The organism is Micromonospora musae (genome assembly GCF_003626545.1).
Lineage (GTDB): Bacteria > Actinomycetota > Actinomycetes > Mycobacteriales > Micromonosporaceae > Micromonospora > Micromonospora musae.
This window is the reverse complement of record NZ_RAZS01000016.1, coordinates 1-56,956: the sequence shown is the minus strand read 5'-3', so window position 1 is coordinate 56,956 and position 56,956 is coordinate 1. Positions and strand designations below refer to the sequence as shown.

The following is a 56,956-nucleotide window of genomic DNA, read 5'->3' as shown; positions in this document are numbered from 1 at the left end:
CGCGCACGGTCTTCGGCGTGGAGTTCCCCAATCCGGTCGGCCTGGCCGCCGGGATGGACAAGAACGGTGTGGCGCTGCCCGCCTGGCCGGCGTTGGGGTTCGGCTTCGTCGAGGTCGGCACGGTGACCGCGCACGCCCAGCCGGGCAACCCCCGGCCCCGGCTGTTCCGGCTGCGCGACAGCGAGGCGATCGTCAACCGGATGGGCTTCAACAACTCCGGGGCGCAGGCGCTGGCCGCCCGGCTGGCGGCGCTGCCCCGGCCGCTCGGCGTCCCGTTGGGGATCTCGCTCGGAAAGTCCAAAGTGACCCCACTGGAGGAGGCCGTCGAGGACTACCTCGCCTCCTACCAGGCGCTGAAGGGGCACGGCGACTACTTCGCGGTCAACGTGTCCTCACCGAACACTCCGGGTCTCCGGTCCTTGCAGGACCGGTCTCATCTGGACGCGCTGCTCGCCGTGCTGGTCGGGGAGAAGCCGGTGCTCGTGAAGATCGCCCCGGACCTCTCCGAGCCGGCGATCGCCGAGCTGCTGGAGGTCTGCCTCGACCGGGGCGCGGCCGGGGTGATCGCCACCAACACGACGCTCTCCCGCGGCGGTCTGGCCGAGGCCGACGTGGCGCGGGGCGCCGAGACCGGTGGTCTCTCCGGCCGGCCCCTCGCCGCGCGGGCCCGTGAGGTGGTCTCGTTCGTGCATCGGGAGACCGGGGGGCGGCTGCCCGTGATCGGGGTGGGCGGCATCGTCGACCCGGACGACTCGACCCGGATGTTCGACGCCGGGGCCAGCCTGGTGCAGCTCTACACCGGGTTCATCTACCGGGGCCCGGCCCTGGTCCGCGCCGCCGTACGGGCGGCGACACCGGCGCGACCGCCGGTTCGATGAGCGTGGGCGCGACGCCGGTGCCCCGCCGGGTGATTCCCGGCCGCCGGCTCGCGTCGTCCCGCGCTCGACCCGTGCCGCGAGGGTGCCGGCTCGGGCCGGGCGAGCGTCGGCTCGCGCCGCACCGAGCCCGCCTCGTGCCGAGCCGGGGTCGCTTCGGGCCAGGCCGGGTCGACCCGCCTCGTGCCGAGCCGGGGTCGCTTCGGGCCAGGCCGGGTCGACCCGCGTCGGGCCGGGGGCGCGTCGCGCCGGGTCGAGGTCGACCCGTACCGGGCGGTGGCCGGTCCCACGCCCCGATCCTTGCCGTGCCCGGCGGCTGGGCGCGGGTCGGGGAGTACGCCGGCGGCCGCGCGCGGACGGGGAGGTGTCGTCCGGGGGCCTCGTGCGGCGCGACCGCCGCGCGCCGCGCGCCGGGCAGTCGCCCGCCGAGACGGGCCGAGTTGCCCGATCCGTTCCCGGTCGACCCGCTCCGCGCCGTCGTGGCCGCGGCCGGCGGGGGAGTCCGGCCGGGCCGGTTCCGGGATCCGATCGACGCCGCCGGGTGGCGCGGGCCGCGGCGGCCACCGTGGCGGCCGGGGACGCGGGGTGTGCCGGCCGGGAGACCGACCGGAGTCGGCGCGGGCCCGGCGGCGGCCGACGGGCCGTGCCGACCGCTGTGCGGTCGGTGGAGCGGCGCGGCGGGCCGGGCGTACCCCGGAGCCGCCGAGCCGGCGCAGCGGCGTACGCGGGCGGCGTGGGGCCGTCCGTGGTGACCACGAGAGAGGGAGAGCAACGGATGGAGACCTTCGGCGCCCGGTTGCACCGGGCCGTGGCCGAGCGGGGGCCGCTCTGCGTGGGGATCGACCCGCACCCGGGGCTGCTGGCCCGTTGGGGGCTGTCCGACGACGCCGAGGGGCTCGACCGGTTCGCCCGGACCGTCGTGGACGCCCTCGGTGACCGGGTTGCGGTGGTCAAGCCACAGTCGGCGTTCTTCGAGCGATTTGGTGCCCGTGGTGTCGCGATTCTTGAGTCAACTATCCGACAGTTGCGGGATCGTGGCGCGCTCGTTCTGCTTGACGTCAAGCGCGGCGACATCGGGTCCACGGTCCGCGCGTACGCGGAGGCGTACCTCGACCCATCCAGGCCGCTGTATGTCGACGCGGTGACCGCGAGCCCCTACCTGGGAGTAGGTTCACTGGCCCCGATGTTCGAACTCGCCGCCGAGCACGGCGGTGGCGTCTTCGTGCTGGCGCTCACCTCGAACCCCGAGGGGCCCGCGGTGCAGCACGCCCGCGCCGCCGACGGGCGGAGCGTCGCGCAGACCGTGATCGACGAGATTTCCCAGCTCAACGCCGATGCGCAGCCGCTCGGCAGCTTCGGGCTCGTGGTCGGCGCGACGATCGGCGACACCGGCCACGACCTGTCCCGGGTGGGCGGCCCACTGCTCGCGCCGGGCCTCGGGGCGCAGGGCGCGACGGCCGCCGATCTCCGTACGGTCTTCGGCGCGAGCCTGCCCGCGGTGCTCCCGTCGTACTCCCGTGAGGTGTTGGGCGCGGGCCCCGACGTGGCCGCGTTGCGGGCCGCCGCGGACCGTGCGCTGGCCGATTGCCGGGCCGTCGTGCCCCCGATGAACTGACTGACGGGTCGGTCACTTTGCGAAGATCATCGCGTGCCCACGTTGCCGAAACGTCCGGCGACCGCTAGTTTTCCCCGCGCTGGGAACCACGGACCCCTTGGTTCACAGCGACACCACGTTTCACAGTGCGGTGGTGCGTCCCGCCCGCCGCTATAGGGACCTGAGGAGAACTGGTGCCGCTCCCGTCACTGACCCCCGAGCAGCGCGCTGCCGCGCTGGAGAAGGCCGCGGAGATCCGCAAGGCCCGAGCCAAGCTGAAGGAGGACCTCAAGCAGGGCAAGACCAGCCTCGCGAGTGTTCTCGAGAAGGCCGAGGCCGACGACGTCGTCGGCAAGTTGAAGGTCTCGGCCGTCCTGCAGGCGATGCCGGGCATCGGCAAGATCCGGGCCACCCAGATCATGGAGAAGCTCAAGATCGCCGACAGCCGCCGCCTGCGGGGCCTCGGCGAGCAGCAGCGCAAGGCACTGCTTGGTGAGTTCGCCGCCAACTGATCGCGGCAGCGTGTAGAAACAAGCAGTGAGCACGGAAGGCGGGGCGCGTCCGGCAGCTCGGCTCACTGTCCTGGCCGGCCCGTCGGGCATGGGCCGGGAGAGTGTCGTCGAGCTTGTCCGGGCGCGCTCGCCCGCTGTGTGGCGGCCGGTCACGGCGACCACCCGATCCCGCCGCGAGGGCGAGGTCGACGGGGTGGACCGGGTCTTCCTGACCCCCGCCGGGTTCGACCGGCTGATCGCCGCGGGTGGCCTGCTGGAGTGGTCCCGGGCCGGCCCGCACCGGCGCGGCACCCCGTACGAACCCCTGCGCTCCCGGCTCGCCGCCGGGCAGCCGGCGCTGCTGCCGCTCGACATCCCGGGCGCGCTCGCCGTCCGGGAGCGGATCGCCGACGCCCGGCTGGTGCTGCTGCGCCCCCCGGGCCGCCGGCCCGATCCGGCCGTCGCGGCCGCCTTCGAACTCGCCCTGACGCACGACCTGACGGATCGGGTCGCGGATGAGCTGGTAGGCTTTCTCGGTTCTTCATATCCGACTCCGGCCGGCCCGCGCGTGCGGGGCTAGCCGCCTCCCGCGCCCGTACGGCCCGGAGTCGGCCGCGGTTCACGCGAGTCAGCCGCGGTCGCCAGTCCGCACCGCTCGCGCGGTTCGACAGACGCAGAGGTAATTCGTGGGATCCATCGCCACCAACCCCGAGGGCATCACCAACCCGCCGATCGACGAACTACTCGAGAAGACGTCGTCGAAGTACTCCCTCGTCATCTTCGCGGCCAAGCGGGCCCGCCAGGTCAACGCCTACTACAGCCAGCTCGGTGAGGGCCTGCTGGAGTACGTCGGCCCGCTGGTCGAGACCACCCCGCAGGAGAAGCCGCTCTCCATCGCCATGCGCGAGATCAACGCCGGCCTGCTCACCGCCGAGCCGACCGACCAGCCGTAACCCCGGCACACCGCGATGTCCGCCGAGATCATTCTCGGGGTCGGTGGCGGCATCGCCGCCTACAAGGCGTGTGAGCTGCTGCGACTCTTCACCGAATCGGGCCATCGGGTCCGGGTCGTGCCGACCGCGTCGGCGCTCCGCTTCGTCGGGGCGCCGACCTGGGCGGCGCTCTCCGGGCAGCCGGTCGCCGACGACGTCTGGTCCGACGTGCACGAGGTGCCGCACGTCCGCCTCGGTAAGGGGGCCGACCTCGTCGTCGTCGCGCCCGCCACGGCCGACCTGCTCGCCAAGGCGGCGCACGGCCTCGCCGACGACCTGCTCACCAACACGCTGCTCACCGCCCGCTGCCCGGTGGTGCTGGCCCCGGCCATGCACACCGAGATGTGGGAGCACCCGGCCACGGTGGCGAACATCGCCACGCTGCGCGCCCGGGGCGTCCGGGTCATCGAACCGGCGGTGGGCCGGCTCACCGGCGCGGACACCGGCAAGGGCCGCCTCCCGGACCCGGCCGAGATCTTCGAGGTCGCCCGCCGGGCCCTGGCGCGGGGCGTCGACGCCCCCGCCGACCTGGCCGGCCGCCGGGTGGTGGTCACCGCCGGCGGCACCCGCGAACCGCTGGACCCGGTCCGCTTCCTCGGCAACCGCTCCTCCGGCAAGCAGGGCTACGCGTTCGCCCGCGCGGCGGTGGCCCGCGGCGCCCGGGTCACCCTGATCGCGGCCAACGTCTCCCTCACCGACCCGGCCGGCGTCGACCTGGTCCGCGTCGGTACGACGGCCGAGCTGCGGGAGGCCACGCTGAAGGCGGCCACCGACGCCGACGCCGTGGTGATGGCGGCGGCTCCGGCCGATTTCCGTCCGGCCGTCTACGCGCCTGGCAAAATCAAGAAGGCGGACGACGGCAGCGCGCCGACCATCGAGCTCGTCACCAACCCGGACATCGCCGCCGAGCTGGGCGAACGCCGCCGACCGGAGCAGGTGCTGGTGGTCTTCGCCGCGGAGACCGGCGACGCCGAGGCCAACGGCCGGGCCAAGCTGGCCCGGAAGCGGGCCGACCTCATCGTCATCAACGAGGTGGGGACGGACAAGGTCTTCGGCGCCGACACCAACGCGGCGACCGTCATCGGCGCGGACGGTTCGGTCACCCGGATGCCCGAACAGTCCAAGGCGGACCTCGCCGACGGCGTCTGGGACCTCGTGGTGCCGCGGCTCGCCCGTCGCCCGTGAGGGTGGAACCGGACGTAACCGCCTCCGCCGCCACGGACCGTGGTGACTAGACTTCCGCGGAACGACTTTCACACGCTTAGGAGTGCCGTGACACGCCGCCTCTTCACGTCCGAATCGGTCACGGAAGGCCACCCGGACAAGATCGCCGACCAGATCAGCGACGGCATCCTCGACGCGTTGCTCACCGAGGACCCGCGCAGCCGGGTCGCGGTGGAGACCCTCATCACCACCGGTCAGGTGCACATCGCCGGTGAGGTCACCACCAAGGCGTACGCGGACATCCCGACCATCGTCCGCAAGACCATCCTCGACATCGGTTACGACTCGTCGAAGAAGGGCTTCGACGGCGCGTCGTGCGGCGTCAGCGTCTCCATCGGAGCCCAGTCGGAGGACATCGCCCAGGGCGTCGACAACGCCTTCGAGCTGCGTACCGGGGCATCGGAGAGCGCGCTGGACGCCCAGGGCGCCGGTGACCAGGGCATGATGTTCGGCTTCGCCTGCTCCGAGACGCCGGAGCTGATGCCGCTGCCGATCGCCCTCGCCCACCGGCTGGCCCGCCGGATGGCCGCCGTGCGCAAGGACGGCACCATCCCGTACCTGCGGCCGGACGGCAAGACGCAGGTCACCATCGAGTACGACGGGCTGCGACCGGTCCGGCTGAACACCGTGGTGGTCTCCAGCCAGCACGCCGCCGACATCTCGTTGGAGTCGCTGCTCACCCCGGACATCCGCGAGCACGTGATCGCGCCGGAGCTGGAGAGCCTGGGGCTGGACACCGAGGGTTACCGGCTGCTGGTCAACCCGACCGGCCGGTTCGAGATCGGCGGACCGATGGGCGACGCGGGCCTGACCGGCCGCAAGATTATCGTCGACACCTACGGCGGGTACGCCCGACACGGTGGCGGGGCGTTCTCCGGCAAGGACCCCTCGAAGGTGGACCGCTCGGCCGCGTACGCGATGCGCTGGGTGGCCAAGAACGTGGTCGCCGCCGGCCTCGCCGAGCGCTGCGAGGTGCAGGTCGCGTACGCGATCGGCAAGGCGCACCCGGTCAGTCTCTTCATCGAGACGTTCGGCACCGAGACCGTGCCGGTGGCGTCGATCGAGAAGGCCGTCTCCGAGGTCTTCGACCTGCGGCCGGCGGCCATCATCCGGGACCTGAACCTGCTCCGCCCGATCTACCAGCAGACGGCGGCGTACGGCCACTTCGGCCGGGAGTTGCCCGACCTGACCTGGGAGAGCACCGAGCGGGCCGCCGACCTCAAGTCGGCTGCGGGAGCCTGACCAGCGCCACGCGCAGCGACCGGCGACCCGCGGACGGGTCGCCGGTCGCTCGTGTCTGCGTGGACGTCCCCCTGGCCCACCTGGACCGGCCCTTCGACTACCTGGTTCCGGCCGCGCTCGACGAGCAGGCGGTGCCCGGCACCCGGGTGAAGGTCCGGTTCGCCGGGCAGCTGGTGGACGGCTGGCTGCTGGAGCGGGTGGCGAGCTCCGACCATCCCCGGCTGGCCTACCTGGAGAAGGTCGTCTCACCGGAGCCGGTGCTCTCGCCCGAGGTGAGCCGACTGGCCCGGGCGGTCGCCGACCGGTACGCCGGCAGCCTCGCCGATGTGCTCCGCCTCGCCGTACCGCCCCGGCACGCCCGGGTGGAGAAGGAGGCGCGCCCGGACGGCGCGGAACCGCCCGCACCGAACGCACCGAACGCGCCGCCTGCGTCGACCGCGTCGGCCGCACCGCCGGCACCGGACGCGTCGACCGCGCCGGAGTCCGGGGCGGAGCTGCCGGAGCAGCGCCGACCCCCGGCGGAGCCCGGACCCGACGGGTGGCGCGACTACCCGGCCGGCCCCGCCTACCTGCGGGCGCTCACCGACGGGCGGGCGCCCCGCGCGGTCTGGTCCGCGCTCGCGGGAGAGGACTGGGCGGTCCGCTACGCCGAGGCGGTCGCCGCGACCGTCGCCGGCGGCCGGGGCGCGGTGGTGGTGGTCGCCGACAACCGCGACCTCGACCGCCTCGACGCCGCCGTGGGTGCCGCGCTCGGCCCCGGCCGGCACGTCTGCCTCTCGGCGGCGCTCGGCCCGGCCCGCCGCTACCGGGCCTTCCTCGCCGCCCGGCGGGGCGACGTGCCGGTGGTGATCGGCACCCGGGCCGCGATGTTCGCCCCGGTCGAGCGGCTGGGCCTCGTCGCGATCTGGGACGACGGCGACGACCTGCACGCCGAGCCGCGAGCCCCCTACCCGCACGCCCGCGACGTGCTGCTCACCCGCGCCCAGCTGACCGAGGCCGGCGTGCTGGTCGGCGGGTACGCCCGCACGGCCGAGGCGCAGCTGCTGCTGGAGACCGGATGGGCGCGGGAGGTGGTCGCCGACCGGGCCACCGTGCGCGCGCGTACCCCCGCCATCGCCCCCGTGGGTGACGACCCGCAGCTGGCCCGCGATCCCGGAGCGGCCACGGCGCGGCTGCCCAGCCTGGCCTGGACGGCGGCCCGGGAGGCGCTCCGCGCCGACCTGCCGGTGCTGGTGCAGGTGCCCCGCCGGGGCTACCTGCCGTCGGTCTCCTGCGCGCAGTGCCGCACGCCGGCCCGCTGCGCGCACTGCGCGGGTCCGCTCGCGCTGCCCTCCGCGTCCGCGCCGCCCGCCTGTCGCTGGTGCGGTCGGGTGGCCGCCGCGTACGCGTGCCCGGAGTGCGGCGGCCGACGGCTGCGGGCCGCGGTCACCGGCGCCCGGCGGACCGCCGAGGAGCTGGGGCGGGCGTTCCCGGGTGTGTCGGTGCGCACGTCCGGCCGGGACGAGGTGCTCGACGGCGTGCCCGGCGGGGCGGGCCTGGTGATCGCCACGCCGGGCGCCGAACCGGTGGCCGAGGGAGGCTACGGGGCGGTGCTGCTGCTCGACTCGTGGGCGCTGCTCACCCGGGCCGACCTGCGGGCCGGGGAGGAGGCGCTGCGGCGCTGGCTGTCGGCGGCGGCGCTGGCCCGACCGGCCGGGGCCGGCGGCCGGGTGGTGGTGGTCGCCGACGGGGCGCTCGCGCCGGTGCAGGCGTTGCTGCGCTGGGACGCCGGCTGGTTCGCGGCGCGCGAGCTGGCCGAGCGGCGCGAGCTGGGCTTCCCGCCCGCGGTCCGGATGGCGAGCGTGACCGGGCTGCCCGCGGCGGTGGCGGACCTGCTCGACGAGGCGCGGCTGCCCGACGGCGCCGAGGTGCTCGGTCCCGTCCCCGCCGACGGGGAGCGGGAGCGGATGCTGGTGCGGGTGCCCCGCGCGCGGGCCGCCGCGCTGGCCGGCGCGCTGCACGCCGCCGCCGGGGCGCGCAGCGCCCGCAAGGCGGCCGACCCGGTCCGGCTCCAGGTCGACCCGCTCGACCTCTTCTGAGCGCCGACCTGGACTTCCAGCAGGTGAGCCGGGTGATGTCGCACGCCGCGTCCGGCGGGAGCCCGATTATGGGGTGGTAGCATCGCCCGTCATGCCGGGCGGACGAAGGCGCGACGCTGGGGGAGTGCGTCGAGCCCACGCCAGGACGATGAGTTCGATTCTCCGGTGATCAGGGGTGGACCAGTCGTGACCGTTCGTCAGTCGATCGTCTTCAACGGTGACCTCGGCAGCGGCAAGAGCACCGTCTCGGTCGAGATCGCCAAGCGACTGGGCCTGCGCCGGGTCGCCGTCGGCGACCTCTACCGGCAGATGGCGCAGGAGCGGCAGATGACCGCCCTCCAGCTCAACCTGCACGCCGAACTCGACCAGGCGGTCGACGGCTACGTCGACCAGCTCCAGCGCAACATCGCCGCCTCCGGTGAGAGCCTCGTCATGGACTCCCGCCTGGCCTGGCACTTCTTCACCGACGCGCTCAAGGTGCACATGATCACCGAGCCGGGGGAGGCCGCCCGCCGGGTGCTCGCCCGCCCGTCCGGGCCGGCCGAGAGCTACACCTCGCTGGAGGAGGCGACCGCCAAGCTCCGCGAGCGCAGCGAGAGTGAGCGGAGCCGGTTCATCATCCGCTACGGGGTGGACAAGGCCCGGCTGCGCAACTACGACCTGATCTGCGACACCACCCGGGCCACGCCCGAAGAGGTGATCGAGCACGTGATCGCGGCGTACGAGGGGACGCTCGGCGCCGAGGTGCTGCGGGACGAGCCGCCGCTGCTGCTGCTCGATCCGGCCCGGATCTACCCCACCGAGGACATCGCCACGCTGCGCGGGCTCTGGGACTCCGAGTTCGTCGGCGAGGTGGCCGGTGCGGGCGACGAGGCGCTCGAGCCGCTGCGGATCGGCTTCACCGGTGAGTACTTCTTCGTGGTCGACGGGCACCGCCGGCTCAGCGCCGCGCTGCAGAGCGGCTTCCACCTGGTGCCGGCCCAGCTCGTCGCCGAGGTCGACGAGCCGGTCGTCGGCGGGATGAGCGCCGTCGACTACTTCGCCGCCCAGGTGCGTCCCGGCGTCGTCTACGACTGGGAGGCCGCGCACGGCATCCAGCTGCCGCTGCCCGAGCACACCCTGCTCGCCGGGGACGCGGTGCTGGCCGGCGAGCCGGGCCACAGCGCCTGACCGACGCCGTCCGGCTGCCGCGCCGACACCGCAGCGCCGAGACGCGTGCCCCGGTCGGGCACGGCCGGGCCGCCCGTCGCGGCGGCCCGGATCGGTGCCGACAGCCGTCCGGCGCTGCCGCCGTGACGCTCCGCACACCAACCCCGGTCGATCACCGTACGCCGGCCGGGGTCGGCCGTGGCACTCCGTAGACTGGTACGGCCCCGATCATCCACCCCGTGAAGGAGCCGTCCCGCGTGACCGTCCAGCCCATCCGTCTGTTCGGGGATCCGGTGCTGCGCACGCCGGCCGATCCGGTGGTCGACTTCGACACCGAGCTGCGCCGGCTCGTCGCCGACCTGACCGACACCATGCGTGAGCAGAACGGCGCCGGCCTGGCCGCCCCGCAGCTCGGGGTGGGCCTGCGGGTGTTCACCTTCGACGTCGACGACGTCCTCGGCCACCTGGTCAACCCGGTCCTGGAGTTCCCCGACGAGGAGGAGCAGGACGGCCCGGAGGGTTGCCTCTCCATCCCCGGGCTCTACTTCGACACGAAGCGCCGACAGAACGTGATCGCCAAGGGCTTCAACGGTTACGGCGACCCGATGCAGATCGTCGGCACCGGGCTGATGGCGCGCTGCGTGCAGCACGAGACCGACCACCTCGACGGGGTGCTCTTCATCGACCGGCTCGACCAGGCCGGGCGCAAGGAGGCGATGAAGGCGATCCGGCAGGCCGAGTGGTACGACGCCGCCGCCCCGCCGGTGGTCAAGCTGAACCCGCACGGCTCCGCCGCCAGCCCCTTCGGCCTGGGTGGGTGACCGGCCGGTGCGTGTGATCTTCGCGGGTACGCCGGCTGTCGCCGTACCGTCCCTGGCCGCCGTCGCCGCCTCGCGGCACGAGCTGGTCGCCGTGGTGACCCGTCCCGACGCGCCGGCCGGGCGGGGGCGGGGCGTCTCCCGCTCCGCCGTCGGAACGTGGGCCGACGAGCACGGAATCGAGGTGCTCACCCCGGCCCGCCCGCGCGAGCCGGAGTTCCTGGACCGGCTGCGTGACCTCGCACCGGACTGCGTGCCGGTGGTCGCGTACGGGGCGCTCGTGCCGCCGGCCGCCCTGGAGATCCCTCGGCACGGCTGGGTCAACCTGCACTTCTCCCTCCTGCCGGCATGGCGGGGCGCGGCACCCGTGCAGCACGCCGTGCTGCACGGCGACGAGCTGACCGGTGCCAGCGTCTTCCAGCTGGAGCAGGGGCTGGACACCGGGCCGGTCTACGGCACCCTGACCGACGAGATCCGCCCCACGGACACCTCCGGTGACCTGCTGGAGCGGCTCGCCGAGTCGGGCGCGGGCCTGCTGGTCGCCGTCCTCGACGCGATCTCCGACGGCACCGCCCGGGCGCAGGCGCAGCCGGCCGACGGGGTGTCACTGGCCCCGAAGGTGACCGTGGAGGACGCCCGGGTGCGCTGGACGGACCCGGCCTTCGCCGTGGACCGGCGGATCCGGGCCTGCACGCCAGCCCCCGGCCCGTGGAGCACCTTCCGCGGCGAACGGATCAAGCTGGGGCCGGTCGCGCCGGTGGCCGACGGCCCCGACCTCAAGGCGGGTGAGCTGCTCGTCGAGAAGTCCCGGGTGCTCGTCGGCACCGCCACCACCCCCGTCCGGCTGGGCGAGATCCGGGCCGCGGGCAAGCGGGCCATGCCCGCGACCGACTGGGCACGCGGCGCACGGGTCGCCGCCGGAGAGGAACTCGCGTGACGGGCACTGGAGCAGCGGACCGCGAACACCGGGCGGCCGGCGCCGGGGTGCCCGACCGATCCGCGACCTCGGGGCGGCCCGACGAGCGCCCGACCGGCCCGGGAAGGGCGCCGGAGCGCACCGACGCACGCCGGGGCGGCACCCGACGCGACGACCGCCCGCGCGGCGACCAGGGCAACGGTGGACGCTGGTCGGCGGGCGGGCGCGGCAGCGCACGTGGTGGCCGGCCGGCGATGGACCGGCCCCGGTACGCGGCCTACGAGGCGATCGCCGCGGTGCACCGGGACGACGCGTTCGCCAACCTGGTGCTGCCGGCCATCCTCCGCGAGGAGGGGCTCTTCGGCCGGGACGCGGCCTTCGCCACCGAACTGACGTACGGCACTCTGCGCCACCTCGGCACCCTGGACGCGATCCTGACCGCCGCGGCCGGGCGGGAGGTGCAACGGATCGACCCGCCGGTGCGCGACGCGCTGCGCCTCGGCGCGTACCAGCTGCTGCACACCCGGGTACCGGCGCACGCGGCGGTCTCCTCCACCGTCGACCTGGTCCGCGCGGTCGGGCCGGGCGCCACCGGCTTCGCCAACGCGGTGCTGCGGGAGGTCGCGGAGCGGGACGTCGACGCCTGGGTGGCGCAGCTCGCGCCGAGCATGGAGAGCGACCCGATCGGGCACCTGGCGCTCGCCTACAGCCATCCGCAGTGGGTGGTGCGGGCGTTCGCCGAGGCGCTCGGGGGTGACCTCGGGGAGACGACCCGGCTGCTGATCGAGGACAATGAGCGGCCGCCGGTGCACCTCTGCGCCCGTCCGGGGCGCGTCGACGCGGTGGAGCTGGCCGACGAGGTCGGTGGCGCGCCGGGCGCCTTCTCGCCGTACGCCGTCTACCTGGGCGGCGGCGCCCCCGGTGACCTACCGGCGGTGGCCGAGGGACGGGCCCACGTGCAGGACGAGGGCTCCCAGCTGGTGGCGGCCGCGTTGACGGCCGCGCCGTTGGACGGCCCGGACGGTCGTTGGCTCGACCTCTGCGCCGGCCCGGGCGGCAAGGCCGGCCTGCTCGGCGCGATCGCCGCCGAGCGCGACGCTCGGCTGACCGCCGTCGAGGTGGCGGAGCACCGCTCCCGGTTGGTGGCCCAGGCCACCCGGGGCCTGCCGGTGACCGTGCTGAACGTCGACGGCCGTACCGTCGGGGAGGATCCGAAGCTGCCCGAGCAGCACTTCGACCGGGTGCTGGTCGACGCGCCCTGCACCGGCCTGGGCTCGCTGCGGCGGCGCCCGGAGTCGCGGTGGCGGCGGCAGCCGTCGGACCTCTCGTCGCTGACCCGGCTGCAGCGGGAACTGCTCGGCGCGGCGCTGCGCGCGGTGCGCCCCGGTGGCGTCGTCGCCTACGTCACGTGTTCGCCGCACATCGTGGAGACGCACGTGACGGTGACCGAGGCGGCGCGCCGCTCCGGCGTCCCGGTCGACTTCGTCGACGCCCGCCCGCTGCTGCCGGCCGGTATGCCGGGGCTGGGCGACGGCCCGACCGTGCAGCTCTGGCCGCACCGGCACGGCACCGACGCGATGTTCCTCGCCGTCCTCCGCCGCGGCTGACCGCCCACCCTCCCCAGCGCACCTTCACGGAAAGAGTGGCCTTCGCACCCGCGAAGGCCACTCTTTCCGTGAACGAGGCCGATCGTGAACGAGGCCGGGGGGTCAGCGGACGGGGAGGCCCTTGCTGCCGGCGCCCTTGAGCGAGCGGGTCAGGGACCGGTCGCTGACCCAGAGGAAGCACTGCACGCCGCGGTTGCCGCTCTTCCACTCCTCCTCGAACGGGTGGTAGAAGATCGTGCCGGCCCGGTACTGCATGTCGGAGTTGTTCGGCACCTTGACGTACGAGGCGATCAGCTTGCGGCAGTCCTTGTGGGCGCGCAGCGTGGTGCGGGTGAACTCGGCGTAGCTGATGTCCGGCGCCTGGTAGACCCCGACGAACTCGGCGTGGTGCTTCGCCGTGCAGGCCTTGGGGAGCATCTCCTCGATGTCCTCCTTGACCACCTTCGGATCGAAGCAGCCGTAGGCCAGCTTGGACGTGCCCTTCAGGGCGTCGCGCAGGCTCCCCTCCCGGAGGCTGATCGCGGGGTCGTCCAGGCTCGCGATCTCGCTGACGTCGCAGCGGAACCAGCGGGCGCCGCCGGTCCACGCGGCGGGCGACGGGAAGACCACGTCGACGCTGAGCCGGCCGGTGCGCCAGTCGGCGCCGACGGCCTTGTTGACCTCCCGGTCACATTCGGTGCGCGCGGCGCGCAGCCCCACCGAGCCGGCCGGCGGGGGCGTGCTGCGCTGCGCGGCCGCGCCGCTGAGCGTGCCCAGGTGCAGCGTCTCCGTCCGGTGCGACTCGCCGCACTGGACCGGGCTGTACGCGCTGAGGTAGCCGACGTCGGCGATGGCGAGGTGGCAGACCCCGGCGTCGGGGACGAACGCCTCGGCCGCGGCGAGCGTCGGCCAGTCGTCGGTGAGTTCCGCGTCGAGACCGGCCGGCGCGCAGCCGGCGAGCCCCAGCACCGCCACCGTGCCCACCACGGCCGCCGTCCACCACCGTCGCATCCCGCCGACCTCCCCGTCGACCGTGGTCACGCCGACCGGCGATCATCGACCGGTTGCGCCACGGCGCAGGAGCATACGGCACGGGCTCTCAGATCGCCGGTAGTCCCTGCGGCCCCGCCCCCCGCATCGACCGGGTGAGCTTCCGGTCGTCGCTCCACAGGAAACAGCGCACCCCCCGGTCGCCCTCCTCCCACTCCCGCCGTGACGGCGGGTAGAAGATGGATCCCGCCCGGTAGGGCAGTTCGCTGTCGTCGGGCACCGCCGCGAAGGTGGCGATCAGCGCCATGCAGCGCCGGTGCACCTGGTCGGCCGCGGCGGTGAACGCCGCCCAGCTCAGGTCGCGCTCGGTGTACGCCCCGACGAACTCGGCGCGGTGCGGCTCGGAGCAGAGCACCGGCGCCATGTAGTTGAGGTTCTCGTCGATCAGCTTCGGGTCGAAGCAGCGGTGCAGCAGCGGCGAGTCGCCGACCATCGCGCCGCGCAGGCTGCCGGTGCGGTTGATCGGGCGGGTGTTGTCGATGCTGTCGGTCTCGCTCAGGTCGCAGCGGAACCAGCGGGCGCCTCCCGCCCAGGCCGCCTTGCTGGGCAGCGCGATGTTCAGCGCCACCCGAGCGGCGTGCCAGTCGCCGCCGAGCACCTCCCGGGCCCGCTGGTCGCACTCGGTTCGGGCGGCGCGCAGCGACGGGCGACCGGGCTCCGGCCGGGCGGCGGAGGGCGCCGCGGTGAACGTGCCGACGTGGATGGCCTCGGCCAGGTGGGTGCGGGAGCAGGGCACCGTCTGGTAGGTGCTCGCCTGCACGACTGTGAAGATCCGGGCCTGGCAGGTGTCGGTGGCCGGGACGAAGATCGTCGGGGCGCGCATCGCCGGCCAGTCGTCGACCAGGTCACCGTCGGGGCCGTGCGCGCGCAGGCACCCGCTCAGCAGCATCGCCACGGCACTGGCCAGCGCCAGGACTCCGAGGCACCGTCGCATCGTCCGCCCCTTCCGGGAACCTGGTGAGCGTTGATCTTGTCCGTGGCGGGCGTCGCGAGGCCCCGGCGGTGCGTCACCGTCTGGGTTGGAGTGTTGCCGGGTTCGCGCCGATCGGCCAGTCGCCGATGCCTCCCCGTCCGGAATCGCCCGCCCGTACCGGCTGATTCTGCACCAGCGGTCACCGTCGGGTCACGGCCCGTCCCGGTTGGTGCCGTGCCGGCGGTGATCGGCCGCGACGTTCGTACACTTGGCCCGTGACCGTACCGCCGACGATCGTCGCGCCGAGCATCCTCGCCGCCGACTTCGCCCGCCTCGCCGACGAGGTCCGTGCCGTCGAGGGTGCCGCCGACTGGCTGCACGTCGACGTCATGGACAACCACTTCGTGCCGAACCTCACCATCGGGCTGCCGGTGGTGCAGAGCCTGCGGGCGGCCACCCAACTGCCCTTCGACGTGCATCTCATGATCGAGGATCCGCGCCGCTGGGCGCCCGGCTACGCCGACGCCGGGGCGTACAACGTCACCTTCCACGCGGAGGCGTGTGACGACCCGGTGGCGCTCGCCAAGGACCTGCGCTCGGCCGGGGCGAAGGCCGGGCTGGCGATCGACCGGGACACCCCGATCGAGCCCTACCTGGAGCTGCTGCCGAGCTTCGACACCCTCCTGATCATGACGATCAAGGCCGGGTTCGGCGGGCAGCGCTTCATCCCGCAGCTGCTGGAGAAGGTCCGCGCCGCCCGCCGGCACGTCGCCGCCGGGCACCTGGAGCTACGCATCGAGGTCGACGGCGGGATCGCCGCCGACACCATCGAGCAGGCCGCCGCGGCGGGCGCCGACGCCTTCGTCGCCGGCACCGCCGTCTACGGCGCCGACGATCCCGCCGAGGCCGTACGCCGGCTGCGGGCGCTCGCGGAACGCGCGATCTCCGGGGCCTGAGGTGGACGCGGCGGAGGAGCGCCCCGACGTCATCCTCGTCGTCGACGACGACGAGGACATCGCGCGTTTCGTCGAGTTCAACCTCCGGCTGCACGGTTTCGAGGTGATCCACGCCGGCGACGGCCAGGAGGCCCTCGAGGTGATCGAGCGCCAGCGGCCCGACCTCGCGGTGGTCGATCTGATGATGCCCCGCATCGACGGGCTGGAGCTGACCCGGCGGCTGCGCGCCGACCCGATGACCTCGGCCCTGCCGGTGATCATGCTGACCGCCAAGGGAATGACCGTGGACAAGGTGCACGGCCTCAGCGCCGGCGCCGACGACTACCTGGTCAAACCGTTCGACACCGCCGAGCTGGTGGCCCGGGTCAGCTCCACGCTGCGCCGCAACAAGGAGTTCCGGGAGGTCTCGCCGCTGACCGGGCTGCCCGGGAACAGCCGGATCCGGCGGGAGATCTCCGACCGGGTACGCAGCGGCGCCGACTACGCGGTCGCCTACATCGACATCGACCGGTTCAAGAGCGTCAACGACCGGTACGGCTTCGTCCGCGGCGACGACTTCATCTCCGCCCTGGCCCGCAGCGTGCACCGGGCGGTGGTCTCCATCGGGCTGCCCCCGGCGTTCCTCGGTCACGTCGGCGGCGACGACTTCGTGATCGTCTGCTCCCCGGAGCAGATCCGGCCGCTGACCTCGCGGGCGGTCGTGGACTTCGAGAAGGCGGCCGACTCCCTCTACGACCCGATCGACCGGGAGCGCGGCTACGTCGAGCTCAAGGACCGGCGGGGCAACATCCGCCGCGCCGCGCTGGTCACCCTCTCGATCGGTGTCTCCCTCTCCGACGCCGGTAAGCGCTTCACCGACCCGCTGGAGGCGATCGCCGTCGCCAGCGAGATGAAGTCGGTGGCGAAGGGGCAACCCGGCTCGTACGTGGCGGTCGACCGGCGGCGCGGCGTCACCTGAGCGGGCGGGACCCGGTGTGAAGTACCTCGCCCAGGTGGCGGCGGCACCCGTTCGGCGTGTAAGACTTCCCTGTACCCACCACGCGCTGGCGGGACTCGGTGTAATTCCGAACCGGCGGTGATCCACGGCGAGACCGTGGTCAGCCCGCGACCCGGTCGGCTCTGCCGCCCGGTGGACCTGGTGTGAATCCGGGGCCGACGGTTGGGGGCGGGAATTCCGCACCCAGACAGTCCGGATGGGAGACAGCGCGCGGGACGGACGGGTCGTGCCCGGACGCCGGTGTCGGCGTGCCGTGTCGCCCCTGCGGGTCGGCTCCGCCGTACCCGGATCTCCGCCGCCGCACGCCCGCGGCCCGATGCCGCCTCCCACCCCGCCCGCGCGCCACCGGCGAGCGAGAAGGCAGGGACAAGGCGAATGGCGAGCGTCTCCGTCGACGAGGCGATGCGTCGCGCGATCGAACTCGGTGCGCGTGGACTCGGCACCACCAGCCCCAATCCGGTGGTCGGCTGCGTGCTGATGGACGCCGACGGCGAGGTCGTCGGCGAGGGCTTCCACGCGTACGCGGGCGGGCCGCACGCCGAGATCGTCGCGCTCGCGCAGGCCGGTGAACGGGCCCGGGGCGGCACCGCCGTGGTCACTCTCGAACCCTGCGACCACACCGGTCGCACCGGCCCCTGCAGTCTCGCGCTCGTCCAGGCAGGGGTGGCCCGGGTGGTGATCGCCGTACCCGACCCGAACCCGGTTGCCTCCGGCGGGGCGGCCACCCTGCGCGCCGCCGGCGTCCGCGTCGACCTGGGGGTACGCACCCAGGAGGCGGAGGCCGGCAACATCGCCTGGCTGACCTCGATGCGCCGGGGCTGGCCGTACGTCATCTGGAAGTACGCCGCGACGCTGGACGGACGGTCGGCGGCGGCCGACGGCACCAGCATGTGGATCACCTCGGAGGCCGCCCGGATCGACGTGCACGCGCTGCGCGGCACCGTCGACGCGGTCGTCGCCGGGGTGGGCACCGTGCTCGCCGACGATCCCCGGCTCACCGCCCGCAACCTGCGCGACGGCAGCCTCGCCATCCGCCAGCCGCTGCGGGTGGTCGTGGACAGCGAGGGGCGTACGCCCGCCGACGCCCAGGTCCGCGACGGCGCCGCCCGGACCTGGATCGCCACCGTGGCGGAGGTCGGTGCCGGCAAGGACGGCCGGGTCGACCTGCCGGCGTTGCTGGCCGCGCTGCACCAGCGGGGCGTGCGGGCGGTCCTGCTGGAGGGTGGCCCCCGGCTGGCCGGAGCGTTCCTGGCCGCGGGGCTGGTCGACAAGATCGTCGGGTACGTCGCGCCCCGGCTGCTCGGCGCCGGTCCGGCCGCGCTCGTCGACGCCGGTGTGACGACCATCGCCGAGGCCATCGATCTGGAGTTGATCGACGTTACGCAGATCGGTCCGGATCTGCGGATCACCGCGCTGCCCCGAAAGAGGGAGGGCTGACATGTTCACCGGCATCGTCGAGGAGTTGGGTGAGGTGCTCGCCGTGACGGCGACCGCCGCGGACTCGGCGCTGGTCGCCCTCCGCGGCCCGCTGGTCACCGCCGACGCCCGGCACGGAGACTCGATTTCCGTCAACGGCGTCTGCCTGACGGTGGTCGACGTCGACGCCGGCGTCTTCACCGCGGACGTGATGGGGGAGACGCTGCGCCGCTCGGCGCTCGGCGCGCTCCGCCCCGGCGCCCCGGTGAACCTGGAGCGGGCCGCGACGCTGGGCAGCCGGCTCGGCGGGCACCTGGTACAGGGGCACGTCGACGGGGTCGGCGAGCTGCTCTCCCGGGAGCCGGCCGAGCAGTGGGAGACGCTGCGCTTCCGGCTGCCCGCCCAGCTGTCCCGGTACGTGGTGGAGAAGGGCTCGATCACCGTCGACGGCGTGTCGCTGACCGTGGCCGGTGTCGGGCCGGACTGGTTCTCGGTCGGGCTGATCCCCACCACGCTGAAGCTCACCACCCTCGGCGTACGCGGCGTGGGCGACCCGGTGAACCTCGAGGTGGACGTGCTGGCCAAGTACGTCGAGCGGCTGCTCGGCGACCGGTCGGCCAACGGCGTCGGGCCCGCCGGTCCCGACGGGGTGGTTCCGCTCGGCCCCGGCGCGGCCGGATCACCCACCGAGGTCGCCTGATGAGCACGCTGGGTTGGCTGCTCGACGCGCAGGTGACGGTGGCCGGTTCCCCGGTGCTGGTCCGCGAGATCGTCGGCAACGCCTTCGGGCTGGTCTCCGCGCTGCTCGGCCTGCGCCGGGTGGTCTGGGCCTGGCCGGTCGGCATGATCGGCAACGCGCTGCTCCTCACCGTCTTCCTCGGCGGGGTCTTCGCCACCCCGCAGGCGCACGACCTGTACGGGCAGGCAGGCCGGCAGGTCTTCTTCTTCACGGTCAGCGTCTACGGCTGGTGGCGCTGGTCGCGCACCCGTCGGCTCGGCGCCGTTCCCGACGGGGGTGCCGTGGCGCCCCGCTGGGCGAGCGGCCGGGAGCGGGTGGGCCTGCTCGTCGCGGCCGTGCTCGGGGTCGCCGCCGCCTATCCGGCGCTCGCCGCGCTCGGCTCCTGGGGGCCGCTGCCGGACGCCTGGATCCTCGTCGGCAGCCTGCTCGCCACCTACGGCATGGCCCGTGGCTGGGTCGAGTTCTGGCTGATCTGGGTCGCCGTGGACGCGGTCGGCGTACCCCTGCTGCTCAACGGGGGCTTCTACCCGTCGGCGGCCATGTACCTGATCTACGGCGCGTTCTGCGTCTGGGGCTTCGCCAGCTGGTGGCGTACGTCGCAGAGGCTGCGGCCGGTCCGCTCCTCGATCCCGTCCACCTACACGGAGGCCGTGGCATGACCACTTTCGGCACTATTGAGCAGGCGATCGCGGAGATCGCCGCGGGGCGGCCCGTCGTCGTGGTCGACGACGCCGACCGGGAGAACGAGGGCGACCTGATCTTCGCGGCCGAGCTGGCCACCCCGGAGCTGGTCGCGTTCATGGTCCGCCACACCTCCGGCTTCATCTGCGTGCCGCTGCTCGAGAGCGAGGCCGACCGGCTGGACCTGCCGCCGATGCACCACACCAACCAGGACCGGCGGGGCACCGCGTACACGGTGACCGTGGACGCCCGGGAGGGCATCTCCACCGGCATCTCGGCGGCCGACCGGGCGCACACCATCCGGCTGCTCGCCGACCCGACCACCGGGCCGGTCGACCTGGCCCGACCCGGGCACGTGGTGCCGCTGCGGGCCCGGCAGGGCGGGGTGCTGCGCCGCCCCGGGCACACCGAGGCGGCCATCGACCTCACCCGGCTGGCCGGCCTGCGCCCGGCCGGCGTGCTCTGCGAGATGGTCAACGACGACGGCACCATGATGCGGGTGCCGGACCTGGAGAAGTTCTCCGTCGAGCACTCGCTCACGATGATCACGATCGCCGACCTGATCGCGTACCGGCGGCGGACGGAGAAGCAGGTCGAGCAGGTCGCCGACGCGCGGATGCCGACCCGGCACGGGGTCTTCCGGGCGATCGGGTACCGCAGCACGCACGACACGGCCGAGCACGTCGCCATGGTCTACGGCGAGATCGGCGACGGAAAGGACGTCGTGGTCCGGGTGCACTCCGAGTGCCTCACCGGCGACGTCTTCGGTTCGCTGCGCTGCGACTGCGGTCCGCAGCTCGACGCCGCCCTGGCCCGCGTCGCCCAGGAGGGGCGCGGGGTGGTGCTCTACATGCGCGGTCACGAGGGGCGCGGCATCGGGCTGCTGCACAAGCTGCAGGCCTACCAGCTGCAGGACCTGGGCCGGGACACCGTGGACGCCAACCTGGACCTCGGGCTGCCGGCCGACGCGCGGGACTACGGCACCGGCGCGCAGATCCTGTACGACCTCGGGGTGCGCTCCATGCGGCTGCTCACCAACAACCCGGCGAAGCGGGCCGGGCTGGAGGGGTACGGCCTCACGATCACCGGCCGGGAGGCGTTGCCGGTGCGTCCCCACCCGGAGAACGTGCGGTACCTGCGGACCAAGCGGGACCGGATGGGACACCTGTTGGAGTTGGACGACGTCACGGAGGCACCGGCCGGCAAGGTGCCCGCCGGTGACGAGATCGGAGCATAGACATGGCGGGATTCGGGGAGCCGACGGCGGCGCCCGTCGACGCGAGCGGGATGACCGTGGGAGTGGTCGCCGCGCGGTGGCACGGCGAGTTGACCGACCACATGCTCGAACGCGCGGTCGCCGCCGCGGAGGCGTCCGGCGCCCGCGCGGTGGTCGCCCGGGTCGCCGGCTCGGTGGAGATTCCGGTGGTGGCCCAGGCCCTGGCGCGGCGCTGCGACGTGGTGGTCGCGCTCGGCGTGGTGGTGCGCGGCGCCACCGCCCACTTCGACTACGTCTGCCGGTCGGTGACCGACGGGCTGACCCGGGTGGCGCTCGACGAGGGCAAGCCGGTGGCGCACGGGGTGCTCACCGTGGACAACCTGGAGCAGGCCCGGGACCGGGCCGGCCTGCCCGGTTCGGCGGAGGACAAGGGCTGGGCGTCGACCGTCGCCGCGCTCGACGCGGCGCTGGCCATCCGGTCGGTCAACACCGCCAACGGCCACCGGGTGGGCTTCGCGGGCTGACCGGCCCGCCCATCGCAGCGGCGGCCTCGGGGGGACGATCACCCCGAGGCTGCCGCTCGTCGCGTCCGGTCGGCTCTGCCAGACTCGCGGGATGAGCCGGATCGAGTACGCGCGGCTGCCCGGCCTGCGGATGGCGTACCGGGTCTGGGGCCCGGCCGGCGGGCGGGCGCTGGTCGCGCTGCACGGTGGTGGCGCGACCGGCGCGACCTGGTCCGGGCTCGCCGGCGGGCTCGACGGCGTCCGGACGTACGCCCCGGACCTGCGCGGTTTCGGGGCGACCGACCGCCCCGGCCGGTACGGGCTGGAGCTGATGCGCGACGACCTGCTGGCGTTCCTCGACGCCCTCGCCCTGCCCCGGGTCACGGTGCTCGGGCACTCTTCCGGCGCGGTTTCGGCCTACCTGTTCGCGCAGGCGCACCCGGAGCGGGTCGCCGCGCTGGTGCTGGCGGAGCCGCCGCCACCGGTGCCGCTGGGCCTGCGGCTGCCCGACCCGCCCGCCGTGGACCCGCCGTACGACTGGGCGGCCCGGACGGCGGTGCTGGCCGAGTTGAACGACCCGCCTCCCGACTGGTGGGAGAGGTTGACGCAGATCACGTCGCCGACGCTGCTGGTCGCAGGCGGGGCGGCCAGCCATCTGCCGCAGTGTGAGCTGGCTCGGATGGCCGAGCGGATTGCCGCCGCCCGGCTGGCCCGGATCGACGGCGGGCACGCGGTGCACACCGCCCGCCCGGCCGAGTTCGCCCAGGTGGTGCGGGACTTTCTCGCGTCGACGGCGGGCTGACGCCGCCCAGGCCGCAGGCTACGGAGCCGGGGGCGACGGGAAACGCCGTACCCCGACCCGGGGCGCGCCACCGGGCCGCGAAGCTGAAAGAATCGCGGCGTGAAGACGTTCGAGGAGTTGTTCGCCGAGCTGCAGGCCAAGGCCGCGGCCGGCACTCCCGGCTCGGGCACGGTCGCCGCCCTTGAGCGGGGCGTGCACTTCATCGGCAAGAAGGTCGTCGAGGAGGCGGCCGAGTCGTGGATGGCCGCCGAGCACGAGGGCCGGGAGCGTGCCGCCGAGGAGATCTCCCAGCTGCTCTACCAGACCCAGGTGCTGATGCTCGCCACCGGGCTCGAGCTGAAGGACGTCTACCGACATCTGTGAGTGCGTCCCGTCGTCGATCCGAACCGACTGCTAGGAGCACTCCGCCATGCTGCGTGTCGCCATTCCGAACAAGGGCACCCTGGCCGAGCCGGCCGCCCAGATGCTGCGCGAGGCGGGCTACCGCCAGCGCACCGACCCGAAGGACCTGGTCTGCCGGGACGAGCCCAACGACATCGAGTTCTTCTACCTGCGCCCGAAGGACATCGCCACCTACGTGGGCTCCGGTGACCTGGACCTCGGCATCACCGGCCGGGACCTGCTCATCGACTCGGGCGCACCGGCCGAGGAGGTCGTGGATCTCGCCTTCGGGCGGGCCACCTTCCGCTTCGCCGCCCGCCCCGAGGACATCGACTCCGTGCAGGAGCTGGGTGGGCACCGGGTCGCCACCGCGTACCCGGGGCTGGTCGAGCGGCACCTCGCCGAGCTGGGTGTGAAGGCCGACGTGATCCGGCTCGACGGCGCGGTGGAGAACGCCGTACGACTGGGCGTCGCCGACGTGGTGGCGGACGTGGTCGAGACGGGTGCGACCCTGCGTCAGGCCGGCCTCGTCGTCTTCGGTGAGCCGCTGCTGCGCTCGTCGGCGGTGCTCGTACGTCGGGCCGGCTCCGGCACGCACCCGCAGGCCGAGCAGTTGCTGCGCCGGCTGCACGGCGTGCTGGTGGCCCGCCGCTACGTGATGCTCGCCTACGACGTGCCGGCCGGCCTGCTGGACCGGGCCAGCGCCCTCACCCCGGGCATCGAGTCGCCGACCGTGTCGCCCCTGCACCGGAAGGGCTGGGTGGCGGTGCAGGCCATGGTGCTCAGCGACGACGTACACCGGATCATGGACGAGCTCTACGAGCTCGGCGCCCGGGCGATCCTCGTGACCAACATCCACGCCTGCCGGCTGTGACGGGGACGCCGCCGGCCTCGGCGCCGGAGCCGGCAGCTTCCCGGACGGCGCCGGGCGCCGTGTCGCCGCCCACGGAGCCCGGCGCGGCGCGCGGTGGGGATCTCCGGCTGCCGGCCCAGCGCGGTTCGGGACCGGGCGTCGCGCGCCCGCGAACGGCGCCGCCGGCCGGTGGTGGGCTGCCGGTGTGGGTGGCGCTCTCCCTGGTGGCGGTGGCCGGCGTCGCCTCGGCGGCGCAGGGCGCGGCGAACGGGGAGTTGGGCGTCCGGGTCGGGGAGCCGACCCTCGCCGCGGTGGTCAACAACCTCGGCGGCACCCTGCTGGTCGCCGTCGGTCTCGCCGTCCTGCCGTCGATGCGTACCGGGCTCGCCACGCTGCGGCGGGCCCGGCTGCCCTGGTGGTCCTACCTGGGCGGGCTGGGCGGCGCGGCGATCGTGGTGCTCGGCGCGTACGTGGTGCCGGTGCTCGGGGTCGCCGTCTTCACCATCGCCCAGGTGGCCGGCGGGAGCGTGGGTGGGCTAGCGGTGGATCGGGCCGGCCTGGCCTCGGGCGGCCGGTTGCCGTTCACCGGACCCCGGATCGCGGGCGGGCTGCTCGGCGTGGCCGCGGTGGCGTTGGCCCAGGTCGGTCAACCGGTGGGGGAGCTGGCCGTTGGGCTGGTCCTGCTCGCGGTCGCCGGCGGGGTCGGGGTGGCGCTGCAGTCCGCGTTGAACGGCCGGGTCTCCGCGGCCGGGTCGGCCGCCGCCGGGGTGGCGGTCAACTTCCTGGTCAGTACGCCGGTGGTGCTGATCGTGGCGGCTGTCGCGGGCGCGCTCGCCGGGCCGACCGGGGCCTGGCCGGACGCCTGGTACCTCTACACCGGCGGACTGCTCGGCGTGGGCATCGTGGCGGGCCTGGTGGTCGGGGTCCGCTCGGCGGGGGTGCTGCGCACCGGCCTCGCCCTGGTGGCCGGTCAGCTCGGCGGGGCGTTGCTGCTCGACGCGCTCCTGCCCGGCGGCCCGGGTGCTCGGCCCGCCGTGCTGGTCGGGGCGGGGCTGACTCTCCTCGCCGTCGTCGTGGCGGGTCGCCGCGCCCGGCCCCGCGAGGCGTCGGCCCGCGGCCGCTGACCGTTCCGTCCGCGTCGACGCGCGTCTGAACACAGGCGTCGCCGGCTTGAAGGCCGACGGCGTCGGGGTGAGCGGCGTGGCGGCTCGACGTGGGCAGCGTGGCGGCGGCGGGCCGGCCGGCGGCGGGTGGCAGACTGGTGGGGTGAGCGAACCCGAGCTGATCAGTTTGCGGCCCCGGCGCATCCGGGTGGTCTGCTGGGCGTCGGCAGCCGTGCTGGTGGTGGTGTTCGCCCTGGTGGCGACGTCGCTGCACGGCCCCACCGGCGACGGCTACGGCAGCTTCCAGCGCGGCGACCAGCTCGCGATGGTCGGGCTGGGCATCTTCGGCGCGCTCGGCATCCTCATCTTCACCCGCCCTCGGGTGGAGGCCGACGCGCGCGGCGTGCGGGTGCGCAACCTGATCGGCTCGTACGAGCTGCCCTGGGAGGTCGTACGCGGCGTCCGCTTCGACCGGGGCGCACCCTGGGCGAGCCTGGAGCTGCACGACGACGACCTGCTGCCGATCATCGCCCTGCAGGCGGCCGACAAGGAGCTGGCCGTCGACGGGGTGCGGGCGCTGCGTCGACTGCACCAGGCGCACCTGGCCCGGATCACCGAGAGCACCCCCAACCGCTAACCCCCTCCCACCCCCTCTCGCCCCTCCCGCCGGGCAGTGGCCACTCCTTCACGGAAAGAGTGGCCATTCCGCGCCGAATGGGCACTCTTTCCGTGAAAGTGCGCCCCGGGACGCGCGCGGGGGTGCGCGGGGCGCGGGGGTGCGGGGGTGGGGGGATTGGGTGGGGACGGTGGTGAGGGTGTAGTGTTGTCGAGTCGACCAGGCTGCCTGCGTTAATGCGGGCGCCATGAAAGTGGAGCGCCTGCTCCCACCCGAGTCGCCGCCACGGTGGCCGGGTCCGGTCACCGGTTCCGGGCATGTCCCGGCGCCGGATGCGCGACCATGTGATCGTGCTGACCGGTCGAGCAGGCCCTGGCATACGCCGGGGCCTTCTGCTTTCCGGGTCGGCTCCCGCCCGGGAGCCGCAGGGTCGGCACGTAGCAGACACTCGACTCGAGGAGGCCCCATCAGCGTCGAACCACGCGTGAACGAGCAGATCCGGGCACGTGAGGTCCGACTGGTCGGTCCCGAGGGTGAGCAGGTGGGCATCGTCCCACTGGAGCGCGCCCTTCAGCTGGCCGCGGACGTCGATCTGGACCTGGTCGAGGTTGCGCCGATGGCGCGCCCGCCGGTGTGCAAGCTCATGGACTTCGGCAAGTTCAAGTACGAGAGCGCACTGAAGGCGCGCGAAGCGCGGCGTAACCAGCAGCAGACCGTCATCAAGGAGATGAAGCTCCGGCCGAAGATCGATCCGCACGACTACGAGACCAAGAAGGGTCACGTGGTGCGGTTCCTCAAGGCCGGCGACAAGGTCAAGGTGACGATCATGTTCCGCGGTCGCGAGCAGAGTCGACCGGAGCTGGGTTACCGGCTCCTGCGCCGGCTCGAGTCGGAGATCTCGGAGCTGGGGTACGTCGAGGCCGCTCCGAAGCAGGACGGCCGAAACATGATCATGGTGCTCGCGCCGCACCGCGCCACCAAGGCCGCCGCGGTCGCCGCGACGGCCACTCGGGGCGGAGCGCCCCGGGACCGGGTCGCGGAAGGCTCCGCCCCGGAGGCCGGCGAGACCGCAGCAGCCGGGGAGACCGGCACGACCGCTGACACCAGCGGCCAGTAACAGGGGAGAAGACGTTCCACATGCCGAAGATGAAGAGCCACACGGGGATGGGCAAGCGGGTCAAGGTGACCGGCAAGGGCAAGATCGTTGCCCAGCAGGCCGGCCTCCGGCACAACCTGGAGAAGAAGCCCTCCACCCAGACCCGGCGGCTGACCGGCACTGTCGTGCTGGCCAAGGCCGACGTGAAGCGCATCAAGAAGCTGCTCGGCCGCTGACGCGCGCCACCCGACGTAAGAAGGAGTTGAGATGGCACGCGTCAAGCGGGCTGTGAACGCCCAGAAGAAGCGCCGTACCCTGCTGGAGACCGCGAGCGGCTACCGCGGTCAGCGCTCCCGCCTCTACCGCAAGGCCAAGGAGCAGGTGCTGCACTCGATGCAGTACTCCTACCGGGACCGTCGTGACCGCAAGGGCGACTTCCGGCAGCTCTGGATCCAGCGGATCAACGCAGGCGCCCGCGCCAACGGGATGACCTACAACCGGCTGATCCAGGGCCTCAAGCTGGCCGGCATCGAGGTCGACCGGAAGATCCTGGCCGACCTGGCCGTCAACGACGCCACCGCGTTCGCGGCGATCGTCGAGGTGGCTCGCGCCGCGGTCGCGGCCGAGGGCACCGGCGGTGCGGCGGCCCAGGCCGCCTGATCCCCTGCGTCTGGAGTGAGGCGCCCCTCGTCGACCCTGACGGGAGGCGCCTCGCCGCATGTCTGAGGTGACGATGCTCTTCACCCCGCGTACGCCCCGGGTGGTAGCCGCCCGGCGGCTGCAGCGGCGCCGGGACCGCGAGGCCAGCGGCCGCTTCCTCGCCGAGGGCCCACAGGCCGTGCGTGAGGCGCTGGCCGTGCCCGGCGTCGTCACCGAGCTGTTCGGCACGCCGGCCGCCCTCGACCGGTACGCCGAGCTGGCCGCCCTGGCCGACGGCGGTGGCGTCCCGGTCAGCGCGGTGACCGACGACGCGCTGGCCGCCCTCGCCGAGACGCTGGCCCCGCAGGGGCTGGTGGCCGTCTGCCGGCACCTCGACGTGCCGCTGGCCCAGGCCCTCGACGGCGGGCCCCGGCTGGTCGCGGTGCTCGCCGAGATCCGCGACCCGGGCAACGCCGGCACCGTGCTGCGCACCGCCGACGCGGCGGGGGCGGGCGCGGTGGTCTTCGCCGGCGACGCCGTCGACCCGTACAACGGCAAGTGCGTACGGGCCTCCGCCGGCAGCCTCTTCCACGTCGACGTGGTCCGCGCCGACGACCCGATCGAGGTGGTCGCCGCGTTGCGCGCCGCCGGGCTCGCGGTGCTCGCCACGACCGGCTACGGCGACGAGGACCTCGACGACCTGGCCGACGCCGGCCGGCTCGCCGCGCCGACCGCCTGGCTCTTCGGCTCCGAGGCGCACGGACTGCCGCCGGCGCTCACCGAGGCCGCCGACGCCCGCGTCCGGGTGCCCCTGCACGGGCGCGCCGAGAGCCTCAACCTCGCTGCGGCCGCCGCCGTCTGCCTGTACTCTTCAGCGAAAGCACAGCGCCGGCCGGGATCCGGTCGCGCGAACGTCACGACCGGGGAGACCAGCCGTCCATGAACGCGCCACGGCGTTCGTTTAGCCAGCCCGCCGGTGTCGGCGGGCGGCGGGCCTGACCCTGCTCCCTGCGTAACTCCCACCGGCGGGCTGCGGCGAAGCCGCGCGTCCGTAGACTCGCTTCGCCACCCCGCGAGGGTCGGCGCCGCCGTGAGGGAGTGCCCGTACGCCATGACCTACCGCAACGATCCGTACGACCCGAAGCAGGTCGCCCTGCTCGACCCGGCCGCCCTGGCCGCTGCCGTGGCCGACGCCGAGCAGGCGTTCGCCGCCGCCACCGATCCGGATGCGCTGACCGCGCTGCGCCCGGCCCACCTCGGTGACCGGGCGCCGGTCTCGCTGGCCCGCCGGGAGATCGGCGCGCTGCCGCCGGCCGCCAAGTCCGACGCCGGCAAACGGGTCAACGAGGCCCGCCGGGCCATCGAGTCCAGCTACGCCGCCCGGGCCGAGACGCTGGAGCGTGAGCACGCCGAGCGGGTGCTGGTCGCCGAGCGCGTCGACGTGACGCTGCCGTACGACCGGCAGCCCCGCGGCGCACGGCATCCGCTGAGCACGCTCATCGAGCAGGTCAGCGACCTGTTCGTCGGGATGGGCTACGAGGTGGCCGAGGGCCCCGAGGTCGAGCTGGAGTGGGTCAACTTCGACGCGCTGAACATTCCCGCCGACCACCCGGCCCGCGGGCTGATGGACACCTTCTACATCGACCCCGCGGACCGGTCCGGCCTGGTGCTGCGTACGCACACCTCGAACGTGCAGACGCGGACGATGCTCAGCCGCAAGCCGCCGATCTACGTGATCTGCCCCGGCCGCGTGTACCGCACCGACGAGGTGGATGCCACCCACAGCCCGGTCTTCCACCAGGCGGAGGGCCTGGTGGTGGACAAGGGCATCACCATGGCGCACCTGCGCGGCACCCTCGACCACTTCGCCAAGGCGATCTTCGGCCCGCACGCGAAGACCCGCTGGCGCCCGCACTACTTCCCGTTCACCGAGCCGTCGGCCGAGTTCGACGTCTGGTTCCCGGAGCACCGCGACGGCCCGCAGTGGGTCGAGTGGGGCGGCTGCGGAATGGTCAACCCGCGGGTGTTGCGCGCCTGCGGGATCGACCCGGAGGTGTACTCGGGCTTCGCCTTCGGCATGGGCATCGACCGGACCCTGATGGTCCGGCACGGGGTCAGCGACATCCGCCATCTCTTCGAGGGCGACGTCCGGTTCAGCCGGGCGCTCGGGACCGGGGCGTAGGCGATGCGGGCACGAGTTACGGAGACGGTGGTCTGAGTCATGCGAGTTTCTGTCAGCTGGCTGCGGGAGTACGTCGACCTCCCCGCCGACCTGTCCACCGACGACCTGACGCAGGCCCTGGTCGGCCTGGGCATCGAGGTCGACTCGGTGGCCGACCTGCGGGAGAACGTCACCGGGTCGTTGGTGGTCGGTGAGGTTCTGGAGATCGAGGAACTGACCGGCTTCAAGAAGCCGATCCGGTTCGTCCGGGTCGACGTGGGCGCCGCCAACGGCACCGGCGAGCCGCAGGAGATCGTCTGCGGGGCGCGCAACTTCGCCCCCGGTGACCGGGTGGTCGTCATCCTCCCGGGCGGGGTGCTGCCCGGCGGGTTCGCCATCGGCGCGCGCAAGACGTACGGCCGCAACTCCAACGGCATGATCTGCTCGGTTCGGGAACTGGGCCTCGGCGACGACCACGAGGGCATCCTGGTGCTGCCCGAGGAGAGCCCGGCCAAGCCCGGCGACGACGCCCGGCCGGTGGTCGGCCTCGACGAGATCGTGCTCGAACTGGAGATCACCCCGGACCGGGGCTACGGGCTGAGCCTGCGGGGTCTGGCCCGGGAGTTGTCGCACGCGTTCGAGGTGCCGTTCCGGGATCCGGGTCTCGCGCCCGCGCCCGGTGCCACGCCGCAGCCGGCGTACCCGGTCGAGGTTCGGGACACGGTGGGCTGCGACCGGTTCGCCGCCCGGATGGTCCGCGGCGTCGACCCGTCCGCGCCCACGCCCGGCTGGATGCAGCGGCGGCTCACCACGGCGGGCATCCGCAGCATCTCCCTGCCGGTCGACATCACCAACTACGTGATGCTCGAACTGGGCCAGCCGATGCACGCCTTCGACGCCGACCGGATCGCCGGTTCGCTGGTGGTCCGCCGGGCCGCGGCGGGGGAGAAGCTGACCACGCTGGACGGTGTGGATCGCGTCCTCGCCGCCGAGGACATGGTGATCTGCGACGCCGGGCTGCCGAACCCCGTCGCGGGTGAGGGGGCCGGCGTGCCGATCTCGCTCGCCGCGGTGATGGGTGGCGAGACCAGCGAGGTCGTCGCCGGCACCACCGACGTGCTCTTCGAGGCCGCCCACTGGGACCCGGTGATGGTCGGGCGCACCGCCCGCCGGCACAAGCTGTTCAGCGAGGCCGCCAAGCGTTGGGAGCGGGGCGTCGATCCGGCGTTGCCGCTGGTCGCCCTGGAGCGGGCGGTGCGGCTGCTCACCGAGTACGGCGGCGGCGTCGCCGGGGACGAGATCCTGGACCTCGACCACGTCTCGCCGCGTACCCCGATCACCCTGCCGGCGGACCTGCCGACCCGGCGGATCGGCGTCGACTACCCGCCGGCGCGGGTGGTGGCCCTGCTGGAGCAGGTGGGCTGCACCGTGGCGCAGGGTGTGGACCGGCTCGCCGAGGACCCGGGCGAGGTCGGGGTGGCCGCTGGGGACGGGGTGTCGCTCACCGTCACCCCGCCGAGCTGGCGGCCGGACCTCGTCGACCCCGCCGACCTGGTCGAGGAGGTGGTCCGCCTCGACGGGTACGACAAGGTGCCGTCGGTGCTGCCGGTGGCTCCGGCCGGCCGCGGCCTGACCTGGCAGCAGCGCCGGCGCCGCACGATCGCCCAGGCGCTGGCCGACCGGGGGTACGTCGAGGTGCTCGCCCACCCGTTCGTCTCGCCGGAGCTGCCGGACCTGCTCGGTCTTCCGGGCGACGACCCGCGCCGCCCCGCGGTGCGGCTGGCCAACCCGCTCTCCGACGAGGAGCCGATGCTGCGCACGACGCTGCTCGGCCCGCTGCTCGGGGTGCTCAAGCGCAACCTGGGCCGGGGTCACCGTGATCTCGCGCTCTACGAGATCGGGTCGGTCTTCCATCCGCGTCTCGGCGCGGGCAGCCCCCCGGCCATGGGCGTGGACCGGCGGCCGACCGACGCGGAGTTCGCCGCCGCGGACGCGGTGGTGCCCGAGCAGCCCCGGCACGTCGCCGCCGTGCTGGCCGGCGAGATCGAGCTGGCCGGCTGGTGGGGTTCCGGCCGCGCGGCCGGGTGGGCGGACGCGATCGAGGCGGGGCGGACGGTGCTGGCCGCCGCCGGCCTCCCGACCGACCGGGTCGAGGTCCGGGCCGCCGAGTACGCGCCGTGGCACCCGGGCCGCTGCGCCGAGCTGCTGGTCGACGGGGTCGTCGTCGGGCACGGCGGCGAGCTGCACCCGACGGTGGTGGCGGCGCTGGAGCTGCCGCGCCGTACCAGCGCCATGGAGCTGAACCTCGACCTGCTGCCCGCCGCGCCGATGCTGGCGGCCCCGGGGGTCTCCGGTTTCCCGCCGGCGCTGATCGACGTGGCGCTGGTGGTGGACGAGTCGGTGCCGGCGGCGCAGGTGCAGCGGGCGCTCGTCGAGGGCGCCGGCGAGCTCCTGGAGGACGTCCGCCTCTTCGACGTCTACACCTCCGATCAGCTGGGGGCGGGGCGCAAGTCGCTGGCGTACAAGCTCACCTTCCGGGCGCCGGACCGGACGCTCACCGTCGAGGAGGCGGTGGCCGCCCGGGACTCGGCCGTCGCCGTGGCCGCCGAGCGCTTCGGGGCGACCCTGCGCGGCGCCTGACCGGTGTCGGCGACCGGGTGGGTCGTGGTGGCCGCCGTGCTCGCGGTGGCCATCACCGGCCTGCTCTGGGCCCGCCGGCACCTGATGCTGGTCTCGGTGGTGGGGCGCAGCATGGAACCCACGCTGCGCCCCGGCGACCGGGTGCTGGCCCGGCGGCTGCCGCTGGCCCGGGTCCGCTCCGGTGACGTGGTCGTGGTGGTGGCGCCGGCGGAGATGACCGCCCGCCACCCCACCCATCCCGGTGAGGGCGGTTCGGGCCTGCTCATCAAGCGGGCGCACGCGGTGCCCGGCGACCCGGTGCCGGTGGACCGGGTGCCGCTGCTGCGGGAGCGGCCGGAGCGGGAGGTCCCGCCGGGGCACCTGGTGGTCCTCGGTGACAACCCGCCGTTCAGCTACGACTCCCGCGAGTGCGGCTACCTCCTGGAGCGGGACCTGCGTGCGGTGGTGATCCGGCCGCGGCTGCGGCCGAGGGTGGACCCGCCGCCCGGCCGGTGACGGCGGCACGGCACACCCGTACCACGCGCCCTGCACATCGCACCGAGATCCGATCCTGACGCACCGCAATCCGCCGGGCCGCGCCGAGGTCGTGCCCCGCGAACGGCGCCGGTGTCGGTTCCGGTCGGCGCGCCCGGCTGGCGTCATTCTCATGCAGTGGACTGTATGAACTTGCGGTCGGAGATCATCGCTGCTACCTTGGCATGCATAGTCATGCGGAGGTGAGTATGGGAATCCGAGTCGCGGTGGCGGGAGCGAGCGGCTACGCCGGCGGCGAGCTGCTGCGCCTGATCTCCGGGCGCCCGGAGTTCGAGCTGGTGGCCGCCACCGCACACAGCCAGGCGGGGCACCGCGTCGACGTGGTCCATCCCCAGCTGGCCGGGCTCGACCTGGTGCTCGGCGCGGCCGGGCCGGACCCGCTCGCCGACGCGGACCTGGTCTTCCTGGCCCTGCCGCACGGCGAGTCGGCCGCGCTCGCCGCCCAGCTGCCGGCCGACGTACGGATCGTGGACCTCGGCGCCGACCACCGGCTCGCCGATCCGTACCAGTGGGCGCAGTACTACGGCGGCACGCACGCCGGCCAGTGGACCTACGGCCTGCCGGAGCTGCCCGGGCAGCGGGAGCTGATCGCCTCCGCCACCCGGGTGGCGAACACCGGCTGCTACGCCGTCGCCATCACCCTGGCGCTCGCCCCGCTGATCGCCGCCGGCGCCGCCCAGCCCGCCGACGTGGTCGTGGTCGCGGCCTCGGGCACCTCGGGGGCGGGGCGGGGCGTGAAGGCGCACCTGCTCGCCAGCGAGGTGATGGGCGACCTGTCGCCCTACCGGGTCGGCACCCACCAGCACGTGCCCGAGATCAAGCAGGCGACCGGAGCGACCGGCCTCTCCCTCACGCCGGTGCTCGCGCCCATGCCGCGCGGCATCCTCGCCACGGTCACCGCGCTACCCGCCCGCGGCGTCGACCCGCAGGCGGTGCTCGCCGAGGCGTACGCCGACGCGCCGTTCGTGCACGTGCTCCCGGAGGGGCGCTGGCCGCACACGGCCGCCACGCTCGGCTCCAACTCCTGCCACCTGCAGGCCACCGTCGACGTCGACTCCGGTCGCCTGATCGTGGTCAGCGCGCTGGACAACCTCGGCAAGGGCGCCGCCGGGCAGGCGGTGCAGAACGCGAACCTGATGTTCGGTCTGCCGGAGACCACCGGCCTGTCGGTTTACGGGGTGGCCCCATGAGTGTGACCGTTCCGCAGGGGTTCCGGGCGGCCGGCGTCGCCGCCGGGCTCAAGGCCAGCGGCGCCGCCGACGTGGCCCTGGTGGTCAACGACGGGCCGCAGGCCGCGATCGCCGGAGTCTTCACCGCCAACCGGGTGAAGGCGGCGCCGGTGCTCTGGACCCAGCAGGTCGTCCGGGGCGGGGCGGTCCGCGCCGTCGTGCTCAACTCCGGTGGCGCGAACGCCTGCACCGGCCCGGCCGGGTTCCAGGACACGCACGCCACCGCCGAACACGTCGCCGCCGCTCTCACGGCCGCCGAACCGGGCCTGGAGCTCGGGGCCGGCGAGGTGGCGGTCTGCTCGACCGGCCTGATCGGCGAGCGGCTGCCGATGACCGCGCTGCTCGCCGGGGTGGACACCGCCGTGGGCACGCTCTCCACGGCCGGCGGCGCCCCCGCCGCCGAGGCGATCATGACGACGGACACCCGGCCGAAGACGACCACCGTCCAGGGCGCCGGCTGGACCGTGGGCGGCATGGCCAAGGGCGCGGGCATGCTCGCCCCGGCCCTGGCCACCATGCTGTGCGTCATCACCACCGACGCGGTGGCCGACCCGGAGGTGCTCTCCGGCGTGCTGGGTGAGGCGTGCCGGGTCACGTTCGACCGGATCGACTCCGACGGCTGCATGTCCACCAACGACACGGTGCTGCTGCTCGCCAGCGGCGCGTCGGGCGTCACGCCCGCGCCGGGTGAGCTGGCCGTCGCGGTCACCGCCGCCGCCCACGACCTGGCCCAGCAGCTCATCGCCGACGCGGAGGGCGCCACCAAGCAGATCGCCATCGAGGTGGTCGGCGCGGCGGGTGAGGACGACGCGGTCGAGGTGGGTCGGGCGGTGGCCCGCAACAACCTCGTGAAGACCGCGCTCTTCGGCAACGACCCGAACTGGGGGCGGATCCTCGCCGCCGTCGGCACCACCGCCGCCGCCTTCGAGCCGGACGGCGTCGACGTCGCGGTCAACGGGGTCTGGGTGTGCCGCGACGGTGCCGCCGCCGAGGACCGGTCGAAGGTCGACCTGACCGGGCGGGACGTGACCATCCGGATCGACCTGCACTCCGGGGCCGCGTCGGCGACCGTCTGGACCAACGACCTCTCCCACGCGTACGTCCACGAGAACTCGGCCTACTCGTCGTGAGCGCGAGGAACGCAGCGAAGCGGAGTCCCGCAGTCGCGAACGGAAGGCGGGCCGGAGCATGAGCCTCTCCGCCGATCTCACCCGCTCCCAGGCCAAGGCCGCCACGCTGATCGAGGCGCTGCCGTGGCTGGCCCGCTTCTCCGGCTCCACCGTCGTGATCAAGTACGGCGGCAACGCCATGGTCGACCCCGAGCTGCAGCGCGCGTTCGCGGCCGACATGGTCTTCCTGCGTTACGTCGGCCTGAAGCCGGTCGTCGTGCACGGCGGCGGCCCGCAGATCTCGGCCATGCTCGGCCGGCTCGGCATCGTCAGCGAGTTCCGCGGCGGCCTGCGGGTCACCACCCCCGAGGCGATGCAGGTCGTCCGGATGGTGCTGGTCGGTCAGGTCGGGCGGGAACTGGTCGGGCTGATCAACGCGCACGGTCCGTTCGCGGTCGGCCTCTCCGGCGAGGACGCCGGGCTCTTCACGGCGGTGCGTCGCCCGGCGTACGTCGACGGCGAGCCGGTCGACGTGGGCCAGGTCGGTGACGTCGAGTCGGTGGACGTCTCCGCGGTCACCGACCTCATCGCCGCCGGGCGGATCCCGGTGATCTCGACCGTCGCGCCGGACGCCGACGGGGTGCTGCACAACCTGAACGCGGACACCGCCGCCGCCGCGCTCGCGGTCGCGCTGGAGGCCCGCAAGCTGGTCGTGCTCACCGACGTCGCCGGCCTCTACGCCGACTGGCCGGACACGACGAGCCTGGTCTCCGAGATCGACGCGGACGACCTGGCGAAACTCCTGCCCACCCTCGAGTCGGGAATGGTGCCCAAGATGGAGGCCTGCCTGCGGGCGGTGCGCGGGGGAGTGCCCGCCGCGCACGTCGTCGACGGGCGGGTCGCCCACTCCACGCTGCTCGAGGTCTTCACGTCGGAAGGGTTCGGCACGATGGTGATCAAGTCATGAGCAGTCTGGTGCGGCGCTGGAACCAGTCCATGATGGACAACTACGGCACCCCGCCGCTCGCCCTCGTCGAGGGCTCCGGCGCCGTCGTGGTCGACGAGGACGGCCGGGAGTACGTCGACCTGGTCGGCGGCATCGCGGTCAACGCCCTCGGCCACGCCCACCCCGCCGTGGTCGCCGCCGTGTCGAAGCAGGTCGCCACGCTCGGCCACGTCTCGAACCTCTACGTCGCCGAGCCGCCGGTCGCGCTCGCCGAGCTGCTGCTCGCCCTCGCGGGCCGTCCCGGCCGGGTCTTCTTCGCGAACTCGGGCGCGGAGGCGAACGAGGCGGCGTTCAAGATGTCCCGGCTGACCGGCCGTACGCACGTGGTGGCCGCGGCGGGCGGTTTCCACGGCCGGACCATGGGCGCCCTCGCGCTCACCGGGCAGCCGGCCAAGGCCGACCCGTTCCGCCCGCTGCCCGGCGACGTCACACACGTCGAGTACGGCGACGTCGCCGCGCTGGAGGCGGCGGTCACCGACGCCACCGCGATGGTGATCCTGGAGCCGATCCAGGGTGAGAACGGTGTCGTCGTGCCGCCGGCCGGCTACCTCGCCGCGGCCCGGCGGATCACCGCCCGGCACGGCGCGCTGCTGGTGCTCGACGAGGTGCAGACCGGCATCGGGCGCACCGGGCACTGGTTCGCCCACCAGGCCGAGGGCGTGGAGCCGGACCTGGTCACGCTCGCCAAGGGGCTCGGCGGCGGGTTGCCGCTCGGCGCCACGCTGGCCTTCGGCCGGGCGGCGGAGCTGCTCACCCCCGGCTCGCACGGCACCACGTTCGGCGGGAACCCGGTCAGCTGCGCCGCCGCGCTCGCGGTGGTGAGCACCATCGCCCACGAGGGGCTGCTCGACCACGTCAAGCGGATCGGCGAGCGACTGCGCCGGGGCGTCGAGGCGCTCGGCCACCCGCTCGTCTCGGGCGTACGCGGGGCCGGCCTGCTGCTCGGCGTGGTGCTCACCGCGCCGGTGTCGCGGGTGTTCGCCGAGGCGCTGCGGGAGAGCGGCTTCCTGGTGAATCCGGTGCAGCCGGACGTGGTCCGCCTCGCCCCGCCGCTGATCCTCACCGCGGAGCAGGTGGACGCCTTCCTGGCGGCGCTGCCCGCCGCCCTCGACGCCACCGCGCCCGCGGCGGACCGCGTCCCGCCGGTGACCTCCGCCGCCCCGACCTCGCCGACCACCACGACCGCCCCGGAGACGATCCCATGACCCGGCACTTCCTACGCGACGACGACCTGAGCCCCGCCGAGCAGACGATGGTGCTGCAGCTCGCCGCCCGGATGAAGGCGGACCGGTTCGGGTACCAGTCGCTGACCGGTCCACGGTCGGTGGCGGTGCTCTTCGACAAGCAGAGCCTGCGCACCCGGACCTCGTTCGACGTCGGCATCGCCGAGCTGGGCGGTCACCCGCTCATCGTGGACACGCAGGGCACGCACTTCGGCCGGGGCGAGACCCTCGCCGACGCCGCGCGGGTGCTCTCCCGCTACGTCGCCGCGATCGTGCTGCGCACCTACGGTGACGAGCGCATCGCCGAGATCGCCGGCGGGGCGAGCGTGCCGGTGGTCAACGCGCTCACCGACGGCTTCCACCCCTGCCAGCTCCTGGCCGACCTGCTCACCGTCCGGGAACGGTTCGGTGGCACCACCGGCCGGACCCTCGCGTACGTCGGCGACGCGGCGAACAACATGGCCAACTCGTACCTGCTCGCCGGGGCGACCGCCGGCATGCACGTACGGGTGGCTGGGCCGGCCGGTTTCACCCCCGACCCGGCGCTGGTGGCCCGGGCCGCCGAGATCGCGGCCGACACCGGCGGGTCGGTGAGCGTGCTCACCGACCCGGCCGAGGCGGTCAAGGGGGCCGACGTCGTCACCACCGACACCTGGACCTCGATGGGGCAGGAGGCCGACGGGCTGGACCGCAACACGCCGTTCCTGCCCTACCAGGTCAACGCCGAGCTGCTCGCCCAGGCTGCGCCGGGCGCGATCGTGCTGCACTGCCTGCCCGCCCACCGGGGCGAGGAGATCACCGACGAGGTGTTGGACGGCCCGCAGAGCGCGGTCTTCGACCAGGCGGAGAATCGGCTGCACGCCCAGAAGGCGCTGCTCATGTTCCTCGTCGAGGCCGGCAACCAGGCCCCGGACGCGGCGGCGCCCGACGCCAACGCGACCTTGGAGAGCACATGACCGCCCCGCTGACCCGCGCCGCCCGGCACGCTCGCATCGTCGAGCTCATCCGGGACAAGGCGATCCACTCGCAGACCGAGCTGGCCGAGCTGCTCGCCGGTGACGGCATCCAGGTCACCCAGGCCACCCTCTCCCGGGATCTGAAGGAGCTCGGCGCGGCGACCGTACGCGGCGGCGACGGGCGCGGCGTCTACGTGATCCCGGAGGACGGCCACCGGCCGCTGCGCGACGCGGAGGCGGCCCCGGCGCGCCTGGTGCGGCTGCTGCACGAGCTGCTCAACGGGGTCGACTCCAGCGGCAACATCGCCGTGCTGCGTACCCCGCCGGGCGCAGCGCACTACCTGGCCAGCGCGTTGGACCGAGCGGGCCTGCCCGAGGTCGTCGGCACGATCGCCGGCGACGACACCATCCTCGTCGTGGCCCGCGAGGGCGTCGGCGGGGCCGCGCTCGGCGAGAAGCTCGCCGGCTGGGCCCGCCGGGAAGAGAACGTTGAAGGGAGCAACACACCATGACCGAGCGGGTCGTCCTTGCCTACTCCGGAGGGTTGGACACCTCCGTCGCCATTCCGTACCTGGCCGAACAGACCGGCGCCGAGGTGATCGCGGTCGCGGTCGACGTCGGTCAGGGCGGTGAGGACATGAACGCCATCCGGCAGCGCGCGCTCGACTGCGGCGCCGTGGAGTCCGAGGTGATCGACGCGCGCGACGAGTTCGCCGCCGAGTACTGCCTGCCGGCGATCCGCGCCAACGCGCTCTACATGGACCGCTATCCGCTGGTCTCCGCGCTGTCCCGGCCGCTGATCGTCAAGCACCTGGTCACCGCGGCGCGCAAGCACGGCGGCACGATCGTGTCGCACGGCTGCACCGGCAAGGGCAACGACCAGGTTCGCTTCGAGGTCGGCCTGGGCGCGCTCGCCCCCGACCTGAAGATTATCGCCCCGGCCCGGGACTTCGCCTGGACCCGGGACAAGGCGATCGCGTTCGCCGAGGAGAAGGGCCTGCCGATCGACGTGTCGGCGAAGTCGCCGTACTCCATCGACCAGAACCTGTTCGGCCGCGCGGTGGAGACCGGGTTCCTGGAGGACATCTGGAACGGGCCGATCGAGGACCTGTACTCCTACACCTCCGACCCGAGCGAGCCCCGCGACGCCGACGAGGTCGTGGTGACCTTCGACGCCGGTGTGCCGGTCGCCATCGACGGTGAGACCGTCACCCCGTACCAGGCGATCCTGGAGCTGAACCGGCGGGCGGGCGCCCAGGGCGTCGGCCGCCTCGACATGGTCGAGGACCGGCTGGTCGGCATCAAGAGCCGCGAGGTGTACGAGGCGCCCGGCGCGATCGCGCTGATCACGGCCCACCAGGAGCTGGAGGCGGTCACCGTCGAGCGGGACCTGGCCCGGTTCAAGCGCGGCGTCGACCAGCGCTGGGGCGAGCTCGTCTACGACGGCCTGTGGTTCTCGCCGTTGAAGCGTTCGCTCGACGCGTTCATCGACGACGCCCAGCAGCACGTCTCCGGCGAGGTGCGGCTGACGCTGCACGGTGGCCGGGCCACGGTCACCGGCCGGCGCTCCGAGGCCAGCCTGTACGACTTCGGCATGGCCACCTACGACACCGGTGACACGTTCGACCAGTCCCTCGCCAAGGGCTTCGTCCAGCTCTGGGGTCTGCCCAGCCGGATGGCCGCGGCTCGGGACGCCCGGCTCGGCGAGCGGTGAGCGCTGCGAGCGCGAGGAGTGAGCGAGCGCAGCGGGTGAGCACCGCAGTCGGGAGCGAAAGGTGAGCACTGCCACAATGGGTCCGGTGGACGACAAGAGCCTGACCGAGAGCAACGCCGCCCCGAATCGGACCAGCCTCTGGGGCGGCCGGTTCGCCGGAGGTCCCGCCGAGGCGCTGGCCCGGCTGTCGGTGAGCGTGCAGTTCGACTGGCGGTTGGCCCCGTACGACCTGGCGGGGTCGCGGGCGCACGCCCGGGTGCTGGCCGGCGCCGGCCTGCTCGACCCGGAGGAGCTGGGGAAGATCCTCGCGGCGTTGGACGACCTGGAGGCGGCCTGCGCCTCCGGGCAGTTCCGCCCGACGGTCGACGACGAGGACGTGCACACCGCGCTGGAGCGGGGCCTGCTGGAGCGGCTGGGCAGCCTCGGCGGCAAGTTGCGCGCCGGCCGGTCCCGCAACGACCAGGTCGCCACCGACCTGCGGCTCTACCTGCGTGACCATGCGCGTGGGGTGGCCGCCCGGCTGGTCGAGCTGGCCGAGGCGCTGGTCGAGCAGGCCGAGCGGCACGTCTCGACCGCCGCCCCGGGCATGACCCACCTGCAGCACGCGCAGCCGGTCACCTTCGGGCACTGGCTGCTCGCCCACGTCCAGCCGCTGCTGCGGGACCTGGAGCGGCTGCGCGACTGGGACGAGCGGGCCGCGATCAGCCCGCTCGGCGCGGGCGCGCTGGCCGGCTCCGGCCTGCCGCTGGACCCGGTGGCGGTCTCCAAGGAGCTCGGCTTCCGTACGTCGTTCGCCAACTCGATGGACGCGGTCGCCGACCGGGACTTCGTCGCCGAGTTCCTCTTCGTCACCGCGATGACCGGGGTGCACCTGTCCCGCCTCGGCGAGGAGGTGGTGCTCTGGACGTCGCAGGAGTTCGGCTGGGTCGAGCTGGACGACGCGTTCGCCACCGGCTCGTCGATCATGCCGCAGAAGAAGAACGCGGACATCGCCGAGCTGGCCCGTGGCAAGTCCGGCCGGCTGGTCGGCGGGCTGATGAGCGTGCTCACCATGCTCAAGGGCCTGCCGATGACCTACGACCGGGACATGCAGGAGGACAAGGAGCCGGCCTTCGACGCGGTCGACACCCTGGAGCTGCTGCTGCCGGCCCTCGCGGGGATGATCTCCACGATGACCGTACGGGTCGACCGTCTGGTCGCGGCCGCGCCGGTGGGCTACTCGCTCGCCACCGAGGTCGCCGACTGGCTCGTCCGTAAGGGCGTGCCGTTCCGCGACGCGCACGAGATCACCGGACGGCTGGTCGCGCTCTGCGTGGCCCGGGAGTGCGCGCTCGACGAGGTCTCCGACGCCGACCTGGCCACGGTCAGCGAGCACCTCGACCCGTCGGTACGGGACGTGCTCTCCGTCCGCTCGGCGCTCGCGGCCCGGACCACGCCCGGCTCCACCGGCCCGGGACCGGTGGCCGACCAGCTGGCCACCGCCGCGGACAAGCTGGCCGGTTGGCGGGAGTGGGCCGCCGAGCGGGTCGTACCCCGCTGAGCGGGGACACCCCGATCCGTACGACAGCAGGGAGGCCGCCGGCCTGGCGCTCGCCGGGGCGGCGGCTTCCGTGATTCCACGCGGTGCCGCGGCTGATCAGGAGGTCGGCCGCTCCCGCTTCGGCAGCTTCGCCACGACCGCGTCGTACGACGCGTCGACGGCCTCGATCAGCTCCTCGTCGTCGATTCCGCCGTCGAGCCGGAGAGTGTTCCAGCCGGATCGTCCGATGTAGGGCATCACCTGCGCGTCCGCCGGGTGGCGGTGCAGCCACTCGTCGGCCACCTCCCGGTTCGGGCCGCACTTCACGCCCACGGTGGGGTGGCTGTCGGGGGAGCCGAGGAACGCGTAGATCCGGCTGCCCACCTTGACCACCTCGTCGCCCTCCCACGGCTGGTCCAGCCAGCTGCCCGGCTTCGCCAGGCAGTACGCCAGCATCTGCTCGCGTCGCATCGCGTCTCCCTTCCGCTGCGCTGATCCCACAGTCGCTGGTGGCCGAGCGCCCGGCAACGGTCCGGGCGTGCCGGACTTCCATTCCCCGGGCGCTACTCCGCGGTGCGCGCGGTGAGCCGCTCGTAGCGTTGCTGGGCGGCCTGCGCGCTGCCGAGGCCGAGGCCGAAGGCGATCGCCTGCCAGGTCATCCCCCGGCCGCGAGCCGCCTGCAGCAGGCCCGTCTCCAGCACGTCCACCTCCGCGCGCACGTGCGGGATCAGGGTCAGCGCGGCCATCAGGTCGGCCTGGTCGACCGGCTCCTCTCCCGGTTCGAGCTCGGCCCCGCCGGAGAGCGCCATCACCAGGGTCGCCGCCTCGTAGGCGTCGGGGACGTCGGGGTGGGCGTACCGCCGGCGGCGGGCGTCGGTGCCCGCGTGCCGTTCCGCGATGCGCAGCAGCGCCGCGTAGTTGCGGTGCGCGCGAGCCTGGGCAGCGTCCGGAGCGGTGAACGGATCGTTGTTCAGCGTGTCCATGCCGTCCATTGGACCCCTTTAACGTCTTGTTGTCAACACTTCGTTGAGGCGACTGGTCGCGCCGGCTCGGGCGGCACACGTTGCCCCACGTAACCGAATGTTTCCCCTATGCTTACCGAGTCTTTCGGGGCGGCGCTCGTGCTGACCGGGGAGGGCAGCGCTGTTGACCAGCTTCATCGCGTTCCTGGTCGCGGTCGCGCCCGGAGCCCTGTTGGGCTTCGCGCTACCGCCCGGCCGTTACCGCTGGGTCGCCTGGGCGGCGTCCCCGGCGCTCACCCTCGGCCTGATCGCCGTGGCGATGGCCTGGCTGCGACCGCTCGGCCTGCCCGACGGCGCCATGGCCGTGCTCGTCGCCGAGCTCGTGCTGGCGGGGGCGGCTGTCGCGCTGTCGCGGCTCGTCGGTCGCGGGCTCGTCGAGGACGCCGACGACCGTCCGCGATCCCTGCGCTCCCGTCTCCGGCTGCCGTCGGTGCGTCCGCGCCCGGCCGACATCGCGGGGCTGGCGGTGCCGACGGTGATCGCCGCCGGCTACGGCTGGCTGATCGTCGGCCGGCTGGCGGCCCCTCCCGGCTGGGACGCGATGAATCACGGCTACCTGAGCCGCCGGATCCTGGACACCGGCACCACCGCGATCACCGCCGCCTGCAGCTCCGGTTCGACCGACACGGTGACCTCCTGCGAGTTCTACCCGCTCGCCGTCAACGTGGCCTGGGCGCAGGCGACGCAGCTCTCCGGTGGCCCGATGAGCACCGTGATGACCACCTGGGCCCTGCTGGTCGGGCCGTTCGCGCTGGCGGCCGGGATCTACGCCTGCGTCCGGGCGTTCGGTGGGCGCCCGCTCGTGGCGGCGGCCGCCGCCACCGCGCCGGTGTTCGTCGGCCCGATGTGGACGTCGTTGCTCTCCGGCCGGATCACCGAGCAGGCGGCGCCGTGCCTGGCCGGCGGGCTGGCCCTGCTGATCGCGCTGGCCGTCCGGGGTCGGCATCCGGTGCGCACGGGTCTGCTCGCCGGCCTGGGCGGCGCCGGCATCGTCATGACGCACTCCTACGACGTGCTCTTCATCGGGGTGCTCGCGATCGGCCTGATCGTGGGGCTGCGCGAGCGGCTGCGCTGGCGGACCGTCGGCGCGGCCGCCGCCGCGATGGTGATCGCCGGGATCGGCGCGATCGCGCCGCTGCTCGGCACGATCGCCGGCGCGGGCGGCGAGCGCCTGACCGAGAAGCCGCAGCTGCTCGGCCGATGGGGCGAGGCGGTCGAGTTCTGGTTGACGGATCCGCAGCGCTACATCCTGCTGGGCTTCCCGGGCCCGGGCACCGCAGACGTCGCGCCCTGGCCGCTCAGCGTCCGGATAGCTCTCTGGATCACGGTCGCCTGCCTTCTCGCGTCGCCGCTGGCCCTGGTGCTGCGACAGCTGCGCTGGGCCCGGCCCTGGCTGGCGGCGGGGCTGGCCATCACGCTGGTCGGCATCGTCACCATCAGTTCGAACGCCGCGCTCGTGCAGTCGCTCGCCGCTCTCTGGTACGGCGATCCCGCCCGCCCCTGGTCGATGATCTTCCCGATCTACGGGGTGGCCACGGTGGCCGGCGCGGTGGTGCTCGGGCTCGGCCTGCGCCGGCTGCTCGCCCTGCTCGGCGTCCGGACGGCGGCGCTGCGGTGGCCGGCTCGCGCCGTGCCGCCCGTCGCCGCGATCGCCGCCGCGGTGGTGCTGAGCCTGGCGCTGCTCGCCGCGGTGCCCAGCAGTTGGCATCCGCTGCGCGGTGAGGTGAAGCGCCGGGCCCCGGTCGGCGACTCCTACGCTCGCGCGTTCGAGTGGCTCGACGCTCAGGTCCAGCCGGGTCAGGTCGTCGCGTACGACCGGCACCGGCAGTTCATGACGTGGTCGTACGCCGACCACGGCACGCCGCTGCTCTTCGGTATCCCGCCGTCGCGGACGGCGGTGGCGGAGAACTGGGAGGAGCGCTGGCGCGCCTGGCGCTGGCTGGTGAACAACGCCGACGCGCCACCCGCCGGCTGCGCCGTCCGTCGGCTCGACATCGGGTACGTGGTCGTGGGCAGCGCGAACTACCCCGGCTGGCGAGCCCACTATCGACAGTCGCGCCTGGACCGCAGCGACCGGTTGACGCTGGTGCACCGGGTCGACGGCATCCGGATCTACCAGGTCACCGACGCCGGGCGGGTCTGCGCCGGCCCGGCTGGGTGACCGTATCGGCACCATCCGGCGGTAAACACACGGTGATCGGATGGCATCCGGCAGTTGAATTCGTTGTTACCTTCGTGGATACCGACCGTTCGGCCGCCCGCAGGGCGGCGAGTCGCGGGGCGGGCGGGACAGGCCAGCATGTCGGCCCGGTCATCGAGCCGGCGCGAGGAGACGGGGACACGGTGAGCCACAGGCACCTCAGCAGGCGACCGGTGATCGTGGACGGACCCGGTCGGCCGTCCACGGTCCGGGTGCGACGGGAGAACGTGCGTTGATAGCGCTGCGCGTCTACCGGATGCTGCCGAAGGAACACCGGCTCCGGATGCTCCAGGTCCTGCCGCCGCGGCGGCAGCTGTGGCTGGTGCGCCGACTGACCCGGATCTCCAGCCGCGGGACGAGCGTGCCGGTGGGGAAGCTGCGCACCGCCCGCGACGGCGCCGCGCAGGTCCAGGCGCGCGTGGTCGCGGCGGCGACGCCGGCCGAGAGGTGGCGACACAACCTCGACCTGGTGACCGCGGCGTTCGACGAAGCCGGGGTCCCGCACTTCGCGGTGCCGACCCTCGACGAGCGGCGCAGTGCCGTCGCCGTACGCGAGCAGGACCGGGACGGGGCACTGCGGGCGCTCGCCACGGTGGGCGCGCAGGACGGGGTGACCGTGCGCCTTCCCGATCGCGCGCGGCCGGGCCGGTCGGTGGGGGTCGCGGAGGTCTTCGCCGCGGTCACCGACCCGTTCGGTCGTACCGTCCTCGGCCAGGCCTTCGCCTGCGACGTGGAGTTCTGGCCGGACGCGCCGACCGAGGAGTATCCGGTCCCGCACATCGCGGCGCCACGTCCCAACCGGATCGCCGCGGCTCTGCCGACGGTCGGCGCCACCGTCGCCGTGCCGGGCCGGCGGCTGAGCCGCTTCGCCGGTGAGGACACCACCTATCCGAGCCGGGCCGAGTTCGCCGGCCTCGCCCACGACCAGGTCACCTTCCCCATCGACGTGGTCTACACCTGGGTCGACGGTGACGACGGCGACTGGCGCGAGCGCAAGAACCGGGCGCTGCGCGAGCACGGGGCGGCCGAGATGAACGAGGTCGCGGCGAACGACGCGCGGTACGTCAGCCGCGACGAGCTGCGGTACTCGATGCGGTCGCTGGTCGCGTACGCGCCCTGGGTCCGGCAGATCTACCTGGTCACCGACGATCAGGTCCCGGCCTGGCTGGACGTCACGCACCCGATGGTCCGGGTGGTGCGCCACCGGGAGATCTTCGCCGACACCGGCCGGCTGCCGACCTTCAACTCGCACGCCATCGAGTCGCGGCTGCACCGCATCCCGGGGCTGAGCGAGCACTTCGTCTACGTCAACGACGACATGTTCTTCGGCCGGCCGCTGGTGCCGACCGCGTTCTTCCACGCCAACGGGATCGCGAAGTTCTTCACCTCGCCGGCCCAGCTCGACGTCGGCCCGGCCACCGTGCACGACGCTCCCGTCACCGCTGCCGGGAAGAACAACCGCCGGCACATCGAGGAGCGCTTCGGGCGCACGATCTCACAGAAGATGCGGCACGTGCCGTACCCGCTGCGCCGCAGTGTGCTGGAGGAGATCGAGCGGCACCTGCCGGCCGAGGTGCTGGCCACCGCCGAGCACCAGTTCCGGCACCCCGGGGACCTGTCGATCCCGTCCTCGCTGCAGCACTACTGGTCGTACCTCTCCGGCACCTCGGTCCCCGGCTCCATCCGGTACACCTACGCCGACCTGGCGCACCCTTCCACACCGGTGAAGCTGGCCGCGCTGCTGTCCCGGCGGCACTGCGACGTGTTCTGCCTCAACGACACCGACTCCAGTGAGGTCCTGCTCTCCGAGCAGCAGGCGATGCTGGCGGACTTCCTCTCCGCGTACCTCCCCTTCCGGGCGCAGTTCGAGGTGTCGCCGGAGGTGGAGGCGCAGCGCCTGGGCCGGACGGCCTCCGCCCTGGCGGCGGAGTTGCTCCCCGAGTCACCGACGAGCGCCGCCCCCCGGCAGGGCACCGGGCGTGCCCCGCACGACCCGGCCGGTCAGCCGGAGCCGGTGCGCTGACCCGAGGGTGGTGGCCGCGCGGCGCGGCCACCACCGTCAGGCCGGCAGGGTCGAGGGTCGCCGGCGACGCGGGACGTGCCGGCGGTACGGGCTCACGCTCTCCTCGCCCACCAGCCAGAACCGCCACGGGGTGTCGTGTGCCGCGGCGACCCCGACGCGCGGTCCGGCGGCGATCAGGGCCGGGTCGACGGGCGCCGACGGCGGTGCGAGCAGCACCGGCCCGGACCCGTCCAGGGCCGACGTGCCGTTGGCGTCGCGGTTGAGTCCGAGCGCCGTCACGAGCCGTGCCGGGCCGCGCGCGAGTTCCCGATCCGGGGCGTTCGCGCGCCGCTGCCGGGCGATCTCGATCCCCTCGGTCACGGCGCCGGCGCGCAGCAGGACGGCGGCGGCCTCACCCTCCCGGCCGCAGACGATGTTCATGCACCAGTGCATGCCGAACACGAAGTAGACGTAGACGTTCCCCGCCGGGCCGAACATCACCTCGGTACGTGGGGTCGGGCCCCGGTGGGCGTGCGAGACCGGGTCCTCTCCGGTGCCGGCGTACGCCTCGACCTCGGTCAACCGGATCTTGACGCCGTTCGCCGAGACGGTCCAGCCGAGGAGGGTGCGAGCGGTCGTGGCGACCTGTGCGGCCGGTGCGTGGAGCCAGGAGTACGTCATCGTGCGGCAAGGCTACCGGGCGGGCCGGGCGCCGTCTGGGCTGCGACGGCGCCGTCGGGTGGGGGAGGAGGGGATCGGGCAGGGCCAATGGCCGGGGTGGGGTGGCGGCCGTCACAGTGGTGGTCCACATTCGGAATTATTGAGCAGTCAAGTATGTTGTCGGGTGCGAAACGGCCGCCGGGCCGCGGCCAACAACCCGAGGAGCTGTCATGCAGTTCGGAATCTTCAGCGTCGGTGACGTCACCGTGGATCCGACCAACGGTCGGGCGCCGACGGAGCGCGAGCGGATCAAGGCGATGGTGGCGATCGCGCTGAAGGCCGAAGAGGTCGGGCTCGACGTGTTCGCCACGGGCGAGCACCACAACCCGCCGTTCGTGCCCTCGTCGCCGACGACCATGCTCGGTTACATCGCGGCGCGTACCGAGCGGCTGCTGCTCTCCACCGCGACCACGCTGATCACCACCAACGACCCGGTGAAGATCGCCGAGGACTACGCGATGCTGCAGCACCTCGCTGACGGCCGGGTCGACCTGATGATGGGCCGCGGCAACACCGGCCCGGTCTACCCGTGGTTCGGCAAGGACATCCGCGCCGGCATCCCGCTCGCCATCGAGAACTACGACCTGCTGCACCGGCTGTGGCGGGAGGACGTGGTCGACTGGAAGGGGCGTTTCCGCACCCCGCTGCAGTCGTTCACCTCGACGCCACGCCCCCTCGACGGCGTACCGCCGTTCGTGTGGCACGGCTCGATCCGCAGCCCGGAGATCGCCGAGCAGGCCGCGTACTACGGTGACGGCTTCTTCCACAACCACATCTTCTGGCCGAAGGAGCACACCCAGCGGATGGTCAACCTCTACCGGCAGCGCTTCGAGCACTACGGCCACGGCTCCGCCGACCAGGCCATCGTCGGGCTCGGCGGCCAGGTCTTCATGCGGAAGAACTCGCAGGACGCGGTGCGCGAGTTCCGGCCGTACTTCGACAACGCCCCGGTCTACGGGCACGGCCCGTCGCTCGAGGAGTTCACCACGGAGACGCCGCTGACCGTGGGCAGCCCGCAGCAGGTCATCGACCGGACGCTCACCTTCCGCGACTACGTGGGCGACTACCAGCGTCAGCTCTTCCTCATGGACCACGCCGGGCTGCCGCTGAAGACGGTGCTGGAGCAGCTCGACCTCCTCGGCGAGGAGGTCGTCCCGGTGCTGCGCAAGGAGTTCGATTCGATGCGCCCGGCGCACGTGCCGGCGGCGCCGACCCACGCCTCGCTCGTCGCCGCCGCCGGCGGCGCCAAGGACAGCACCGTGCACGCCGTGGACGACGTGACGGGCAAGGCGCCGGAGGTGAACCGATGACGACGCGTACCCTCGCCATCGTCTCGGCCGGCCTCAGCCAGCCGTCGGCCACCCGCCTGCTCGCCGACCAGCTCGCCGCCGCCACGCGCGGCGAGCTGGCCGGCCGGGGCGAGACCGTCGACCTGCGCCACGTCGTCCTGCGTGAGCACGCCCACGAGGTGACGAACAACCTGATCACCGGCTTCCCGGCCGAGTCGCTGCGGGCGGTGCTCGACACGGTGACCGGCGCCGACGGGTTGATCGCCGTGACGCCGATCTTCAACGCGTCCTACAACGGGCTCTTCAAGTCCTTCTTCGATCTCATCGAGGCGGACGCGTTGACCGACCGGCCGGTGCTGATCGCCGCGACCGGCGGTACGGCGAGGCACTCGCTGGCCCTGGAGCACGCGGTGCGCCCGCTCTTCGCCTACCTGCACGCGGTGGTGGTGCCGACCTCGGTCTTCGCCGCCCCCGAGGACTGGGCGAGCGGGGAGGCCGACGCCGGACTGCGGAGCCGGATCGACCGGGCCGCCGCCGAGCTCGCCGAGCAGGTGCACCGGCGGCCGGTCTCCACCGGTCCGGCCGACCCCTTCGCCCTGACCACCAACTTCGAGGAACTGCTCGGCCGCCGCGAGCCCTGACCGGCGTTCGCCGCCGTCGGGCCCGCGAGGCGGCGAGCGCCTCGGCGGCGCGGCGCGGTCCGGCGGGCCACCCCGCCCGCCGGACCGCGCCGCCGGCCGTCGGCAGGTGCGCCGGCCGGCGCGGTCAGCCGACCCAGCCGTCATCGTGGTCAGCCGGCCCGGCGGTGATCGTGGTCAGCCGGCCTGGCGGTGATCGTGGTCAGTCCGCCTGGCGGTGATCGTGGTCAGTCCGCCCGGCGGTAGTCGTGGGCGACGAGCACGGGACAGTGGGCGTGATGCACCAGCGCCTGGCTCACCGAGCCGAGCAGCGTGCCCACGAACTCGCCCCGGCCCCGGGTGCCCACCACGATCAGCGCAGCGCCCTGGCTCGCCTCGATCAGCGCCTGCTCGGCCGAGCCCGCCCGTACCGTCCGGCCGGTCACCGCCAGGTCGGGACGGCCGTCCCGGGCCGTCGCCACCGCGCCGGCCAGCAGCGTCGACGGCTGCTCCTCCGGCGCGACCCGCCCGCCACCGGCCTCCTCGGCGTGACGCCCCGCCTCGGCGTGGACGAGCACCAGCTCGACCCCGCGCCGGAGGGCCTCGTCGGCGGCGTAGCGCACCGCCAACGCGGCGGACTCCGATCCGTCGACGCCGGCCAGTACCGGCCCCCGCCCCGGTTCCGTCCCCTCGGAGGGGCGCACCACCAGCACCGGGCAGCGCGCGTGCGCGACGACCTGCGCGCTCACCGAGCCCAGCAGCAGACCCCCGAAACCGCCCAGCCCCCGGCTGCCCACCACCACCAGCTCCGCGCGCTGCGACTCCTCGACGAGCGCCGCGCCCGGGCCACCGGCCACCTGCGCCGCCTCGATGTGCAGCCCCGGCCAGCGGTCGGCGAGCTCATTCACCGCCCGCTCCAACATCTGCTGCCCGGCGTCGGTGGGCGCCGGCAGGCCCAGGTCGTACGGGGTGAGCGGCACCCCGTAGCCGAGCGGGTGCAGGTAGCCGTGCAGCAGGCGCAGCGGCAGGTTCCGCGCGGACGCGGCGCGCGCCGCCTCCTGCGCGGCCGCGAGGCTCGCCGGGGATCCGTCCACCCCCACCACGACGGGTCGGTTCATTCGGCCCTCCAACGCTCGACCAGGTCATTGTCGGCGTGGTCACGGCCGTTCGCGGCGTTTCCCGCCCGCCCGGCGTCGCTCAGGTGGAAGTCGCCGCGACACGCCGCGCCGGGCAGCGGCCGACGTCGGCACGGTCAGGGCCGGGTGGTGGCCGGGCCGACCGGCCCGACCACCACCCGGGAGCGTCGGCGGCCTGCGCCGCCCGCCGTCAGGACCCGTCAGCGGTACGCACGTGCCGGACGATCGCCAGCGGCGAGTGCGCGTGGTGCAGGACCGTGTGGCTGACCGAGCCGAGCAGCAGGCCGCCGAGCGCGCCGCGACCGTGCGCACCGACCACCACCAGCTGGGCGTCGCGAGACTGCTCGACGAGCGCCTGCGCGGGGGAGCCGTGGACCAGCTCGTGCCGCACCGACACGTCCGGGTAGCGCTCGGCGTGCCCGGCCACGGACTCGGCGAGCACCCGCTCCTCCTCCTCGGCGAGCGTCGACAGGTCCACCATCAGCGGGCTCACATCACCGGGGAACAACACGACCGGGTTCAGCCAGGCGTGCACCGCCACCAGCGAGGTGCCCCGGTGCGACGCCTCCTCGAAGGCGAAGCCGACCGCCTCGGTGGAGAGCTCGGAGCCGTCCACGCCCACCACGACCGGGCCGTCGGCGCGCGGTTCGCCATGCACGACGAGCACCGGGCACTCCGCCCGGGCGGACACCTGGACGGTGACCGACCCGATCAGCAGATCGGCGAAGCCGCCCAGGCCGCGATGCCCGAGCACCACGAGCGCGGCGTCACGGGACTCGTCGAGCAGCACCAGGGTGGCCGATCCGTCGACCACGACGCCGGAGGCCCGCACCTCCGGGTTCACCTTGCGCGCCTCGGCAAGGGCCTGGGACACGAACTGTTCGGCCTCGCCGCGTAGCCCCTCGGCCTGCGCGGGGAACGGGGCGGGGCCGAGCTCGGCGGCGGTGAGCGGCCAGCTGAACGCGTGGACCACCCGCAGGGGACGGTGCCGGTGTTCGGCCTCCCGGGCCGCCACCCGGACCGCCTCCAGGGCGGAGTCGGACCCGTCCACGCCCACCACGACGGGGGCACCGGTGTTGATGGTCATGACTACCTCCTTCGTCCGGGTCGAGTTCCGCTCCACCGGCCGACGGTCGGTCGGAGCAGCTCGTCCCGGATCCCGGGCCGTCGGTGCCGGATCACCCGGTGCGGCCCGCTCTCCTCACGCTTTCGCGTCTGGTCGCCGTGCTGCTGCGCGACCGCCCGAACGTACCGCCGTGGCTCGTCGCCGCGGCTGTGGCGGCGCCTCCGTGTGACCCCCGTCCAACCGGACCCGTTGTGGGAACGCGCCCGTCGGACCGCCGGGAGCGCGGCAGCGATCGACGGGACGTCTACCCGCGGTCACCCGCCGGGTGACCGACGGCGGGTACCGGTTCGACGTCGCGGTGCCGCACGACCAGCTCGTTCACCTCGAGCCGGCCGACACGCAGCTCCCGCAGGACGGCCCGGCGGATCGAGAGCCGGCCGACGGCTAGGGCGGCGACCGCGACGGCTCCGCCGGCCAGTGCCGACACCGCGAGCGCCCCGACGGCCGAGGCACCGAGCGCCCGCGCGCCGACGGCCAGCGCCCCGCTCGCCCGGGCGGCGCTGCTCGCCGCGCGCCGGTCCCGTCCGATCCGCGCCTGTCTCATCCACCCATCCTGGGCCGTAGCGCTACGAGCCGGGCCGCCATCGCCGAGTCTCCGCTCGTTCGCGACCGAACCCGCTCGCCGCCCGACCGGCTGCGCCGCCGGCACCGGCGGTACGGCACGCCGTCGCGGCGGGCGTCCGTTCCCCGTCCGGCCCCGTCGGGCCTATCCTCTCCGCGTGACCGCTGACCTGCACCTGCGTCCGGTGCGCGACGACGACCTGCCGGAGTTCTACCGCCACCAGTCCGATCCCGAGGCGGTCCGGATGGCTGCCTTCACCGCCGACGACCCCGACGACCGGGGCGCCTTCGCCGCCCACTGGCACCGGGTGCGCACCGACCCGGGGATCGTCTCCCGCACGGTCACCGTCGACGGGCGGGTGGTGGGTCACGTGCTCGCCTTCCCGGTGGGGGAGCAGACCGAGGTCAGTTACTGGATCGACCGGTGGCACTGGGGTCAGGGGTACGCCACCGCCGCGCTCGACGGACTTCTCCAGGAACTGCCGCAACGCCCGGTGCACGCCCGGGCCGCCAAGGACAACTTCGGCTCCCTCGCGGTGCTGCGCAAGTGCGGTTTCGTCATCCGGGGCGAGGACCACGCCTACGCCGCCGGCCGCGGCCGCGACGTCGAGGAGTACGTGCTGGAGCTGACCGTCTGACGGCACCCGCCCGCCGGGCACGCTGACCAGGACGGGCACTACCCTCGCGGAGTGAACTGGCTCGAACTCTTCGGCTGGCTCGGCTCCGCGGTGCTGGTCTGGTCCCTGCTGCAGACCCGCATCCTGCGGCTGCGCGCGTTCAACCTGGTCGGATGCCTGATCCTGATCGGCTACAACGCCACCCTGCGGGTCTGGCCCATGGTCGGGCTGAACGTCGTCCTCGCCGTGATCAACGTCTGGTACCTGCGGCGGATGCTCGCCACCCGGCACGACGAGGCGACGTACCAGGTCGTCGAGGTCGGAGTGCACGACCAGTTCCTGGCCCACACCCTGCGGGTGCACGCCGCGGACATCGCCCGGTTCAACCCCGGCTTCCACTGGCCGCCCGCCGACGACCAGCCGGCCGGCGCGGCGCGGCGATCCGCGTTCCTGGTGGTCCGCGCCGACGAGGTGGTCGGCGTGGTGCTGGCGCACGCCGAGGCGCACGACGTGGCCCAGATCGACCTGGACTACGTGACCCAGCGGTTCCGCGACTTCACCCCCGGGGAGTTCGTGTACCGGCGCAGCCGCCTCTTCACCGACCGAGGCTTCCGCCGGGTGGTCAGCCCGCGCGGCATGGTCGCCCCGTACTACCACCGCCTCGGCTTTCGCCGCACCGGTGACGCGTACGTCCTCGACCTGCCGGTCGCCGCCTGATCCGTCGACCACCGGCGACGGTGCCGGCGGGGCGAGGATTCACCATCGCGCCCAGTGGGCACAGATGCGCGTACGCCGACGGGGGCCTCCGGTCGGCGGCGTCGGCGGGGTCCGGCGCGGTCGTGCGAGGGAGAGCCGGGCGTGCAGAGCTACTGGGGCCAACTGGCCTTGGTCGGGGTCCTGGTCGTGCTGAACGCCGCGTTCGCCGGCAGCGAGATGGCGCTGGTCTCGCTGCGGGACAGCCAGATCCAGCGGCTGGAGCGCGGCAGCCGCGCCGGACAGGTGCTGGCCCGGCTCGCCAAGGACCCGAACCGCTTCCTGGCCACGATCCAGATCGGGATCACGCTCGCCGGCTTCCTCGCCTCGGCCGCCGCGGCGGTCTCGCTGGCCCGGCCACTGGTCCCGCTCTTCGCGGCGCTCGGCGACGCGGCCGAGCCGGTCGCCATCGTCGCGGTCACCCTGGCGCTGACCTTCGTCACCCTGGTCTTCGGCGAGCTGGCCCCGAAGCGGATCGCCATGCAGTCCGCCGAGCGGTGGGCGCTGCTGGTGGCCCGCCCCCTGGACCTGCTCGCCGGCCTCACCCGGCCGGCCGTCTGGGCGCTCGGCGCCACCAGCGACCTCGTCGTACGCCTGGTCGGGCTCGATCCGAGTCCGCAGCGCGACGAGATCAGCCCCGACGAGGTGCGGGACATCGTCGCCGGCAACCACGGCTTCACCAAGGAGCAGCAGACCATCATCGCCGGCGCCGTGGAGATCGCCGACCGGCGGTTGCGAGCCGTGCTGGTACCGCGGCTGCAGGTCTTCTGCCTGGACAGCGGAACGACCGCGGAGGCGGCCCGGCTGGTGCTGGCCGCCAGCGGCCACTCCCGCGCGCCGGTGGTCCGCCACGGCGGCCTGGACGACGCGGTCGGCGTGATCCACCTGCGGGACCTCGTCGGCCTGCCCGACGACCGGCCGGTCGACGAGTTCGTCCGCCCGCCGATGCTGCTGCCCGACTCGCTGCCCGTGGTCGACGCCCTGCGCCAGTTCAAGGCCGAACGCCAGCACATCGCCCTGGTGGTCGACGAGCGCGGCGCGGTGGACGGGATCGTCACCCTCGAGGACATCCTGGAGGAGATCGTCGGGGAGATCTACGACGAGACCGACCGGGACGTGCGGGCGGTGCGGACCGATCCGGACGGCACGCTGCGCCTGCCCGGCACGTTCCCGGTGCACGACCTGGCGGCCGTCGGGGTCGAGCTCCCTGGTCGGCCGGAGGGCGACTACACCACGATCGCCGGCCTGCTCCTCGCCTGCCTCGGGCACATTCCCACCGTCACCGGCGAGGACGTCGCGTTCGACGGCTGGCGACTGGAGGTCGCTCGCATCGACCACCGGGCGATCACGGAGGTACGGCTGCGCCGCTGTGATCCGCCCGCCGACGCCGCCGACGCGCCGCCGCTGCTCGACCGGGCGGGCGGCTGACGTCGGGCGTCAGGCGGCGGGAGCGAGGTTCTGCAACCGGACCTGGCCGCGGGCGACGAGGCGCTCGGCGTCGTCGGTGATCTCCACCTGCCACAGCTGCTGGCTGCGGCCCCGGTGGATCGGCGTGCCGACAGCGGTCAGCTCGCCGTCGCGTACGGCGCGCAGGAAGTCGGTCTGGTTCGACACGCCGACCACGGTTCCCCGGTCGGCCAGCCAGAGGGACGCGCCCACGCTCGCCGCGGTCTCCACCACGGAGCAGTAGACCCCGCCGTGCTGGATTCCGAACGGCTGGTGCAGCTCCGGCCGGACCTGCCAGCGGATGACCACCCGGTCGCCGGTCGCCTCGTCGATCTTGAGGCCGAGCAGCTCCACGAAGCCCCCGGTGGGGTCGGGCATATCCACGACACACGCCTCCTCGATCGAAGTGGGGCCAGCCTAGCGGCGCGTTCCGGCAAACCCGCTACGGGCGGCGGCAGCCGATGAGGGAGAATCGTGGACCGTGACCGACAGCAGCATCCCGCCGTCCGGGCGGGATTCCCTGACCGATGACCTGCTCTGGCGGGGCCTGATCCAGGACTCGACCGGCCTCGACGAGCTGCGCGAGCTGCTCGACGGCGGGAGCACCACCTTCTATGTGGGTTTCGACCCGACCGCGCCGAGCCTGCACGTCGGCAACCTGATGCAGGTCGTGATGGCCCGGCGGCTCCAACTCGCCGGGCACCGGCCGCTGCTGCTGGTCGGCGGGGCGACGGGCCAGATCGGCGACCCGAAGGAGAGCGCGGAGCGCACCTTGAACTCGCCCGAGGTGATCGCCGGCTGGGTGCAGCGCATCCGCGACCAGCTCGCGCCCTTCGTCTCGTACACCGGCCAGGACGCGGCCCAGCTGGTCAACAACCTCGACTGGACCGGCGAGATGTCGGTGGTGGAGTTCCTCCGCGACGTCGGAAAGCACTTCCCGGTCAACAAGATGCTCGCCCGTGAGGTCGTCAAGGCCCGTCTGGAGACGGGCATCAGCTACACCGAGTTCAGCTACCAGCTCCTGCAGGCGAACGACTTCTTCGAGCTGCATCGGCGGCACGGGTGTCAGCTTCAGTACGGTGGCTCCGACCAGTGGGGCAACATCACCGCCGGGGTGGACTACGTCCGCCGCCGCGGCGCCGGGCCGGTGCAGGCGTTCACCACCCCGCTGGTGACCAAATCCGACGGCACCAAGTTCGGCAAGAGCGAGACCGGCGCGGTCTGGCTCGACCCGGAGATGACCAGCCCGTACGCGTTCTACCAGTTCTGGGTCAACGCGGACGACCGCGACGTGGACCGCTACCTGCGCTTCTTCAGCTTCCGCCCGCGCGAGGAGCTGGAGGAGTTGGCGAAGGCGACGGCGGAGCGTCCGGCGGCGCGGCTCGCCCAGCGGGCGCTCGCCGAGGAGCTGACCACCCTGGTGCACGGCGAGCGGGAGATGGCCCAGGCAGTCGCCGCCAGTCAGGCGTTGTTCGGGCGGGGCTCCCTCGAGGAGCTGAGCCTGGCCACGTTGCGTGCCGCGCTCACCGAGGCGGGGCTGGCGCAGCTGGCGGAGCTGCCCGACGTCGCGGGGCTGCTCCGGGACTCGGGTCTGGTGCCGAGCCTCAAGGAGGCCCGGCGGGTCATCGCCGAGGGCGGCGCGTACGTCAACAACAACCGGGTGACGGAGGTCGACGCCCAGGTCTCGGAGTCCGACCTCCTGCACGGGCGGTACCTGGTGCTGCGCCGGGGCAAGCGCTCCTTCGCCGGCGTTGAGCTGCGGCGATAGTCGTATGTCGACGGTGTGACGCGCGACGCGCTCCGCGGATTTGACGATCGGTCCGCGGGGCGCGTAACTTTCTCTCTGCCAGCGCGGAACGGACGAAACGGGGCGAAAGTCCTGAAGGCCGGAGCGCAGGAACGACCTCCGGGTCAGAGGCCGTACGGCTCTCCGACCTGGAACCCGGGTGGTGCCCCGGATTCGCCGCGAGGCGGATTTGGTGAGGCGGAACCGACCGGGTATGGTTCACGACCGGCAGGGCACCGGGCGAGCTCGCGGGAGACCGCAGCGGCCGGCCTACCGGAACCCGTGAGGAGAACGGCGGAAGCCGGTCGAGTCAGGGTGCCCGCAAAAAGGGTTGGAAGCACGACAAACCGCAAAACAGCGGTTTGACACGGCAGAAACCAGCGGGTAACGTAGTAAAAGTGCCCGGCGCGAGAGCGGCGGGACGCGGAGCGAAATGCCCCGGATGATGGGCTCCCCTGGTGGGGGTTGTCGGATGGTGTGTGGTTGTTCTTTGAGAACTCAACAGGGTGCTTGATAAGCCAGTGCCAAATTGATTTATACCCCGGACTGGTTGATTCTTCGGGATCTTCCGGTTGGGATTCCTTTGGCAACATTTTGTTGCCGGGACATTTTTTCCACAAAGATTTTTGTTGGAGAGTTTGATCCTGGCTCAGGACGAACGCTG

Annotated in this window: 56 protein-coding genes and 1 riboswitch (1 of these 57 cut by a window edge); of the genes, 47 read left to right on the top strand and 9 right to left on the bottom strand. The window is 73.6% G+C overall.

Going from position 1 to position 56,956, the window contains the following annotated elements; all coding sequences use genetic code 11:
* From D7147_RS30395 to D7147_RS30340, 12 genes are all read left to right on the top strand, one after another.
* On the top strand, positions 1–878 hold the 3' portion of the coding sequence (locus D7147_RS30395; protein WP_120684004.1) for a quinone-dependent dihydroorotate dehydrogenase. It extends 154 nt beyond the left edge of the window; 878 of the gene's 1,032 nt are visible here — the last part of the coding sequence; its start codon lies off the left edge, out of view; it ends in the stop codon at positions 876–878.
* Between the two features lie 772 nt (positions 879–1,650).
* Entirely contained in the window at positions 1,651–2,490 is an 840-nt protein-coding gene (gene pyrF / locus D7147_RS30390) for an orotidine-5'-phosphate decarboxylase (protein WP_120683872.1), read from the top strand.
* Positions 2,491–2,663: 173 nt separating this feature from the next.
* On the top strand, positions 2,664–2,981 hold the full coding sequence (gene mihF / locus D7147_RS30385) for an integration host factor, actinobacterial type (protein ID WP_120683870.1): 318 nt from the start codon (positions 2,664–2,666) through the stop codon (positions 2,979–2,981).
* 25 nt (positions 2,982–3,006) lie between these two features.
* Positions 3,007–3,540: a nucleoside/nucleotide kinase family protein gene (locus D7147_RS30380; RefSeq protein WP_120683868.1), complete on the top strand. Its 534-nt coding sequence runs from the start codon at positions 3,007–3,009 to the stop codon at positions 3,538–3,540.
* A 106-nt stretch (positions 3,541–3,646) separates the two neighbouring features.
* Positions 3,647–3,913 (top strand): DNA-directed RNA polymerase subunit omega, encoded by a 267-nt coding sequence (gene rpoZ / locus D7147_RS30375; RefSeq protein ID WP_120683866.1) that lies wholly within the window; start codon positions 3,647–3,649, stop codon positions 3,911–3,913.
* Between the two features lie 15 nt (positions 3,914–3,928).
* Positions 3,929–5,137 carry a bifunctional phosphopantothenoylcysteine decarboxylase/phosphopantothenate--cysteine ligase CoaBC gene (gene coaBC, locus D7147_RS30370; RefSeq protein WP_120683864.1) on the top strand — a complete coding sequence of 403 codons (1,209 nt, stop codon included), beginning with the start codon at positions 3,929–3,931 and terminating at the stop codon, positions 5,135–5,137.
* A gap of 87 nt (positions 5,138–5,224) precedes the next feature.
* A complete protein-coding gene (gene metK / locus D7147_RS30365) occupies positions 5,225–6,418 on the top strand; it encodes a methionine adenosyltransferase (RefSeq protein WP_120683862.1) in 1,194 nt (397 codons plus the stop codon).
* Positions 6,419–6,477: 59 nt separating this feature from the next.
* Entirely contained in the window at positions 6,478–8,496 is a 2,019-nt protein-coding gene (locus D7147_RS30360; protein WP_120683860.1) for a primosomal protein N', read from the top strand.
* 186 nt (positions 8,497–8,682) lie between these two features.
* Positions 8,683–9,666 (top strand): AAA family ATPase, encoded by a 984-nt coding sequence (locus D7147_RS30355; RefSeq protein WP_120683858.1) that lies wholly within the window; start codon positions 8,683–8,685, stop codon positions 9,664–9,666.
* Between the two features lie 236 nt (positions 9,667–9,902).
* The gene (def, locus tag D7147_RS30350) at positions 9,903–10,466 is read left to right on the top strand and encodes a peptide deformylase (protein ID WP_120684000.1); all 564 of its coding nucleotides are present in this window, start codon (positions 9,903–9,905) and stop codon (positions 10,464–10,466) included.
* Positions 10,467–10,473: 7 nt separating this feature from the next.
* Positions 10,474–11,400 carry a methionyl-tRNA formyltransferase gene (gene fmt / locus D7147_RS30345; RefSeq protein ID WP_120683856.1) on the top strand — a complete coding sequence of 309 codons (927 nt, stop codon included), beginning with the start codon at positions 10,474–10,476 and terminating at the stop codon, positions 11,398–11,400.
* 47 nt (positions 11,401–11,447) lie between these two features.
* Entirely contained in the window at positions 11,448–12,986 is a 1,539-nt protein-coding gene (locus D7147_RS30340; protein WP_199716494.1) for an RsmB/NOP family class I SAM-dependent RNA methyltransferase, read from the top strand.
* A gap of 102 nt (positions 12,987–13,088) precedes the next feature.
* Here the strand turns inward: D7147_RS30340 and D7147_RS30335 are convergent, their stop codons facing one another.
* Complete coding sequence (locus D7147_RS30335) at positions 13,089–13,976, bottom strand: septum formation family protein (protein WP_120683998.1); 888 nt, start codon at positions 13,974–13,976, stop codon at positions 13,089–13,091.
* 88 nt (positions 13,977–14,064) lie between these two features.
* On the bottom strand, positions 14,065–14,949 hold the full coding sequence (locus D7147_RS30330) for a septum formation family protein (protein ID WP_120683854.1): 885 nt from the start codon (positions 14,947–14,949) through the stop codon (positions 14,065–14,067).
* Between the two features lie 254 nt (positions 14,950–15,203).
* Between D7147_RS30330 and rpe the strand changes: the two genes are divergently transcribed.
* The 27 genes from rpe to argH all read left to right on the top strand — a co-directional run bounded on the left by rpe (position 15,204) and on the right by argH (position 41,038).
* Positions 15,204–15,884 (top strand): ribulose-phosphate 3-epimerase, encoded by a 681-nt coding sequence (gene rpe / locus D7147_RS30325; RefSeq protein WP_120683852.1) that lies wholly within the window; start codon positions 15,204–15,206, stop codon positions 15,882–15,884.
* Between the two features lies 1 nt (position 15,885).
* Positions 15,886–16,842 carry a GGDEF domain-containing response regulator gene (locus tag D7147_RS30320; protein ID WP_120683850.1) on the top strand — a complete coding sequence of 319 codons (957 nt, stop codon included), beginning with the start codon at positions 15,886–15,888 and terminating at the stop codon, positions 16,840–16,842.
* 80 nt (positions 16,843–16,922) lie between these two features.
* A riboswitch (FMN riboswitch) is annotated at positions 16,923–17,093 on the top strand.
* A gap of 163 nt (positions 17,094–17,256) precedes the next feature.
* A complete protein-coding gene (gene ribD / locus D7147_RS30315) occupies positions 17,257–18,318 on the top strand; it encodes a bifunctional diaminohydroxyphosphoribosylaminopyrimidine deaminase/5-amino-6-(5-phosphoribosylamino)uracil reductase RibD (protein ID WP_120683848.1) in 1,062 nt (353 codons plus the stop codon).
* Position 18,319: 1 nt separating this feature from the next.
* Positions 18,320–18,997, top strand: coding sequence for a riboflavin synthase (locus D7147_RS30310; protein ID WP_120683846.1), 678 nt, complete (start codon positions 18,320–18,322; stop codon positions 18,995–18,997).
* On the top strand, positions 18,997–19,695 hold the full coding sequence (pnuC, locus tag D7147_RS30305; protein ID WP_120683844.1) for a nicotinamide riboside transporter PnuC: 699 nt from the start codon (positions 18,997–18,999) through the stop codon (positions 19,693–19,695). Before D7147_RS30310 ends, pnuC begins: the two co-directional genes overlap by 1 nt.
* Complete coding sequence (locus D7147_RS30300) at positions 19,692–20,954, top strand: bifunctional 3,4-dihydroxy-2-butanone-4-phosphate synthase/GTP cyclohydrolase II (RefSeq protein WP_120683842.1); 1,263 nt, start codon at positions 19,692–19,694, stop codon at positions 20,952–20,954. Before pnuC ends, D7147_RS30300 begins: the two co-directional genes overlap by 4 nt.
* A gap of 2 nt (positions 20,955–20,956) precedes the next feature.
* Positions 20,957–21,457 (top strand): 6,7-dimethyl-8-ribityllumazine synthase, encoded by a 501-nt coding sequence (gene ribH, locus D7147_RS30295; protein ID WP_120683840.1) that lies wholly within the window; start codon positions 20,957–20,959, stop codon positions 21,455–21,457.
* Between the two features lie 91 nt (positions 21,458–21,548).
* On the top strand, positions 21,549–22,238 hold the full coding sequence (locus tag D7147_RS30290) for an alpha/beta fold hydrolase (protein WP_199734300.1): 690 nt from the start codon (positions 21,549–21,551) through the stop codon (positions 22,236–22,238).
* A gap of 99 nt (positions 22,239–22,337) precedes the next feature.
* On the top strand, positions 22,338–22,601 hold the full coding sequence (locus tag D7147_RS30285; RefSeq protein WP_120331238.1) for a phosphoribosyl-ATP diphosphatase: 264 nt from the start codon (positions 22,338–22,340) through the stop codon (positions 22,599–22,601).
* A 46-nt stretch (positions 22,602–22,647) separates the two neighbouring features.
* Entirely contained in the window at positions 22,648–23,493 is an 846-nt protein-coding gene (hisG, locus tag D7147_RS30280) for an ATP phosphoribosyltransferase (protein ID WP_120683838.1), read from the top strand.
* A 59-nt stretch (positions 23,494–23,552) separates the two neighbouring features.
* Entirely contained in the window at positions 23,553–24,596 is a 1,044-nt protein-coding gene (locus D7147_RS30275) for a DMT family transporter (protein WP_233563580.1), read from the top strand.
* A gap of 142 nt (positions 24,597–24,738) precedes the next feature.
* On the top strand, positions 24,739–25,212 hold the full coding sequence (locus D7147_RS30270) for a PH domain-containing protein (protein ID WP_199716451.1): 474 nt from the start codon (positions 24,739–24,741) through the stop codon (positions 25,210–25,212).
* A 463-nt stretch (positions 25,213–25,675) separates the two neighbouring features.
* Entirely contained in the window at positions 25,676–26,308 is a 633-nt protein-coding gene (infC, locus tag D7147_RS30265) for a translation initiation factor IF-3 (RefSeq protein ID WP_120683836.1), read from the top strand.
* A 20-nt stretch (positions 26,309–26,328) separates the two neighbouring features.
* Positions 26,329–26,523, top strand: coding sequence for a 50S ribosomal protein L35 (gene rpmI, locus D7147_RS30260; RefSeq protein WP_007458415.1), 195 nt, complete (start codon positions 26,329–26,331; stop codon positions 26,521–26,523).
* Between the two features lie 31 nt (positions 26,524–26,554).
* Complete coding sequence (gene rplT / locus D7147_RS30255) at positions 26,555–26,947, top strand: 50S ribosomal protein L20 (RefSeq protein ID WP_120683834.1); 393 nt, start codon at positions 26,555–26,557, stop codon at positions 26,945–26,947.
* A gap of 58 nt (positions 26,948–27,005) precedes the next feature.
* Positions 27,006–27,869, top strand: coding sequence for a TrmH family RNA methyltransferase (locus D7147_RS30250; RefSeq protein WP_233563579.1), 864 nt, complete (start codon positions 27,006–27,008; stop codon positions 27,867–27,869).
* Between the two features lie 168 nt (positions 27,870–28,037).
* Complete coding sequence (pheS, locus tag D7147_RS30245) at positions 28,038–29,108, top strand: phenylalanine--tRNA ligase subunit alpha (RefSeq protein WP_120683832.1); 1,071 nt, start codon at positions 28,038–28,040, stop codon at positions 29,106–29,108.
* A 39-nt stretch (positions 29,109–29,147) separates the two neighbouring features.
* Positions 29,148–31,727, top strand: coding sequence for a phenylalanine--tRNA ligase subunit beta (pheT, locus tag D7147_RS30240; RefSeq protein WP_120683830.1), 2,580 nt, complete (start codon positions 29,148–29,150; stop codon positions 31,725–31,727).
* Between the two features lie 3 nt (positions 31,728–31,730).
* Positions 31,731–32,222, top strand: a complete 492-nt coding sequence (locus D7147_RS30235) for a S26 family signal peptidase (protein WP_120683828.1) — start codon at positions 31,731–31,733, stop codon at positions 32,220–32,222.
* 227 nt (positions 32,223–32,449) lie between these two features.
* A complete protein-coding gene (gene argC, locus D7147_RS30230) occupies positions 32,450–33,451 on the top strand; it encodes an N-acetyl-gamma-glutamyl-phosphate reductase (protein WP_120683826.1) in 1,002 nt (333 codons plus the stop codon).
* A complete protein-coding gene (argJ, locus tag D7147_RS30225; RefSeq protein ID WP_120683824.1) occupies positions 33,448–34,620 on the top strand; it encodes a bifunctional glutamate N-acetyltransferase/amino-acid acetyltransferase ArgJ in 1,173 nt (390 codons plus the stop codon). The genes argC and argJ overlap by 4 nt, the downstream gene beginning before the upstream one ends.
* A 58-nt stretch (positions 34,621–34,678) precedes the next feature.
* On the top strand, positions 34,679–35,566 hold the full coding sequence (argB, locus tag D7147_RS30220; protein WP_120683822.1) for an acetylglutamate kinase: 888 nt from the start codon (positions 34,679–34,681) through the stop codon (positions 35,564–35,566).
* Positions 35,563–36,810 (top strand): acetylornithine transaminase, encoded by a 1,248-nt coding sequence (locus D7147_RS30215; RefSeq protein ID WP_120683820.1) that lies wholly within the window; start codon positions 35,563–35,565, stop codon positions 36,808–36,810. The genes argB and D7147_RS30215 overlap by 4 nt, the downstream gene beginning before the upstream one ends.
* The gene (argF, locus tag D7147_RS30210) at positions 36,807–37,784 is read left to right on the top strand and encodes an ornithine carbamoyltransferase (protein WP_120683818.1); all 978 of its coding nucleotides are present in this window, start codon (positions 36,807–36,809) and stop codon (positions 37,782–37,784) included. Before D7147_RS30215 ends, argF begins: the two co-directional genes overlap by 4 nt.
* Positions 37,781–38,296, top strand: coding sequence for an arginine repressor (locus tag D7147_RS30205; protein WP_120683816.1), 516 nt, complete (start codon positions 37,781–37,783; stop codon positions 38,294–38,296). The genes argF and D7147_RS30205 overlap by 4 nt, the downstream gene beginning before the upstream one ends.
* Complete coding sequence (locus D7147_RS30200; RefSeq protein ID WP_120683815.1) at positions 38,293–39,498, top strand: argininosuccinate synthase; 1,206 nt, start codon at positions 38,293–38,295, stop codon at positions 39,496–39,498. Before D7147_RS30205 ends, D7147_RS30200 begins: the two co-directional genes overlap by 4 nt.
* A gap of 76 nt (positions 39,499–39,574) precedes the next feature.
* The gene (argH, locus tag D7147_RS30195; RefSeq protein WP_120683813.1) at positions 39,575–41,038 is read left to right on the top strand and encodes an argininosuccinate lyase; all 1,464 of its coding nucleotides are present in this window, start codon (positions 39,575–39,577) and stop codon (positions 41,036–41,038) included.
* Positions 41,039–41,134: 96 nt separating this feature from the next.
* Here the strand turns inward: argH and D7147_RS30190 are convergent, their stop codons facing one another.
* Both D7147_RS30190 and D7147_RS30185 read right to left on the bottom strand, forming a co-directional pair.
* A complete protein-coding gene (locus tag D7147_RS30190) occupies positions 41,135–41,488 on the bottom strand; it encodes an MmcQ/YjbR family DNA-binding protein (RefSeq protein WP_120683811.1) in 354 nt (117 codons plus the stop codon).
* Between the two features lie 92 nt (positions 41,489–41,580).
* Positions 41,581–42,000 carry a DNA-binding protein gene (locus D7147_RS30185; RefSeq protein WP_120683988.1) on the bottom strand — a complete coding sequence of 140 codons (420 nt, stop codon included), beginning with the start codon at positions 41,998–42,000 and terminating at the stop codon, positions 41,581–41,583.
* A gap of 163 nt (positions 42,001–42,163) precedes the next feature.
* Here D7147_RS30185 and D7147_RS30180 point away from each other — a divergent pair, with 163 nt between their 5' ends.
* Both D7147_RS30180 and D7147_RS30175 read left to right on the top strand, forming a co-directional pair.
* On the top strand, positions 42,164–44,200 hold the full coding sequence (locus D7147_RS30180; RefSeq protein WP_120683809.1) for a DUF6541 family protein: 2,037 nt from the start codon (positions 42,164–42,166) through the stop codon (positions 44,198–44,200).
* A gap of 271 nt (positions 44,201–44,471) precedes the next feature.
* Positions 44,472–46,262 carry a stealth family protein gene (locus D7147_RS30175; protein WP_233563578.1) on the top strand — a complete coding sequence of 597 codons (1,791 nt, stop codon included), beginning with the start codon at positions 44,472–44,474 and terminating at the stop codon, positions 46,260–46,262.
* A 36-nt stretch (positions 46,263–46,298) separates the two neighbouring features.
* On the opposite strand, the gene D7147_RS30170 is transcribed toward D7147_RS30175, so the two are convergent.
* Positions 46,299–46,922 carry a DNA-3-methyladenine glycosylase gene (locus D7147_RS30170; protein ID WP_120683807.1) on the bottom strand — a complete coding sequence of 208 codons (624 nt, stop codon included), beginning with the start codon at positions 46,920–46,922 and terminating at the stop codon, positions 46,299–46,301.
* A gap of 209 nt (positions 46,923–47,131) precedes the next feature.
* Between D7147_RS30170 and D7147_RS30165 the strand changes: the two genes are divergently transcribed.
* Entirely contained in the window at positions 47,132–48,271 is a 1,140-nt protein-coding gene (locus D7147_RS30165) for an LLM class flavin-dependent oxidoreductase (RefSeq protein ID WP_120683805.1), read from the top strand.
* On the top strand, positions 48,268–48,891 hold the full coding sequence (locus tag D7147_RS30160) for an FMN reductase (protein WP_120683803.1): 624 nt from the start codon (positions 48,268–48,270) through the stop codon (positions 48,889–48,891). Before D7147_RS30165 ends, D7147_RS30160 begins: the two co-directional genes overlap by 4 nt.
* 224 nt (positions 48,892–49,115) lie before the next feature.
* On the opposite strand, the gene D7147_RS30155 is transcribed toward D7147_RS30160, so the two are convergent.
* From D7147_RS30155 to D7147_RS30145, 3 genes are all read right to left on the bottom strand, one after another.
* Positions 49,116–49,985: a universal stress protein gene (locus D7147_RS30155; RefSeq protein ID WP_120683801.1), complete on the bottom strand. Its 870-nt coding sequence runs from the start codon at positions 49,983–49,985 to the stop codon at positions 49,116–49,118.
* Between the two features lie 208 nt (positions 49,986–50,193).
* A complete protein-coding gene (locus D7147_RS30150) occupies positions 50,194–51,090 on the bottom strand; it encodes a universal stress protein (RefSeq protein ID WP_120683984.1) in 897 nt (298 codons plus the stop codon).
* Positions 51,091–51,373: 283 nt separating this feature from the next.
* The gene (locus tag D7147_RS30145; protein WP_120683799.1) at positions 51,374–51,673 is read right to left on the bottom strand and encodes a hypothetical protein; all 300 of its coding nucleotides are present in this window, start codon (positions 51,671–51,673) and stop codon (positions 51,374–51,376) included.
* A gap of 175 nt (positions 51,674–51,848) precedes the next feature.
* Here D7147_RS30145 and D7147_RS30140 point away from each other — a divergent pair, with 175 nt between their 5' ends.
* The 3 genes from D7147_RS30140 (at position 51,849) to D7147_RS30130 (ending at position 54,488) form a co-directional block, all read left to right on the top strand.
* Positions 51,849–52,328, top strand: coding sequence for a GNAT family N-acetyltransferase (locus tag D7147_RS30140; protein ID WP_120683797.1), 480 nt, complete (start codon positions 51,849–51,851; stop codon positions 52,326–52,328).
* Positions 52,329–52,379: 51 nt separating this feature from the next.
* On the top strand, positions 52,380–53,024 hold the full coding sequence (locus D7147_RS30135; RefSeq protein ID WP_120683795.1) for a hypothetical protein: 645 nt from the start codon (positions 52,380–52,382) through the stop codon (positions 53,022–53,024).
* Between the two features lie 141 nt (positions 53,025–53,165).
* Positions 53,166–54,488, top strand: a complete 1,323-nt coding sequence (locus tag D7147_RS30130) for a hemolysin family protein (protein ID WP_120683793.1) — start codon at positions 53,166–53,168, stop codon at positions 54,486–54,488.
* Between the two features lie 9 nt (positions 54,489–54,497).
* On the opposite strand, the gene D7147_RS30125 is transcribed toward D7147_RS30130, so the two are convergent.
* A complete protein-coding gene (locus tag D7147_RS30125; RefSeq protein ID WP_199716492.1) occupies positions 54,498–54,884 on the bottom strand; it encodes a PaaI family thioesterase in 387 nt (128 codons plus the stop codon).
* 103 nt (positions 54,885–54,987) lie between these two features.
* Here D7147_RS30125 and tyrS point away from each other — a divergent pair, with 103 nt between their 5' ends.
* A complete protein-coding gene (gene tyrS / locus D7147_RS30120; protein WP_120683789.1) occupies positions 54,988–56,274 on the top strand; it encodes a tyrosine--tRNA ligase in 1,287 nt (428 codons plus the stop codon).
* Positions 56,275–56,956 lie beyond the last annotated feature (682 nt).

Coding starts and splice junctions, on each gene's coding strand:
- D7147_RS30125 (WP_199716492.1), bottom strand. CDS start 54,884: ATGCCCGACCCCACCGGGGGCTTCGTGGAGCTGCTCGGCCTCAAGATC.
- D7147_RS30150 (WP_120683984.1), bottom strand. CDS start 51,090: ATGACCATCAACACCGGTGCCCCCGTCGTGGTGGGCGTGGACGGGTCC.
- D7147_RS30145 (WP_120683799.1), bottom strand. CDS start 51,673: ATGAGACAGGCGCGGATCGGACGGGACCGGCGCGCGGCGAGCAGCGCC.
- D7147_RS30290 (WP_199734300.1), top strand. CDS start 21,549: ATGAGCCGGATCGAGTACGCGCGGCTGCCCGGCCTGCGGATGGCGTAC.
- pnuC (WP_120683844.1), top strand. CDS start 18,997: ATGAGCACGCTGGGTTGGCTGCTCGACGCGCAGGTGACGGTGGCCGGT.
- D7147_RS30205 (WP_120683816.1), top strand. CDS start 37,781: ATGACCGCCCCGCTGACCCGCGCCGCCCGGCACGCTCGCATCGTCGAG.
- ribH (WP_120683840.1), top strand. CDS start 20,957: ATGGCGGGATTCGGGGAGCCGACGGCGGCGCCCGTCGACGCGAGCGGG.
- D7147_RS30310 (WP_120683846.1), top strand. CDS start 18,320: ATGTTCACCGGCATCGTCGAGGAGTTGGGTGAGGTGCTCGCCGTGACG.
- argC (WP_120683826.1), top strand. CDS start 32,450: ATGGGAATCCGAGTCGCGGTGGCGGGAGCGAGCGGCTACGCCGGCGGC.
- D7147_RS30165 (WP_120683805.1), top strand. CDS start 47,132: ATGCAGTTCGGAATCTTCAGCGTCGGTGACGTCACCGTGGATCCGACC.
- D7147_RS30250 (WP_233563579.1), top strand. CDS start 27,006: ATGTCTGAGGTGACGATGCTCTTCACCCCGCGTACGCCCCGGGTGGTA.
- pheT (WP_120683830.1), top strand. CDS start 29,148: ATGCGAGTTTCTGTCAGCTGGCTGCGGGAGTACGTCGACCTCCCCGCC.
- pyrF (WP_120683872.1), top strand. CDS start 1,651: ATGGAGACCTTCGGCGCCCGGTTGCACCGGGCCGTGGCCGAGCGGGGG.
- coaBC (WP_120683864.1), top strand. CDS start 3,929: ATGTCCGCCGAGATCATTCTCGGGGTCGGTGGCGGCATCGCCGCCTAC.
- rplT (WP_120683834.1), top strand. CDS start 26,555: ATGGCACGCGTCAAGCGGGCTGTGAACGCCCAGAAGAAGCGCCGTACC.
- D7147_RS30335 (WP_120683998.1), bottom strand. CDS start 13,976: ATGCGACGGTGGTGGACGGCGGCCGTGGTGGGCACGGTGGCGGTGCTG.
- ribD (WP_120683848.1), top strand. CDS start 17,257: ATGGCGAGCGTCTCCGTCGACGAGGCGATGCGTCGCGCGATCGAACTC.
- D7147_RS30300 (WP_120683842.1), top strand. CDS start 19,692: ATGACCACTTTCGGCACTATTGAGCAGGCGATCGCGGAGATCGCCGCG.
- pheS (WP_120683832.1), top strand. CDS start 28,038: ATGACCTACCGCAACGATCCGTACGACCCGAAGCAGGTCGCCCTGCTC.
- argB (WP_120683822.1), top strand. CDS start 34,679: ATGAGCCTCTCCGCCGATCTCACCCGCTCCCAGGCCAAGGCCGCCACG.
- argH (WP_120683813.1), top strand. CDS start 39,575: ATGGGTCCGGTGGACGACAAGAGCCTGACCGAGAGCAACGCCGCCCCG.
- D7147_RS30215 (WP_120683820.1), top strand. CDS start 35,563: ATGAGCAGTCTGGTGCGGCGCTGGAACCAGTCCATGATGGACAACTAC.
- D7147_RS30185 (WP_120683988.1), bottom strand. CDS start 42,000: ATGGACACGCTGAACAACGATCCGTTCACCGCTCCGGACGCTGCCCAG.
- rpmI (WP_007458415.1), top strand. CDS start 26,329: ATGCCGAAGATGAAGAGCCACACGGGGATGGGCAAGCGGGTCAAGGTG.
- D7147_RS30160 (WP_120683803.1), top strand. CDS start 48,268: ATGACGACGCGTACCCTCGCCATCGTCTCGGCCGGCCTCAGCCAGCCG.
- argF (WP_120683818.1), top strand. CDS start 36,807: ATGACCCGGCACTTCCTACGCGACGACGACCTGAGCCCCGCCGAGCAG.
- D7147_RS30330 (WP_120683854.1), bottom strand. CDS start 14,949: ATGCGACGGTGCCTCGGAGTCCTGGCGCTGGCCAGTGCCGTGGCGATG.
- hisG (WP_120683838.1), top strand. CDS start 22,648: ATGCTGCGTGTCGCCATTCCGAACAAGGGCACCCTGGCCGAGCCGGCC.
- D7147_RS30200 (WP_120683815.1), top strand. CDS start 38,293: ATGACCGAGCGGGTCGTCCTTGCCTACTCCGGAGGGTTGGACACCTCC.
- D7147_RS30155 (WP_120683801.1), bottom strand. CDS start 49,985: ATGAACCGACCCGTCGTGGTGGGGGTGGACGGATCCCCGGCGAGCCTC.
- argJ (WP_120683824.1), top strand. CDS start 33,448: ATGAGTGTGACCGTTCCGCAGGGGTTCCGGGCGGCCGGCGTCGCCGCC.
- D7147_RS30170 (WP_120683807.1), bottom strand. CDS start 46,922: ATGACGTACTCCTGGCTCCACGCACCGGCCGCACAGGTCGCCACGACC.
- D7147_RS30190 (WP_120683811.1), bottom strand. CDS start 41,488: ATGCGACGCGAGCAGATGCTGGCGTACTGCCTGGCGAAGCCGGGCAGC.